The organism is Bradyrhizobium sp. S3.2.6 (assembly GCF_040546885.1).
In the GTDB taxonomy this organism is placed as follows: domain Bacteria; phylum Pseudomonadota; class Alphaproteobacteria; order Rhizobiales; family Xanthobacteraceae; genus Bradyrhizobium; species Bradyrhizobium cytisi.
Window position 1 is genome coordinate 1 of sequence record NZ_JBEPOS010000023.1, and the last position, 55,664, is coordinate 55,664.

Consider the following 55,664-nt stretch of genomic DNA (forward strand, 5'->3'; position numbering starts at 1 on the left):
TGCCCGCCGGCCTCCCGTCCCGGCGGGTAGCTTGAATCACCAAAACGCTGATTTGTGAATCCCCAACGATTCAGTCAGATGGGCTAACGCTCTAAGGCGCGAGGCCGAGGCGCTGGCGGCGAAGATCAACCCGTTCGACGCTGCCTTGCGCAGGCCGAAGCAACATGCCGGCTCGTATTGAGATGTCCCATGCGTGCCGGTACGTTGCTTGTCGCGCAGTGGTGTGGGTACTTGCCTGGGTATTTCTCTCCGATCCAGGTGCGCGGCGCATTCGATAGGCGCGGATCTACAGGCGGACGACTTCACCGCTTCGGACGCTCTCGTCAGCGGCAAAGACGATACGGAGTGAGTTGATCGCGTCCTCGTGATGCTCGGATAGGTCGATCTCGCCACGGATCGCACTCAGAAACAGCCGCTGCTCGCGCTCGCAGAGCTCCTGATGGCCGGGTTCGTCTGCGGTCGAGATCAACTCGTCCGGCTTCGCAAAGCCGCCTTCGGTGACGAGCGCCGCGTGATGGACGCGAAGGGCGTTGGTCCGCGTATGCGTGTCATGGTCCGCCGAATGCGCGCCCGCATCGGTGCTCTCTTTCGCGACGATCGACACACTGCCGTTCGGGCCGATCAAGTCCTTCACGAAATGAGCGGTCTCGCTCATCATCGGACCCCAACCGACCTCGTACCAGCCGACGGATCCATCGTCGAACATGATGTGAAGATGGCCGTAATTGTACATGGCAGGCGCGATCTCGCTCGTCAGCCGCGCCCCGACCGCATGGACCGCGACGGGACGCGCCCGCGTCACCTGACACATGATGTCGACGTAATGGACGCCGCAATCGACGATCGGCGAAGTCGACCGCATGAGGTTCTTATGAACCTCCCAGAAGGAGCCCGTAGACTGCTGGTTGAGGTTCATGCGCATCACGAGCGGCTTTCCGAGCGTCCTGCCGATCTCGACGAAGCGCGACCATGCGGGATGCACGCGCAGGATATAGCCGATCAGCAGCGCCTTTCCGGCCGTACGTGCAGCGCTGACGACCCGCCGCGCGGCCTCCAGCGTGTTGGCGAGCGGCTTTTCGCAGAAAACATGCGCATCTGCGGCGAAAGCCTGCAAGGCCATGGCGGCGTGATGCTCCGTGTAGGTGCAGATCGCGACGGCATCGGGACGCAAGCTCGTGAGCGCCTCGTCGAGGCTTTCGAAGCGCGGAAGAGAGGGAAACTCGGCCTCGAGATCGTCGCGATCGGCTGCGCGGGAGGTGCAAAGACCGACGAGCTCAAATCCCTCGACCGATCTGTAGGCGCGGGCGTGGCTCGTTCCCATGGTGCCAAGGCCAACCACGAGAACGCGAACATTCTGTGCGGTCAAAATGGAGGGCGAGGACATGGCTCGATCGGTCCTTCAGTCAGGTGTTGCCTGCCAGCTCGTCGCGCTTGGAGCCGTCGGCGGTTGGCCGGCCCTCGATCCAGGTTTCGAGTACCCGTAGCTCGTCGTCGAGATGCACGAGGCTTGCGAGATAGCCTGGTGCGATACGGCCAAGTTCCGCGTCGCGCCGGAGAAACGTCGCCGGAACGCGTGATGCCATAGCGAGGGCATCGGCGAGCGGAAGCCTCACGACGTTGACGGCATAGCGCACCGCCTCGTCCATGGTCAGAACCGAGCCGGCGAGCGTCCCATCGTCGAGCCGCAGGCAACCGTCCACACACGTCACGCGGCGGCCCTGTAGATCGAACTGATCGGGACCGCCGGCGGCCGGTGGCATCGCGTCGGTGATCAGCATGAAGCGATCATGCCGCTTGGCGGCGAAGGCGATGCGAAGGTTCGCCTCGTGCACATGATGACCATCCGCGATGATTCCGACGAAAGCCTCGTCGAGATCGAGCGCTGCGCCGACCATGCCTGGCTCGCGCCCGGCGGGCGCGCTCATCGCATTGAACAGATGGGTGAATGCGTGTGCGCCGGCTTTGACGGCTGCGCGCGCCTCCGCGTAGCTTGCATTGGAATGGCCGAGCGAAATCAGCACGCCATGCCGCGCGAGTTCCGCAATGCTCGCCGCATCGACCCGATTGGGCGCGAGCGTCAGCATGACGGCGCCGCAATTCGCCTCGACGATCGTCGCAATGTCGCCCGGCTTGAGGTCGCGGATATATCTGAGCTCATGCGCGCCCTTGCGAGCCGGATCCAGGAAGGGTCCTTCAAGATGGATGCCGAGCGTCGCCGGGGTCAGTTGCCGCGCTTCGCGTGTCCCGGCGATTGCTGCCGCCATCACTTGCGGGGCATCGGTTACTAGCGTCGGCAGCAGTCCGACGGTGCCGTGCTTGCGATGCGCTGCGGCGATGCGGGCGATGCCTTCGGGCGTCGGGTCCTCGTTGAACAAGACGCCGCCACCGCCATTGACCTGCACATCGATGTAGCCGGGCGCAAGCAGGCCGCCACCGAGATCGCGTGCCGGGCCATGCGGTCTCTCGGAGTAAGGGAGGATCGCGGCGACGCGGTCGCCTTCGACGACGACCGCGTGGTCGTCAAAGAAACGCTCGCCATCGAAAATCCGTGCGCCGGTCAAAACGATCATCAAAGGGTCTCCGTCACCTTGCGCAGGTTGCGCGGGCGGTCGGGATCTCGCCCGAGCCGGAGCGCAAGCGCTTCGGCAAGGCGGTAGAAGCGGTGGATCATGACGATGGGGTCCAGCAGCGTCGCCTCGACTTTTGCCGTCGCGAGACGATCCGTCTCGTCGGCGCCTCCGGCCTCGATTGTAATCACCCTCGCGCCGGCACTGGACAACGCCGCAAGTGCCGGCAGCATGCCTTCGCGCGCTGCGTCGGACGGCAGGAAGGCGATGACGGGAAAGCCGGAGTCGACAAGTTCGGCCGGGCCATGCAGGACCTCGGCCGCGGAATAGGCCTCGGCGTGAATCGCGCAGGTTTCCTTGAGCTTCAGCGCCGCCTCCGCGGCGATCGCAAGCGTGGCGCCGCGGCCGAGGACGAAAGCGCTGCGGGCATTTGCAAGCTGCCCGAGCAACGCCGCGGGCGGCGGCGCCGTTTGTCCGCGCAGGATCTCGGGTAGGCCGGTGAGGGCGTCCGCTAGCTGCCGATCTTCGCACCAGGCCGCGACGAGGCTCGCGCCCGCGACGAGACCTGCGACCATAGATTTGGTCGCCGCGACTGAGCGTTCGGCGCCGGCGCACAATGGCAGCAGCACTTCGGCCTCTTGCGCGAGCGGTGAGGGCACGTCGTTGATAAGTGCGACGGCCAGCGCGCCGCCGCGTCGTGCGGCGCGCTGCATTTCGACGATGTCCGGGCTGCGTCCCGATTGCGAGATCGCGACGGAAACGCCGCCTTCGAGCCGCATCGGCGTACGATAGAGCGTAGCGATGGAGGGGCCGATGGAGGCACAAGGCACCCCTGAGACAATCTCGACGAGGTATTTCAGGTAGAGCGCGCAGCAATCCGACGAGCCGCGGGCGATGGTCGCAACGAGCGGCGGATCGAGCATGCGCAGACGCGCGCCAAGTTCAGCGAGCCGCTCCGCGTTGTGGCCAAGCTGGCGCGCGACCGCTTCGCCTGTCTCGCCGATCTCCTGAAGCATGTAGGTCGTCATCGGTGCGCCTTTCGGGCCGGTGGCGACAGCGTGAGTTCGGAGACGAAGTCATAGGCGTCGGCCCGGTACCAGGATTTCGTGAATTCGACGCAGGATCCGTCGGCAAGATAGGCGATGCGCTGGATATAGAGCGCCGGGCTGTCCGGTGCGACGCCGAGCAGTTCCGCATCCGACTGATCGACGAGGGTCGCACGCAATCGCTGCAAGCCCCGGGCGGGCTTGAAGCCCCGCGCGGAGAGCGCCTCGTACAGCGAGCCGCCGACCGAATCCTGTTCGGGAAGAAAGCGTATCGGCACGGCGGCGCGCTCGATCGCCATGGGCGAACCGTCAGCCAGGCGCAGGCGGCCGAGCCGGAACACGCGTTCGTTCGGCCGTACGCCAAGCATCATGGACTCTTCCGGTGTCGGCAGGAACACGCCGCGCTCGAGCTCGCGCGAGCTCGCCTCCAATCCACGCAGCCGCATGTCCTCCGTGAAGCTCGTCAGGCGCGAGGAGGGCTGCTCGACGCGCGGCGTCGCGCGATGGATGAAGGTGCCGGCGCCGTGGCGGTGAAACAGCACGCCTTCGGCGATCAGGTCGGCAATCGCCTTGCGTAGCGTGGTGCGCGATACCTCGAGCAGCTCGCACAATTCGCGCTCGGCCGGAAGCAATTGCGTCTCTGCGAAGCGTCCGGTCTCAATCTCGCGCCGAAGCGCGTCGACCACGGCGCGATAGAGCTTCTGGCCCGGCGCGGTTTCGACCGTCATGGACATGCGGCGTCCTCCGCGAGCGTTCCGCCGATGAGCAGGATCGCGCCGTCGACTGCGTCGCGCCGGGGCGCGGAGAGGCGCTTGGCCACATCAGGCGGCAAAAACGGGCGCAAGGGCTCACCGAAGCCGCCGGCGAGGGCAACGCGCTCGGCGCCAAGTGCATTCAGGGCGTTCGCGAGCGACGCTATCGCGCTGGCTGCTTCGCCGACAATTTCGCGCGCGCGCATATCTCCGGACCTGGCGACGTCCAGGATCTGGGGCGCGAAGGCGCCGTAGTCGCGTGGCCTTGCGTCCGCTGCCCAGCGGCTCATCCGCAACGGATCGCCGTCGAAATGGCGCCCGAGTGCTTGCGCCAGGCCGCTCATCGGCTCGAGGCCATCGATCGCACGCAGCGTCGCACGCAACGCCGATTCGCCAAGCCGTGCAGCGGATCCGTCGTCGCCAAGCCAGAAACCGCGTCCGCCGATAATAGTCGTTCGAGCTCCCACGCGAGCTATGCCCGCCGAGCCCGTGCCCGCGATAATCAGGCCGCCATCGCCGAGGCCATTGGCGCCGACGCAGGCGGCGACTGCATCATTGACGGCGACGATGTGTGCAAAGCCGGGCAGGGCGGCGGAGACGCGCGCCGCTTCCTCGTCGTCCGAAAGCCCGGCAAGGCTAAGGCCGACTGCGATCTCCTGCCTTGGTGCGCCGGCCGCGATGGCGGACTCGATCGTTTCACGGACGACCCGCATGGCTTCGTCGAAATCGAGATAGATGTTCGAAGCCGGCCCGAGGCCGTGCCCGAGCTCGCGACCCGACGAATCCCGCAATCTCGCGCGGCAGCGGGTCGCGCCGCCATCCACACCGAGGAAAAACTGGGCCGTCGCCACGGAGCCTCCTAAAAAGTTCTTAACGCCCCTAGACAAGTGGTATGTCAGGTGGCAAAAGCAAATACAAGAGGTATCTACCATTGGTATCCACGATGTCGGTGCTGCCGCGGCTGGAGACGGACGGAGAGAGGTGCCGCGACACCGGTGGTGTCGTGACCATCGATGAGGCGGTGTTCGCGGAGGCGATGCTCGCATCCTACCGCCGGGCGATCGCTTCGGTCGCGGCTGCCTCCGGCGACATCCGCGCCGCCGCGCTTCGCCTCGCGGCGATCTGGCGAGCAGGGGGACGGCTGATCTATGCGGGCGCCGGCTCTTCCGGTCTTGCCGCCGCTGAAGATGCAGCCGAGCTTCCCGGCACGTTCGGCCTCGATGAGAGCCGCATCGCGATTGTCCTGCCCGGCGGGACCACCGAGCCGTTCCGCATCGATGGCGTCGCGGAGGACGATGCCGCAGCCGGTGAGCACGCGATAACCGGGCTCGGTGATCTCTCTCATGATGCCGTGATCGTCGTATCGGCGAGCGGCTCGACGCCGTTCACAGTCGCAGCGGCCGCAGCGGCGCGCCGCCGTGGCGCCTTCGTGATCGGCATCGCGCATCGTCAGGGCTCGCCCTTGCTCGTCGGTGCCGACGCGTCGATCTTGCTCGATAGCGGAGAGGAGGCGCTGCGCGGCTCGACACGGCTCGCGGCCGGAGTTGCGCAAAAGGCCGCGCTAGGCATGCTCTCGTCATTGATGGGATTCGAGCTTGGTCACATCCATCGGGGCCTCATGGTCAATCTGAAGGCCGACAATGCGAAATTGCGCGAGCGGGCGCGCGGGATCGTCGCAACAATCGCCGGCGTCAGCGATGCGGAAGCGGAAGCGGCGCTGCGCGAGGCCAGCGGCGAGGTTAAGCCGGCAATCCTGATTGCCTGCGGTGTCGTCAGCAAGAGCGAAGCCGTCACGTGGCTCGCTGCTGCGGAAGGCCGGATAGACGACGCGTTGAGCCGCGCGCGCGCAAGAGCCAACGGGATCAAGGGCGAAGGCCCAAACAAGGGAGCGTAGCATGAGACGGACATTCAAGGCTGCAATGGGAGCTGAGGCTGCCGCGTTGGCGTTGCTTGCGGGGCTTGCGTCGGCCCAGGCAGGCTCGTTGAAGATCGAGAGCTGGCGCAATGACGACGCCGACATCTGGAACTCGAAGATCATTCCCGCCTTCAACAAGCACTATCCCGACATCAAGATCGAATTCGCGCCTTCGGCGCCCAAGGAATACAACGCCGCCCTGAACGCGCGGCTTGATGGCGGCACCGCCGGCGACCTCATTACGTGCCGTCCGTTCGACGCCTCGCTCGCGCTCTATCAAAAGCATCAGCTTGATGCGGTCGACGGCCTCAAGGGTATGGACAATTTCTCTGATGTCGCGAAGGCGGCGTGGCAAACTGACGACGGCAAAACCACCTTCTGTGTTCCGATCGCCTCCGTCATCGCCGGGTTCATCTACAACAAGGAAGCATTCGCCAAAGTCGGCGCATCTGAGCCAAAGACGCTCGATGAATTCCACGCCGTGCTTGAGAAATTCAAGAAGGACGGGACCTATGTCCCGCTGGTGATGGGCACGGCTGACCAGTGGGAGGCCGCGACCATGGGATTCCAGAACGTCGGTCCCGACTATTGGAAGGGCGAGACCGGTCGCGCCAATCTCATTGCGGGCAAGGAGAAGCTCACCGATCCGCAATACGTCGCGGCCTTCAAGGAGATCGCAAGCTGGGCGCCCTACCTCGGATCTGGCTTCCAGGCGCAGACCTACGCTGACAGTCAGAACCTGTTCTCGCTCGGCAAGGGCGCGATCTATGCGGCTGGCTCGTGGGATATCTCGACCTTCCGGGGCCAGGCGAAATTCGCCATGGGTGCATTCCCGCCACCGCAGCCGGCCGGCACGACGGATTGCTATATCTCCGATCACACCGACATCGCCATGGGCGTGAACGCAGCGTCGAAGAACAAGGAAGACGCCAGGAAATTCCTGGAATGGCTGGCGACGCCGGAATTCGCAACAATCTACGCCAACGCGCTTCCCGGCTTCTTCCCGCTCGCCAAGACTGCCGTGAAGGTCGACGACGACGTCGCCGCGACCATGGTCGGATGGCGCCAGACCTGCAAGTCGACGATCCGCAACTCGTATCAGATCCTGTCGCGCGGTACGCCGAATCTGGAAAACGAGCTCTGGAACGTCTCCGCGCAGGTCGTCAACGGCAAGTTGACGCCCGATGCTGCCGGCAAGCAGCTCCAGGACGGTCTCGACAAGTGGTACAAGCCCGCCAAGTGACGCCGGTCCCTCTTCCCGCTTTCGCGGGGAGAGGCGACTGTCCTTGTTTCATTCGACAGTCGCTGCACACTCCGCTAACAAAGACGGCAAGAGCCGCAAGCGCGGAGAGGGACGACAACGCAGGTTTAATCTCTTTCCATCATGGCTGAACCGGTCTCGAACATCACGGCCCAGATGCCTCGCGCAAAACTCGCGGGGCTTCTGCTGTTCTTTCTCGGACCGGCGGTCGTGATCTACACCCTGTTCTCGATCTATCCTCTCGTCGCGACGATGGCGCTCTCCACCTACACGAGCGATCCATCCGGAGTCCGATCTTTCGTCGGCCTCGCCAATTTCGAGACGCTGCTCGGCGATGCGCTGTGGTCGAAGCCGTTCTGGAATGCCCTCGGCAACAATCTGATCTTCTTCGCCGTGCACATGTGCATGCAGAATCCGATTGGTATCGCGCTCGCGGGATTGCTGAGCCTGCCGGGCCTGAGGCTCAAGGGCTTTTATCGCACCGTCATGTTTTTGCCGACGATGCTCTCGGTTGTCATCGTTGGCTTCTCCTGGAACCTGATCCTGTCCCCGCTCTGGGGCGTCGCTGCCGGCGCTTTGAAGGCCGTGGGGTTGGGCTCCCTGTTTGCTCCCTGGCTGGGGCTCGAATCGAGCGCGCTCGTAACGCTGTCCCTCATTTCCGTCTGGCAATTCGTCGGCATCCCGATGATGCTGATCTACGCCGCGCTGCTCAACATCCCCGAAGAGTTGATCGACGCGGCACGCGTCGATGGGTTGGGACAATTCCGCATCTTCTTCCACATCAAGCTTCCGCTCGTCCTGCCGACCATCAGCCTGGTCTCGGTCTTGACCTTCGTTGCGAACTTCAACGCTTTCGATCTGATCTATTCGGTCAAGGGTGCGTTGGCGGGACCGAATTTTGCGACCGACATTCTCGGCACGTTCTTCTATCGCACCTTCTTCGGCAATCAACTCCAGCTCGGCAATCCGACGATGGGCTCCGCGGTCGCGACCGTGATGTTTTTCATCATTCTCCTCGGCCTCTGCCTCTATCTGTTCCTCGTTCAGCGGCGCATCCGCCGTTACGCATTCTGAGGGCGGCATGACGGCGGAGCAGCGCGCAAAGAGCTTCAGTGTCCATCTCGTCCTGATCGCCTATAGCCTGCTTGCGGTTGGTCCAATCCTGCTCGTCGTGATGAATTCGTTCAAGGTGCGTAGCGCCATCTTCGGCAGCCCGCTTGCGCCGCCGGACGCTGCGACCTTCAGCCTCGTCGGCTATGAGAAGGTTTTTCGCTCCTCTCATATCCTGACCTACTATTCGAATTCGCTGATCGTGACTCTCGTCAGCATGGCGCTCGTGCTGCTGTTTGGCGCGATGGCAGCCTGGGCCCTGACCGAATACCGCTTTCGCGGCTCGACGGCGCTCGCACTGTTCCTGTCGATCGGCATCATGGTGCCGATCCGGCTCGGGTCCGTCGCGATCCTCAACATGATGCGGTCTGCGGACCTGAACGACACGCTGACGGCCTTGATCCTCGTCTACGTTGCGCAAGGCCTGCCGATGTCGATCTTCATATTGAGCGAGTTCATCCAGCAGATCCCCAGGGACTTGCGGGACGCCGCGCGCTGCGACGGCGTGCCAGAAACCCGGATCTTCTTCGAAGTGGTCGCCCCGCTGCTGCGTCCGGCGATCGCGACCGTCGCCGTCTTCACCATCGTGCCGATCTGGAACGATCTCTGGTTTCCGCTGATCCTGACGTCGAGCGACTCGACGCATACGGTCACGCTTGGGGTGCAGCAGTTTCTTGGCCAGTACATCACCGACTGGAATTCCGTGCTCGCGGCGCTGTCGATGGCGATCCTGCCGGTTGTGATGATCTACGTGATCCTCTCGCGCCAACTCATTGCGGGCCTCACCTCCGGCGCAGTCAAATAGGTTGTTGAATGGCCAATCTGCGCATCGAGCATCTCAATAAGCGTTATGGCGCGGCGACAGTGCTCAACGACATCAACCTGGGCATCGAGGACGGCGAGTTCGTCGTGCTCGTCGGCCCATCGGGCTGTGGCAAGTCGACGCTTCTGCGCATGATCGCCGGGCTCGATGGCGTCTCGAGCGGTGACATCCATATCGCAGAGAAGCCCGTCAATACGCTTGCGCCTGCCGCGCGCGGCATCGCGATGGTGTTCCAGTCCTACGCACTCTATCCGCACATGAATGTGCGCAAGAACATGACGTTCGGCCTGAAATTCACCGGCGTGGCGCCGGCCGAACGGGAGCGGCGCGTCGCGGAAGCCGCCCGCATGCTGCGACTCGTAGACTTACTCGATCGCTATCCGCGCGATCTCTCTGGCGGCCAGCGTCAGCGCGTTGCGATCGGACGCGCGATCGTGCGCGAACCTGCCGTCTTCCTGTTCGACGAACCGCTCTCCAATCTCGATGCGGCGCTGCGCGTCTCGACCCGCGTCGAGATCGCCAATTTGCACAGAGTGCTGAAAGCGACGATCGTTTATGTGACGCACGATCAGGTCGAGGCGATGACGCTCGCCGACCGTATCGTCGTGATGAACAAGGGCTGCATCGAGCAGGTGGGCAAGCCGCTCGACCTCTACTATGAACCCGCTAACCTGTTCGTCGCCGGATTCATCGGCTCGCCCGCGATGAATTTCTTCGATGCAACGGTCGAAAGCATCGGGGGCGGACGCGCGCGTGTCGCCGGTGCCGGGTTTGTCGATCTCGATCTGCCGGCGGCATCGCTGAAGGTCGGCGATGTGCTGACGCTCGGTGTTCGTCCGGAGCATCTTGCCCGGGGCGCGAACGGTCCCTTCACCGCCGAAGGCATCGTCGAGCTCGTCGAACGGCTTGGCGAGGCGTCGTTCGCCTATTTGCGCCGCGCCGACGGCAGGATGTTCGTTGCAGAGGTCCGCGGCCGCCAGACGCCGTCGCGAGGCGAGACGGTGACGCTCGTTGCGGCAGCTCCCGACGTACACGTCTTCGACGCCTCCGGCATGCGTGTTGCGATGCCGATTGCAAGTTGGTCTGACGTCGCGATCGTTCAATCATGACGAATGTCGTACGCTATCTGACCCATCCTCAGGTGAGTATCGATCCGTCGATTCCCGTTCCGCGCTGGGGCCTCAGTGATGTCGGGAAAGCGCGTACGGAGGCCCTGACGATCGGGGGAGGGCTGTCCGGTACCACGCGGGTCATCTCCAGCGGAGAGCGAAAGGCGATCGAGACCGCCGAGATCATTGCCGCAAAGCTGGGCGTCGACGTGGAAGTGCGCGAGGCGATGCACGAGAACGACCGATCGGCGACGGGCTTCCTCGCCCCCGACCAGTTCGAGGCGGTGGCCAATCAGTTCTTCGGGCAACCCCACGTCAGCATTCGTGGCTGGGAACGAGCGGTCGACGCCCAGCTGCGCATTGTCGGCGAGGTCGAGCACGTGCTGGCGCGCAGCACGCCGGGCGACGTGCTCTTTGTCGGCCACGGGGGCGTTGGTACTCTCTTATACTGCCATTATTCCGGTTTGGAGATTGATCGCGCCCATGACCAACCCGCTGGCGGTGGTTGCTTCTTCGCGTTCAGCTCGCATGGCCGTCGCGTGCTGCATGGGTGGCGTCGCCTCGAAGAGCTGTGATTTTCGCGAAGATCAATCCCGCTTGGACGATCTGTTGAAGCCAATACCCACTCCTTGAGAAATCCGCCGCGTGGTCCGTGTTGCTTCGATCCCACTCTGTAGCTTGACACTCGTTACAAATATTTCTCGCGATGTTCTCGGCGGTACTACGTCCTCGAAACGCCAGGGGCACTCGATCGGGATGGCTACGACAGCACCATCTTGAATGCGGACCTGGACGCCTTCTATGCCTCGGTAGAGCAGCTGTTTGACCCTTCGTTGCGCGGCAAGCCAATCGCCGTCGGCGGTAGGGTTATGCTTGCCGCATCGTACGAAGCCAGGGCCTTCGGAGTGCGCGGGGGCATGCCGGGACGATAGGCGCGCGAGCTTTGCCCGCAGATCAACTTTGTCAGCGGGCATTTTTGGGAATACCAACGGCTGGATAACACGGCCATCAAGGTGATCGGCGATTTCACGCAGCTTCTGGAATGCATTTCCATTCACGAGGCCTTTGCCGACGTTGCGGGCTGCACCCATCGTTCGCCTGTCGAAATTGCCGGCTCAATCCGCTGGTGCGTGCGCATCGAGCTTGGCCTTCCGATCCCAGTCGGTGTGGCGCGCACCAAGTATCTGGGCAAAAATCGCCTCACAAGTCGCCAAGCCCGACGGGCTTGTGGTCGTCGATCCCGATGGAATTCCCCTACCGCCCGCCCGTCGAGCTCATGTGGGAGTGGGCCCGGTCAAAAAGACACGGCTTCGTCTTTGAGCGCGAACGAACACCGGTGGCGGCCTGAAGGCCGCTTCGGCGAAACGCACCAACGCCGTGAACGACCCGACGTCGTCGGACAACAGCACGCTCCCAAACGACGCCAGCCCGCAAAATGCGGTCGCGGCGACGTCTCTTGATGGTCGCGATTCTCAAATCGATTGCCTGCAAGCACGATGTTGAGGATGATGTTGCAAAGCGCTAGGAGGTGCGGGTAAGAGCTTCAGGCTGAGTGCGTCCTACATAGGTATGTCATTGAAATCAAAAAGATATCTGTTTTCCGTTGCACCCATGATGGATTGGATCGGGACATCTCAAAAAGGGAAATACGATCAGCATTTAAGCGGGGTCGTAGTCAGCCGTGCAGTACCAAATGCTGTACCGCGCCCGCGGCGAGCGGCGTTTGATTTAGGCTGCGTCCGAGATGCGCATTTCAACATGCAGGCCGGCAGCTCCGATCATATTGACCAAGGTATCGAGGCCAAACAATTCGATCTTGCCGCGCATGAGATCAGAGATACGCGGCTGGGTAACACCTAGCAGCTTGGCAGCTTCCGATTGGCTTAGCCCTGTCCGAGCGATATGAGCCTTCAAAGCCATGATCAACGCCGAACGGAGCTTCATGTTCTCAGCCTGCGCAGGTGTATCCTCAATTGCATCCCACACATTGTCGAAGCGTTTCTTGCTCATTGACCTAGCTCCTTTAATAAATCGCGGTAACGCTGCGCAGCCAAGTTCAGATCCGCTTTGCTCGTTTTCTGCGTCTTTTTCTGGAAGCAGTGCAGCACGTAAACGGCATCATCAAACTTCGCTACATACAGCACTCTGAATGCTCCCGCGGCATCGCGAATCCGAATTTTCCGCACCCCTCGGCCAACCGTATTCATGGGCTTCCAGTCGTCGGGCTCGCGCCCATGCTGGACTTGATCGAGTTGATGCCCCGCCTCGCGCCGAGCCGCTTGTGGAAACGCACGCAAATCGTCGAGTGCGCTGCCTCGGAATTCGACCGGCTTGAGATCAATCATTAAAACTGACTATACAAAATTTTGTATGAGTCGGCAACTCCTTTCGACTGCTGGTGCCGAGACCGGCGATTGGCGATCTTTGAGTTAAATTGCTGCTTCAGGATTGGTATTATTCGGGAGAATAAACATCGGCGCACTACAGCCTTCGCGATGAAGCAAACAAACGCCAGAATTACTGAACTCAGGGCCCGGCTTACCGCGATGGAGCGCGAGCGTGCGGATGTCGTAGCCGAGATCAACACCTTACAATCGATGCGGAGTGAGGAGACCGAGCCAATCAAGGTGGTCCCTTCGGGACACGCTGGCGATCCCACGGACCGGAATTCGCCAATCGAGAAGAAGCTTGCGCTGTTTCGCCGGCTCTTCCGCGGCCGCTCAGATGTCTACCCTATCCGTTGGGAGAACCGTACGACGGAGCGGAGCGGCTACGCACCCGCCTGCGCGAATGAATGGCGCCGTGGGATCTGCGAAAAACCGAGAGTCAAATGTTCAGCATGTCCAAATCAGGCATTCCTGCCCGTAGACGACGTGGCAATCGAACGCCATCTCCGCGGAACCGACCCGAACGGCGCCCCGTTTGTGATGGGCGTCTATCCGATGCTTGCGGACAACGCCTGTTCGTTCCTGGCCGCGGATTTCGACGAAGGGGATTGGCGAAGGGATGCCTTTGCGTTTAGGGACGCCTGCGAGCGTCATGGAATACCTGTTGCCATTGAGCGGTCCCGATCCGGAAACGGTGCTCACGCCTGGATCTTTTTCGACGAGCCGATCTCAGCGGCATGGGCGCGCCGTCTTGGGGCCTTCCTGATTACCGACGCGATGGAACGAGTCCCCGATATCGGATTCGGATCCTACGATCGGTTTTTTCCGAGTCAGGATATCATGCCAGCGGGTGGCTTCGGCAACCTGATTGCTTTGCCTCTTCAGGGGCTCGCGCGAAGTTCTGGCAACAGCGAGTTCATCGACGATTCTTGTTCGCCGTATCCGGATCAGTGGGCCTTCCTGTCCGCGATTGCAGCTATGCCGCGAGCAAAGGTGGAACATCTGGTCGAGGAAGCAAGTGCATCTGGAAAAATTCTGGGTGTGCGTATTCCTCTCGCAGACGAAGACGAAGAACCGTGGCTAGCCCCGCCGTCGCGGCGACAGGCGCCGCCAGCAATCCGCGAGCCATTGCCGGGTGCGATCACTGTCGTACAGGCGGACCAGATCTACCTCCCGCGTCACGCGCTGCCACCGTCGCTGATCGCGCGCCTGATTCGCCTGGCGGCATTCCAGAATCCCGAATTTTATGCCGCACAAGCAATGCGCCGATCGACCCATGACAAGCCCCGGATCATCTCTTGCGCAGAGTTGACCAGCCATCACGTTGCGCTGCCTCGCGGCTGCTTCGACGCCGTACTAGATCTGCTTGCGTCATTTGGAATTACAGTAACAATCGAAGATTGCCGTTTTTCCGGTGCGGCGATCCCATTTGCCTTCACTGGTGAATTGCGCTCCGATCAGGGAACCGCGATAGCGGCCCTGTTGCCGCATGATACCGGTGTGCTCGCGGCAACGACGGCGTTCGGAAAGACGATCTTAGCCATCCGGATGATGGCCGAACGCGGGCGGAATACATTGGTCCTCGTTCATCGCCGTCAGCTCATGGATCAATGGATCGAGAGGCTCACCGCGTTCTCAAATATGCCGCGTGACGCGATCGGCATGATCGGCGGCGGCCGCCGCAAACCGAAAGGTCAGGTCGACGTCGCCTTGATTCAGAGCCTGGTTCGCAAGCTTGAAGTCGATGATATCGTCGGCAATTATGGGCATCTCGTCGTCGACGAATGCCACCATCTGTCGGCTGTAAGCTTCGAATTGGTCGCGCGCCGCAGCAAGGCCCGCTATGTCCTCGGCCTGTCAGCGACGGTTACGCGAAAAGACGGACATCACCCGATCATCGTTATGCAATGTGGTCCCGTCCGCCATCGCGTAGATGCGCGATCCGAGGCAGCCAAGCGCCCATTCGATCACGTGGTGCGGATCAGGGATACCGGCTTCCAACTTCAAACGGCATTGGACACTTCGGTCCCTTCTATCCAGGAAGTTTTCAAGGAAATGATTGCCGATGAAGCACGCAATGATCTCATATTTGATGACGTCTTGACTGCGCTGGAAGCGGGCCGTTCACCCGTCGTGATAACCGAGCGTACCGCCCATTTGGAGATCATCGCAAAGCGTCTTGAGCGTTTCGCAAAACATGTCGTCGTATTGCGCGGTGGGCAAAGCGAAAAGCAGCGCCGCGACATAGCCGCGCGGCTCGCTGCAATTCCCCAAGCCGAGGAACGTGTCATTGTCGCGACCGGACGTTATCTCGGCGAAGGTTTCGATGATTCCCGCCTCGACACCCTCTTTCTTACCATGCCAATTGCTTGGAAAGGTACCCTCGCTCAGTACGCCGGACGGTTGCATCGTCTCAACGACGTCAAGCGCGAGGTGATCATTTATGATTATGCCGACATGAGAGTGCCGGTCCTGGCCCGCATGGCTGCGAAACGCCGTGTTGGCTATCAGGCGATAGGTTACAAGGTGTTGGGTACGCGTGATCTGTTTTCTGATCGGGCGGTTACGCCGAACGAACCCACATAGGTCTCGCGCGCACCGCTGACCGGTCAGGCGTCTAAGTCACGGCAGTGCCATTCCCATTTCAAATTCGACGAGCTGGCGTAGCCAAAACACTTTGTCGAGGAGCGGTACTGCACGGGCATTTTTGTACTGCCGTGCAGTACCGGGCATGGTCGAAATAAGCGGAAATAATCGAGCGATCAGAGTAAACCGTTGAAAAGAAAGGAGAATGCTTTAGCTCTAACGCTTCAGATTGTCCGTCGGACCAAAGTCGATTGGACCGACAGAGGTCGTAAAACTTAATGAAAACAACATGTTAGCTCACGTATTTTCCGTTGCCCCCATGATGGATTGGAGCGAGAGTTCAAGTTTTTCAATCGCTTAGAAGGCTGCGTGTGCACGACGTGTGCACCGGGAGATCAAGAAAAAATCTATTGAAGGCTAGCGTCGGCGGTCGTCATTGGTTGATGTCCGAGAAGCGCGAACGGTCCTGAGAGTGAAGCGGCGGAGCAGGGCAGGATCGCCACTTATTGGGTGGGTTGGTGGGCCCGCCAGGGTTCGAACCTGCAAGCAGGTCGCTGTGAGTAGTCGGATGACCGGAGCTTGGGCCGGTCTCTTATAGCGGCGCAGCGCGCTCCGAGCCTGGTTGGAATTCAGCACCATACCGTGAATCGTGGGTTTGACTCCACTCTCTCCGCCATCCAAATGCTTAAGCCACTGTGGCGTATCCGTCCGCTGAAGGCCGCCTTGCCGAGCAAAGCGCGGTACTGAGAACGCTCCTTCGAACGGAGAGCGCAGTGCAGATTAGTGACGAGATCCCACCAAGATCCCCATCGAAGTCTGCCAAACGCGCGTCAGAGGGTGCGACAAAAGCTCTGGGATCAGTTACTTTCGGCGTGACGGATCACGGATGAAGCGAGGAGACCGCAAGGCTTATTAGCCGCCGCGGCGGCACATGGCTGCCCGACGGTTAGTGGTTGTCAGTGCGATTGCGAAGAGTGTCTGATAAACTACCGGATATCGCGCCAAGGCCGGAATAGATTATGGATCTAGAAAAACTCGATTTCGAATGCTTACGAGAAGCGATGAGGGAAGGACATAGCGCGTGGCGCCCATGGAAAGGCGTCTATGGTCGCGCCAGACGTCTGTGTGAGTTAGGCTATCTCCACGAAGCCGGAATTTCGGCTATGCCTCCACATGTCGTCTATCTTATATCTGATAAAGGGAAGACAGCTCTCAACATTAGAGAGGCATCACAACTCAGTCGTCCGCGCCAGAATACAGAGCGGATCGATAGCTGACAGACAACGTCTCGCAGCCAATCTTCGTCTTCGCCGCGGTTCCTCGCGACCTTGGTGGTGACGTGATGGACCTTGTTGACGTGGGGTGGTCATGCCGCTCGAGCGGAGATCGCTGATACCGGCGTCCAATTCCAAGGCAGAAGCTCGTCGAGTCGATGAGCTGGGTGGGCGGCTATACGGGCAAGGATAACCGAAGCGGCTGATGACGCACCGCCGGCGGCTGAGGCGGTAGACCACGCAAAAAGGCCGCAGTGGATTCCATTGCGGCCCGCGCTTGAGGTCAAAACGAACCGGGTGAAAACAATCTGAGTGAAATATGCAGCCAGCCCCGGCGAAGTAATCCTATCGGGACATCGCTCGATTTCAACAAACGTGCGAGTGTCGGGCGGGCTATCATCTCGGCCAGTGTGGCCGAGATCTCCATCGACAAAAAGAGGAGATTGCAATGAAGCTCATTCTTTCAATCTGCATGATCCTTCCAGCCAGCGCTTTCGCCAACGATTGCCCAGGATTTTTAAACTACGTGAAGGCCAACTCGCAGCTAGGACCGTTCAACGATAGCCAGATTCAATGTTTTAAGACCAGCCATGCAAAGCAGCACGCTCCCACGTTCACTTTCTCATCCGGCAACGTGACCGTCGCTTGTACAAGATCAGGATCGTATCCCTACCGACAAATATCCTGCAACGATGGCGGCCATAGCTTCGGAAAGGCGCTCAAGAACTAAGAGCCTGCGCTGGCCGCATGCAGAGGAGACGAAGCGCAACGCGATATCTGACAGCCGCATATCGTCGCGCCAATGACCGGCATCGAGCGCAACGTGATGGCCGCAATGGCAATAGACCAGACGCCGCGCGAGCCCATCTCGCGCATCTCGTCGAACGTGATCTGAGCGGTCGGCCGGCGGCGTGCGTAGGCGTTTTGCGCAGGACAGCCGCCATTCAAACGCAGCGCAGGCGAGAGTCAAATTGTCGATTCCTAGCAGGGTCGAGATGCTCGCAAGCTACTGCGCGTCGATATCATGTGAACAGAGCAAAAGCCCGATGCAGTCTCACAGAAGCGAATCATCGATCCGGTTAGGGTAGGATCTTCAGCAGGTAGCTGGCGCTGCCGGGGTGCCCGGCTGTATCCTTGATATCCACGCGAACCATATGCTCGCCAGGTGGGACCTCGGCATCCGGCATGTCTATACCTTCGGCCGTGGCAAATCGTTTGATGCGGTCAGTTAGATCTACATTCGGCGTCCGCAAATATGTGGCCGTGATCGAATCTGGGTCGATCTTCGTGCCGCCAAAGGGAACGAACTTGATCTGAAGATGAATTGGCGAATGCATTGCTGAGTCTGGCAAAATCAAATCCAGTTTCGGACCGCGCAAGACGCCGCGCCGGTCCGCAACGATGGCGCCTTTCGGCAGCGGCCGACTGGCCTCTTCTTCGGTAATCAGCTTCGTTCCCGCCCAGACCACACTTGAGTGCGTGAGAACCAAGACCAGGCCGACGATAGCAAATTCGCACAACCTCATCCTTGTTCCTCCGTTAATCCGGCGCCCTATAGACGCAGCTCACCGTCGCCCATGATACTGGACGGCGCCAAGAATCCGCGTAGACAAGCATGGTCTTGCCGTCGGCGCTAAAGTAGCCTGATCCATCCATCGACGCCAACGTCGCCTGCCGAAATGTCTCGCCGCGTGCTTGGATCTTCGCCTGTCGGTTGAACAGGTCGCTCGTATAATTTCGTATCATAGTTCTGGATAACGCGCCCCATTTGCGTATAAACTGCGAACGTCGGGAGCTATTTTGCTCGCCGGGCAGGGTCCTCGCCGAACCGTTGATCTGCTAGGTCGGGACCGTGGCGTGAGCGCCGGTGCCGAATGCTGCCGCGATACTTTGGTTGGTCGTTGCAGAATGAACGTTGGCCGGGTCACGCTTCCGCCAGCGGCAACCGTTTCCGCACGAAGCCGGCGCAAGTGCGCGATGACAGTGTGTCCGGACCGCGTGCATGGCGTTGGCAACTCTGGCCCTTGTTTTTTTGCGCGGCCATGACCTCAGGTTCGGTCGGGCTCGAATGCGACCCGGCAACTTCAGCTGGTTGTCGTGTTAATATTGCGGGGTAATGGTCATGAGACGCATTGCGAGTTTCGCTAACATCGTCGCCGCCGCTCTCCTTCTCACAATGTGTCCGCTGTCAGCGCTTGAGCTGGAGCAGGTGGTCGAGAACTGCCGAAATTCGAGCGGCAGGCCCGCCTTCATGGCTTGCAAGCAAGGGGGAGGGACTCAGGAAACCTGCTTTGCGAAATCTAAATCGATCGTGCATACCTGCGTGAAAAGCGCCATGGACGCGGCCCGGCCGAAGGCCGCCTTGTTCTCGGCAGACAAACTGTCTGCACAGCCGAAACCGAGTGCCGCGGACGTCGCGAAAGACGGGGCGGCCCCTCTCGTGGCGCCCCCGCGAACGGTTTCCGACATCAGCGCCATTCTAGATCAGCAGAGGCCCGACCCGGACGAGATCGCCAGACAGTCAGCCGCCGCCGATGCCGCCATGCCGCCCGGACTGAAAGGCGCTGATCTGGCCGATTTCTACTACAAGCGGGCGCAGGCAAGAGCATTCCTCGGCCGACGAGACGCGCTCAACGATGCTGAACTTGCCGTCAACAATGCGTCCACCGAAGATTACAACAACCGCGGTAGCCGCTACGAGCAGCTCTTCATGCGCCTGCTGTGGGCGGCTGGTGAAAGCAAGCGAGCCAACGCGCTGCTGACCAAGCAAGTCACAACGTTTTCCAAGGTGAGCAAGGGCAAGCTGTTCGGCGCGTATTTTGCGCTCGCAAACAGCTATGTCCGCAACGGCGACATCAACACAGCCGAATCCTACGTTGCACGCAATCGGGCGTTGCTAGCGGAAGCGCAGCGCTGGCCGGTGTTCCAGATCTACGGAATGGCCTGGCAGGCCCTGGTTGAAGACAGCGGCGCGCGGGTAGAGGAGGCGCGGGGACGATTTGCCGAAGCCGAGGCCGGCTACCACAAGGCTTCCATCCTCCATGCGAACTCGGTGAAGACCTACGCACAATGGGAAAGCAAGCCACCGGCGGGTTCGGCGGAAACGTCTGCGGACTGGGCGCTCGCACTGGAAGGGCGGGTCAAGGTCAAGCAGGGTCGTGTCGGTGAGGGCGAAGCTGATGTGAGGCGCGCACTGCTGAGCCGCTTGAGCAAGTCGGGCAAGTACCACGCGGACACTGCCGGCATTCTTGGGGTCCTTGTTTATGTGGTGCAGGAGCAGGGACGGTACGCGGAGGCCGAACAACTGCAGCGCCAGGTCATCGCCATTTATCAGGGGCTTGGTCACAGCGTCGAATCTGCGCCGATGGTAAGCGCGCATCTGTTTCTCGCCCAAATCATCAATCTCGAAGGTCGCTACGACGCTGCGTCCAAGCTTTACGATCAGGTCGATGTTTGGACCGCGAATTGGGAACCGTCGCGACGCCAGGGCGTCAGCGGCGGGTTGGCCCGCGTCGCCGTCATGCTTTCTGAGGGCAGCAACGACAACGCACTCGAAATTGTTCAACGCGAATTGGAGCGCGAACGCCAGCGCTCAGGAGATAAAAGCTTCAACACATCGCTGACGCGCGGCTTTTACGCGATCGCGTTGGCGCGCAAGAACAAGACGCAAGAAGCGCTGCAAGCCTTCAAGGAATGCTTGCCTGTGCTGGTGTCGGTCTCTGGCGGTAGTGACGATGACGGGGGTGCCACTGCCGCCGCCCGCGAGGGGAGAGTACGCTTCGTGATCGAAGGCTATCTGCGGTTGCTCACCCGCTACCCGGAACTGGCTTCGGCGAGCGCTCTCGACGAGACATTCGGCTATGCCGATGTGCTGCGTGGGCAATCCGTGCAACGGGCGTTGCAGGCTTCATCGGCGCGCTACGCCGCGAAGGACTCGATGCTTGCCCAGCTTGTGCGCACCTCGCAGGATCTTGAAAAGCAGGTCGGCGCTGCCTTCGGCACGCTGAATAATCTCTTGGCTGCGCCGGCTTCTGAGCGAGACGACAAGGCGGTCAAGAGCACCGAGGCCGAGATCGCCCGCCTGCAGGCGACACGCTCGCAAACCCTTAAAGACATCGCCAAGAAGTTTCCCGACTACGGAAGCCTGGTTCATCCTGCGCTGCCTGCCCCGGCGGATCTGCAGGCGCAACTATCTCCCGACGAGGTCATGCTGTCGTTCTATTTCGGTCGGTTCGACAGCTTCTTATGGGTGCTGAAGAAGAATGGGCCGGTCCAACTCATCCGTCTCAATACCAGGCTTGGCGACACCAACGCCAAAGTGAACAAGCTTCGCGAGGCCCTCGAGCCGAACGCTGCGATGATTTCTGATATTCCCCCTTTCGATTTGAACCTGGCTTACGATCTGTATGCGCTATTGTTGAAGCAGTCCGAGGCGCATTGGAAGTCTGCAAAGAACCTGATCGTGGTGACTAACGGTGCACTTGGCCTGTTACCGTTGTCGTTGTTGCCGACGGAACCCGCGCGGATCGATTCCGACGACGATCCGCTGTTTTCAAGCTATCGGAAGGTCCCCTGGCTCGCGCGTAGTCATTCGGTGACGGTGGTTCCGTCGCTGTCCGCGCTGCTTACGTTGCGGAAACTGCCAGTCGCGGCCGCCTCGCGCCAGCAGTTGATCGGTTTTGGCGATCCGCTGTTCAGCAAGGAACAGGCTGTTGAAGCGGCTAAGGAGGACGCGCAAATCAAGGTGGCAGACGCATCCAACGTCACCCGCGGTGGGCCCCTGAAACGGCGCAACGGGCCAAAGATCGACGGTGTCGATTCACTTCAGCTGTCGCAATTGCCCCGGCTTCCGGATACCGCAGACGAGCTGAAGGCGATCGCGCTGACCCTACAGGCCGATCCGGCCAAAGTGCTCAATCTCGGCAAGGATGCCAACGAGAAGAACGTCAAGTCGATCGATCTGTCCAAGTTCAAGATCATCGCCTTTGCGACCCATGGGCTGGTGCCCGGCGAACTTGATGGCCTCTCACAACCGGCCCTGGCCCTGACGGCTCCCGCTGTAGCCGACAGCGACGGTGACGGCCTTTTGACTATGGAAGAGATCCTTGCATTGAAGCTCGACGCCGACTGGGTCGTTCTGTCGGCATGCAATACTGGCGCCGGAGTTGCCGCTGGCGCGGAGGCGGCATCTGGTCTGGGCCGCGCTTTCTTCTACGCCGGTACCCGAGCCCTGCTCATCACCAACTGGTCTGTGCATTCGCAATCTGCGAAGGAGCTAATCACCGATCTATTTAGGCGTCAGGCCGAAGATCCTGGGCTGACACGCGCCGAGTCGCTACGACAGGCTATGATGGCCTTGGCGGATGGGCCCGGCTATGTTGGCGGCGATGGCAGGACGGAATTTGCCTATGCTCATCCTTTGTTCTGGGCACCGTATTCCATTATTGGAGATGGCGGTGCACGATAGATGTCACTCGGCATGCTAGCTGACCCAACGCAGTTATGGTGCAGTTATGGTGCAGTTCCAATTATTCTGCGCCGATTGGTCAACTGAAACAGATCGAGTTTTCCGCCGCCGTACATCGTAACCGTCCGGTGAGGATCGGTGGAGGCCGCCTTCCCGGATTGTGCTTGAGCATGAGATGATTTGCTCACTAATTTGCAAGCAAATGAGCAAACGTGACAACGGTTACGATGCTGTCTGGTCCAGAGCGGCGACGGCGTTGGAGCGCTGCCGAGAAGCTTCGGATCGTGGAGGAGAGTCTGGCGCCTGGGGCCAGTGTTGTCGAGGTTGCTCGACGACATGACGTTCACCGCAACCTGGTTACACTTTGGCGGCGGCAGGCGCGCACAGGTGTCCTCGCCTACGGGTCTGATCCGATGCAGCGGCAGGATGACGCGGTTCGTTTTGCAGCAGTCTCCATCGCGCCCGACCGGCAATCGTTGACGGCGCCCTCCGGAAGCTGCGGTTCGATCGAGATTGAGTTTGCGGCCGGGGCCCGGATGCGAATCACGGGCGCGGTTGACGCGGCGACGCTGACCGCAGTCGTGGCGGCGCTGACCGATGGACGGCCACGATGATCCCGTTGCCGACCGGCGTGCGGGTATGGCTGGCGACCGGCTATACCGACATGCGGAAGGGCTTTCCGTCGCTGGCCCTGCAAGTCCAGGAGATCTTGCACCGCGACCCGCTGTGCGGCCATCTGTTTTGCTTCCGCGGTCGTTGCGGCAACCTGCTGAAGGTGATCTGGCATGACGGCCAGGGCGCGTGCCTATTCACAAAACGCCTGGAGCGGGGTCGCTTCATCTGGCCGAGCCCGGCCGAGGGTGTGGCGACGATCTCGTCGGCGCAACTCGGTTATCTCTTGTCCGGGATCGACTGGCGGCACCCACAAGAGACGTGGCGGCCGACCTCGGTCGGATGAGGCTTTGAGCTTGCAGATCGTGATGGATGTGATTCCATCATCGTCGTGACCACATCTGAATCGCTTCCCAATGACCTGGCCGCCGCGCATGCGATGATCCTCGCAGAGCGCGCCGCGCGCCTGGAAGCGGAGGCAGTCGCGGCGAGCGCCAAAGCGGAGGCCGCCAATGCCAAGGCGGCTGAGGCACTGATCAGTTATCTCAAGCTCGAGATTGAGAAGCTGCGTCGCCAGATTTACGGCAGCCGCTCGGAGCGCAAGGCGCGGCTCCTGGAGCAGATGGAGCTTCAGCTCGAAGAGTTGGAAGCAACCGCAACCGAAGACGAACTGGCGGCTGAGAGGGCGGCGGCTCAGACACAGACCGTCAGGTCCTTCCAGCGCAAGCGGCCGTCGCGCAAACCGTTCCCCGAGCATCTGCCGCGCGAACGCGTAGTTCAGCGTTTTCTTGGTTCGAATCATATCAGACGGCGTCGGCGAGTTTGTAGGACCAGGTGTGGATGACAGGATGGCGATTGACGTCGTCGATGCCAGCCATGATGCGCTCCTTGAGTTCGTGTTTTGAAGCCACCCGGATAGGGCGCAGGACTGAACGGGCGAACTTGGAGAAGAATCCCTCGATGAGATTGAGCCACGAGCCGTGCTTGGGGGTGAAGGTGAGTTCGAAGCGTCCAATCGGTCGAGTGGCGAGCCAGGTTCTGGTTTCTCTCGATATGTGCGCGGAATGATTGTCGAGAATCAACTTGATCGCGGTCCTCGCCGGATAGGCGGCATCGAGGAGTTTGAGGAATTCTATGAACTCTCGGCTGCGGTGGCGGTCTTTGACGACCGCGTGGACCTTCCCGGTGAGCAGGTCAATCCCCGCCAACAGGCTGAGCGTGCCGTGACGTTTGTACTCATGATCGCGCGCAAAGGTGGCGTGGACGCCAGGCTTGGCGGCAAATCCGGCGCTGTCGTTGCGATGGCCTGGATTCCCGGCTTCTCGTCGCAGGAGACGATAGTCACCGGCTTTGCCCGTCGCTTTCCCTTGGCAGAGGCTTTCTTCCTCTTGGGCGAGGATCTTGCACACCGTTTCCTGGACCAAATTAGCCAAACACACATGCCCTGCCGCCGGCCCCTGTTCGCGCGCATGGCGCGCCAAGAGCCGCGTCGTCCACAACTCATGCGGATAGCCATGATCTTTGGCCTTGTCACACGCCAGCGACACCAGCCAGGCTTTGGCCTCAGGCGTGATCGTTGGCTCCTTGCCTGGTCGCGGACGATCATCGAGGGCCACCAGCGGGCCATCGGCCAGTGCTCGCTCGACACAGCGCTGCACCGTCTGATGATGGACCCCAAGTCTTTGGCCCACCGCGCAGAACGAAGGATTTTCCCGATACGCCAGCAGCATCTGGGCCCGCGATACCCGGCTCGCCAAGTTCTCGACCGCGAAAGAGCCGCCAAGGTCGACAGCTCTTCATCACTCATTGCCAATTCGACCGCTCGCCGCCATCCTGCCATGATACAGCTCCTCGTTTCGCCGACCGCAAACGAGGAATCCGCCAACAACCCGTCCGTTCCACCAATTCAACCCGCTCCACCGCGCAGGTTTCATGGAATCGGTCGTCTAGTGATCCTGGCGCCGGAGAGCTGTCCCTGCTGCGGGTCATCGAAGCTCTCGAAGCTGGGCGAAGATATTACCGAGACGCTGGAGGTCATTCCGCGGCAGTGGAAGGTGATCCAGACCGTGCGTGAGAGGTTCTCCTGCCGGAACTGTGAGACGATCACCCAGCCGCCGGCGCCCTTCCATGTGACGCCGCGCGGCCTTGCCGGCCCCAACCTCTTGGCCATGATCCTGTTCGAGAAGTTCGGCTAACATCAACCCTTGAACCGGCAGAGCGAGCGCTATGCGCGGGAAGGCATCGATCTGAGCCTGTCGACACTGGCCGACCAGGTCGGTGCCTGTGCGGCGGCCCTGCAGCCGCTTTATCGGCTGATCGAGCGTCACGTCCTCTGCGCCCAGCGGCTGCACGGCGATGACACCACGGTGCCGATCCTGGCCAAGGGCCAGACGGTCAAAGGACACATCTGGACCTATGTCCGTGACGACCGACCATTCGGCGGCCGGGCGCCGCCGGGTGCGCTCTATTACGCCTCGCGCGACCGACGGCGGGAGCATCCCACTCAGCATCTCCAAAGTTTCTCCGGCATCCTGCAGGCCGACGCCTATAGCGGCTACAACGAACTGTATGACGCCTCGCGCGCGCAGGGACCGGTCACGCCCGCACTCTGTTGGGCTCACGTCAGGCGGCAGTTTTTTGAGCTGGCGGACATCGCCGCCAATGCGAGACGAGACAAGAACGCTGCGGCGATCTCGCCGATCGCCCTGGAGGCGGTCAAGCGCATCGATGCACTGTTCGATATTGAGCGCGGCATCAACGGCCAGCGGATCGGAGTTCGGCGCAGGCATCAAGCATGCGGTCGATCAAGGCTGGCTCGAACTGCATGAGAGCGGCACCTACGTGCGGCTACTCACGCTCGGCGAGGATCTGCTCCGTCAATAGATCAGCGTGAAGGATAACCACGCCGCGACGGATGCGCAGAGACAAATTCCAAGATAAGGCAATGCAAGGCGCATCGGGATTCCCTCCGAAACGCAAATATGGGTAAGGTTCTCATGTTTGGACGATGGCGACTAGGAATCTATGGTTGCAATCCGCGCGCCTTAGGACCTCGCGCACAGGGCGCTGCTTGATATTTGCCAGCTCGCTCAAGCTGGCGGAGCGGCCCCGGCCTACCCCAAAAGCCCCTTGAAGCCGGGCCTGGCCTGGTCGAGTGCGTGTTACTCCAGACCTCGTAGTGCCAACCCGTCACGCGTCCATCGGCATCCAATCCTGCTTGCACCTTTCCGATCATCGCCGGGCCATAAGGCTCGAACATATGCTCCTGCTCGCGCGTCCATTGCAGGCGAACCGGCTGACCAGGGACAGCACGCGCCAGCAGAGCGGCATCGGCCGCGGCAACGTCCGCACCATTGTGGCTATAGCAACCTGATCCCTGCGGATGTACGAGGTGGACCTGCTCCGGCGGGAGGCCAAGCAATTCGCTCAATGCTTTCCGGTCGGGATAGACGCCCTGCGTGTAGGACCAGACCCGCATCGTGCCCGCATCGAAATGCGCGACGGCGCAGGACGGTCCAATTGAGCCGTGCATCTGGTAGGGCCGGGGTCTCGGTGCCAAGCCAGTTACGCGGCGTGTGGCAGGCGCCGCAACGCGCCAACCCCTCTGCGAGATAAACGCCGCGGTTCCATGCAGCGCTTTGGTTGGGATCGGGCCTATAGGGCCGGGGGCGGAAGAACAGGGAGCTTCCAGCCGGCGACCATCAGCCGGATATTCAGGGGAAACGCCAGCCCCGGCGGTGAGGTTGCTGCGCTGATCGGCTCCCGCGTCATGAGGAAGGCGTAAAGCGCCCGGTCGTCGTCGCTCACGAGCGTAAAATGATCATAGGGGAAGGCGGGGTAGAGGCGACGCCCTCCACGATCGATCCCCTCTCGCATAACGCGAATGAAGGCTCGCTCTGACCAGCGACCGATACCGGTATCGCGATCTGGCGTTATGTTCGTCGAATAGATCGTGCCGAAGGGCGTAGGGACGGGCTGTCCGCCCGCAAAGGTCCGGCCTTCCGGCGCGGTGTGGCACACATTGCAGTTACCGATTGCGGCGAGGTCAGCTCCTCGCTTGATCTGCCGTCGATCGAACGCCTGCGCCGTCGGCGGTTGGATGGGATTTATCGGGGAATGCCAGGCGTACGCGACGAAACCTGTGGCGCTCACCGCGAGCACGCATAGAGCAGCCAACCTTGTTTGGCCGGAAGAAAGAATCGCCACGCCGTACGGACGCCCCACGACCTAACGCAACAATGGGGCCTTCGTTCGTTCCGGGAAAACCGTGTGGCGGAAGGCGATAATGGTGAACGGGGAGCGACGCCCCGGGCGGTCACATCGGGCGTGGCTTTTTCCCGATCTCACTTCTTCACGTCGGGCTTGGCTGGTGCGCCGTCGCGCTCTCGCTTCACATTCCCCTTGGCGGCGCTCATGCCCGTCGTGTCCATCTTGCCATCTTCCTTTGCGCCGTTGGTCATGGCTGGCTTTTCCATGCCGGTTTGAGGAGCGGGACCGGTATCTTGGGCGCAGGCGACCCCGCCCAAGACCAAGACAAAGGCGGCGCAAGCAATAATCGACTTCATTCGTCTCTCCCCTTATTCGCGTCGAGGTTTTCGTATCTCGTGCGGCGGCATATGACCCGGCTCGGTCTTCGGAGAGGTTTGAGCGCGGTTTTTCTCCTTGGGCTGTTCCTGGCCCTTCTCGTCCAGAACAACTCCTTGGCCTTCGCTATTTTTTTGTCATGGCGTACCTCTCATGAGTTACGAGGAACGATCATGGCGCCCCAGCGTTCCCAAAAAATGAATTGCCCCTCCTGCGATACGCCCGGTGTTTGCCGAGAGAGGATTTGATCTCTAGGAACATGCAGCCCGCGCCGATATTTATCTGGCTTGATGAGAACACAGCCCAATGCCTGGGAGATAGCGTGGAATTATCTGCGGCTCTCCGGGCGGATCGACAACAACCTTCAGTCGGCAGTGAGGCCCAAAAGATGGCGGCTGACCAGATCGTTCGCGGCCGATACGAACATGGTCGAACTTGAGGAGTGGGTGCGTGGCTAAAGATCCAATCAATGGCCGCGAGCCAGAACTCTCCGAAGAGGACATCCAGCGCGAGCAACTCGGACCCCGCGGCGTGCCGGGCAGGGAAAGTCCGACCAAAATGACGCCGCAACGAGAGAAGAAAATGCCGAAGAACGTTGACCCTGGCCACACAGGATAACGCAATCCTGCATCCAGGAACCGGCAGGCTGCTTCGGCGTTTCGGTGTCATGATCAAACGCATCCTCAGCATTTTTCGCCCTCAGCCGACGCCGGAGCAGATCGCACAAGAGATCCTGCAGGACCTTCTCCGTGATCTCGATCGGGTGAGGTGAGGCGCTTCACAGCCGGCAATTCCGGATGCCTCGCCCAAGGTCCGCCGACCAGGTTTTCCTCTTTGGCACGAGACGCACGAGTCCCGTTCACGCTGCAAAGCCGCACATGCTCAGGATCGCGGCTGCGAAAGCATCTGGTGCTTCACGCGGTACGAAGTGGCCGACGCCCGTGAGCACGCGACGCTCGTAGCGGTTCTTGAAATATCGCTCCTTGTAATCGGAGGTGACTGGCAGATTATCGCGGTCATCGGCGCCCTGAAGCATGATGGTCGGCACACCTATTGCGGGCGGCTCGGCCAGACGGCGCTCGACGTCTTCGTGCGCGCCTGCGCCCGGCGCGTCGTGCCAGCGTTGGCGATAGGCATGGATGCTGATCGCAGCCCAGTCGGGATTGTCGAGCGAGCCTGCCATGGCTTCAAACTCGGAGTCTCGGCCTGGCCACCCGGGTGACCAGGTTTCCCAAAGATAGCGGCAAAGCCTTCTGCGGTCGTCGTGGTAGGCCTTCTCGCCTTGCGACGTCGCAACATACCATTCGTACCAATAAGACTTCGCAAGCTCGTACGGCATGTCGCGCGGCGGAATGGCGGTTGCGTAACCTGCCGCCGCGGTCACAAGAGCGGCCAGTCTTTGCGGAAACAGCGCGGCCACTCCGTATGCGGCACGTGCTCCCCAGTCATAGCCGGCGAGCACGACGTCGTTCAGATTCAACGCGTCCAGGAATTGCGACAGGTCGAGCGTGAGGGCCGCAATTGCGCCGCTGCGCATGATGGAGTCGTGCAGGAATCGGGTCGGCCCCGATCCACGAAGGTAGGGTGCGTAGATACAGAACTTGTGCCCGCCGAGCCTCGCGATCGTCTTGTCCCAGCATCGAACGTCGTCCGGCCAGCCATGCACAAGAACCAGCGGTCGGCCGTCGACCGGCCCCGCCCTCTCATAGGCAATGTCCAGCTCGTTGGTTCGGCAAACGAGCTGCTCGGGCTCCGGCACGCGCCCGGATGTGGGAGGACCAGGCTGTCGCCGGCCGTGCAGCTTCGCAATGTTGTCGAGACCCGCCTTCAAAAAATTTCTGACATTCTCGACCGTCCTTGCCTCGTCCGACGTTGGCTCGAATTCCGCCGACCATACGACGGTGCTGGAGCCGTCGTGGTTATCGTTCACCCGCAATTCGGCGGTGTAGTCGCGAACCGGCATGGCCGTCTTTTCCATTCGGTAGCGGTAAGAATGCCGTGCCGGCGCAGCCTCGAGCAAACGCTCGATCTGTCGACCTCCGTCCGTGCCTTCGGCCGTGCGGAGAGCACCTGCACGTTCGCCCTCACTCTCGACCTTGGACAATAATGGGTGCCATTGCCCGACGGCGCCGAACCTGCCGATATCCGTCCAAAGCGCATCCGGCCTTTCGGTAATCCGCGTGGTCTCAACGACCCTGGTCATCGCGCGCTCCTCCCTATTTCAATATGACGGTTCGAGATCAATCATGCTGGTCCGTCTGTGCTCCCAGGCGCTCGCCGCTGCCCTGATCGCGCAAAAAGGCGAGAAGTTGCCGTGAAAGATAGTCGGGATTTTCATCGGGCAACCAGTGTCCTGTCTTCGGCGCAACACCGCCATGCACGTCCTGCGCGACCTCCTTCGCCATCGCGGTTTCCGTCCAACAATTGCTCTTCTCGCCCGCCAGCGCCAGAACCGGCATCGACAGCTTTCTGCTCATGAATGTCTTGAAGCGCTGCTCGTCCTCAGGAAAGGCACGGTAGAGTTCGAACCCGGCCCTGAGACCGCCGGGAGCAGTGTAGGCGCGCGCGTATACGGCAACATCTTCATCGGCGACCGGCGCTGCGAGCCGCTTCTTGTAGAAGTCTGAAACATAGGCGTGCTCGCGACCGACAACGAGCATCTCCGCGACGTCGCGCTGCTGATTCAGACCGAAATGCCAGATCTGCGGGTCCTGCTTGGCGAGCGCCTCGTCCCAAACATGGGTGCCGGGCAAGGGCACGTCGAGCAGCGCGAGCTTGCTGATCTCGACGGGCCATTGAGCCGCATAGGCGTAGGCGACCATCGCGCCGATGTCGCGGCCAACCAGATCAATCCGATCGCGGCCGAATTGATGAACCATGCTGCGGATATCGGCGGCCATGGTCGCCTTGTCATAACCACCTTGCGGCTTGTCCGAATCGCCCGCGCCGCGATAGTCCACCGCGACCACGCGAAATCCGGCCGCCGCCAACGCCGGCATGACATGCCGCCAAGTATACCAGGTTTGCGGCCAGCCATGCAGGAGGACGATCATTTCGCCGCTGGCGGGACCGCCGACGACATAGTGCAAGCGCACGCCATTGGCCTCGATATAAGCATGCGTGAATTGCCGATCGAAATCGGCGGGCAGGCCGCTGCGCAAGGCGAGAGATGATGGTTCGTCGCCGGAGATCGGCTCCGGTCCCTCGGCGTACGCCGCTTCGCACGCCGCCATAGTCATGCTGAACGTTACGGCAAATGCGATTGTCCGGAGTGACAACGTGGCTTGTGCCTTTGAAAACCAACGCATGGGAGAACTTCCGTTGCTGGGCGAGGTGGGGCAAGTCGCCGCCCAACGACGGAGGCCGAAGCAAGTTCCTGTTGTTCCGGCGGGCCAGGTGACGCCAGCGGAATCCTGGCGCCGCTCAAATGCCGCAGGCATTGGAACGGGTGTCGATCGCTCTCATTTGACGAGAGGGAAAATGCCCGATCGGGCTGTGAGGATCTGATCCGGTCGCATCGAGGTGCGAACTCGGCAGGTCGTGTTCTCTGTTGTGGGAGATGCCATCATGACAATCGATTTCAATCACACGATTCTGGCGGCTCGCGACAGCAAGGCCTCGGCTGACTACCTCGCCGAGATGCTGGGATTGCCGGCGCCGCGGCGTTGGGGGCCGTTCTACATGGTGACGACCGACAACGGCGCCAATCTCGATTACATGGACTCGAAAGGCGAGATTGCGCATCAGCACTACGCATTTCTGGTTGGCGACGCCGAGTTCGACGCGATACTCGAGCGAATTTGCCAGCGGAACCTGGCCTATTGGGCCGATCCCGGTCGGCAAACAGCAGGCAAAATCAACAATCACGACGGCGGGCGCGGTCTCTATTTCGAGGAGCTGAACGGGCACCTGCTCGAAATTATCACGCGTCCCTATGGGAGCGGCGGCTGGAATCCGTAACAAAGCCGGATTGTGCCGAGCCGGCGAAGCGCTTCCGTGGGTAATTGCAATGCGCTCGAAAAGCGGCACTCAAACCCGGTGGGCATCATCCCAGCTTCCTGAAGAGTGCGCGCTACGACCCGATGCGCAAAGAGGACGAACGAGACATCGACGAGCCCGGCCTCGCTGAGAGACCGGGCTCAAACCGTCAGCGGCGTTTCCTTGCGCCTGTCTTCGTCGCGCGCCGGTTATAAGGAGAGCGATTGATCGGCTTCAACGAAATACCTTCGCGCTGAGCCTTGCTGCGAATCGCCGTGATCGGGCGTTGAAGCTTGATGCTCATCACTCCCGTGGGCGTATTGCCCTTCGCGAGCTGTCTCAACATTCTGACATCAGCCGTCGACCACGGCTGACGCGAGCGCCGCTTATATGAGGGGCTTGCCTTGCGCGGCCCCTTCTTGCCGATGGGCGAGGCGGGTCGTTTCCATGCTGCACGTGCCATTTCGGTCCTCCAAAAAAAACTAAGGCACGAATCAGCAGGTTTGTTCCATGCTCGCTCTACAGCGGTCCGTCGAGGCGCTATTCCTGCGGCGGCTGCCCGTTGGAGGCGGACACGCCACCATCAACCGCCGCATTGGCCCCGGTCATGAAGCTCGCGTCTTCACTGGCGAGGAAGGCGATGACTGCGGCGACTTCCTTCGGCTCGCAGACGCGCCCCAACGGGATCCGCTCGGCGAACTTCGCGAGTAGTTCTTTGTCATCCATCATGTCTTCGGTCATTCCAGTGCGCGTGAGGCTCGGACAAACCGCGTTCACGCGGACGCCGTTCTTGCCGAAGTCGAGCGCAAGAGCTCGCGTAAGATTCACGACCGCCCCCTTGGCCGCGTTGTAGGGGCTCATGCCCCAGTCGCCGCCGGTCCCTGAAACCGAGAGCCATTTGTCTTCTCAAGATGGGGTAGCGCTGCGCGGCAGCCGTAAAATACGCCATCGACGTCGATCGCCATGACGTTTCGCCACTTGTCGTCGGTGATCGCCGCCACATCGCCGCCTTCATGGACGCCGGCGTTGTTCACGATAACGTCCAAACGTCCGAAGCGCTCGAGGACTGCGGCGACCATACGGTCAACCGCCTTCGAATTCGATACGTCGGCGCCATGAGCCATGGTCTGGTCGACGGGCAGGCTCTTGGCGACTTTCTCAAGGAGATCTTTGTTGCGGTCAACCATGGCCACTTTGGCGCCCTCAGCCACGAAGCGACGTGCCGTGGCTTCTCCGATGCCGGAAGCCGCCCCTGTGACGATGATGACCTTGCCATGGAACCTTTCGGACATCTGAGACACTCTTTCGGACATCTGAGACGCTCCTGCATCTGCCCGTCGGACAACCCTCTTCGCGTCCATTGGGTCCTAACTCGTCAGGGCGAGGCTTCTCAGGAACGAAGTCCGAGGCGATCGATTGTTGGACGAAGCTCAAACGAAGGAGTGGACCGATGGATCTGACTGGAAAAAAGATCGCCATTCTCGCAACGAACGGCTTCGAACAGGCCGAGCTTGAGGTGCCTCAGGAACGGCTGAAGAAGGCCGGTGCGACGGTCCATGTCGTCTCGATCACCGCTGGCGAGATCAAGGGCTGGGACAAGAAGGATTGGGGCCAACCGGTGAAGGTCGACAAGACGCTCGACGAGGCTTCGGCCAACGATTACGACGCGATCGTGTTGCCCGGCGGCCAGATCAATCCGGATCTCCTGCGGGTCGAACCGAAGGCGCTGAAGTTCATCAAGGACATCTTCGATGCCAAGAAAGTCGTCGCGGCGGTCTGCCACGCCCCTTGGCTTCTGATCGAGACAGGAATCGCGAAGGGCCGCAAGATGACCTCGTTCAAATCGATCAAGACCGACGTCGCGAATGCCGGCGCGAAGTGGGAGGATGCCGAGGTAGTCGTCGACCAAGGCGTCATCACCTCTCGCAATCCCGGTGATCTCGAGGCGTTTTGCGTCAAGATAGTCGAGGAGGTCAAGGAAGGCCGGCACACGCAGCGCAGCGCGGCTTGATGGCGGTGAGAACCGCAAAGATAGCGGCCAAGGCCGGCCTCGATTGCCGAGCAGTCTGAGTGCATCTGGCCGGCCCGTTTTTACGCCGTTCGTGTTGGCTTCGGCGGATGCGAACATCGCCGGATGGCCATCAATGCACCGTCGTGTGATTTCCACCCCGAGCGAACAGCAAGCGACAACGAGATTGGGCGCGGAGGAACGAAGGTGGTCTGGCGAGTTATATGGTTCGTGAAGGTTCCGCTCAGACACCTTCGCCCCCGCGGAAAGGGCGAGGGGTGGAGAGACCATCCTCAAGACACTGGCAAGGAAAGCGATCTTCGTGGCTGGATTGGCAGGCGCGGCCGTTCTCGCGCTGATGATCCTGATCCTTACGCGGCAGCTCAGCCCTAGCGGATCGCCATCCACATGCCCATGACGACCATCATCAAATTTTCCGTCAGCGAAATGAATCCGAGTGGAACCTTGCTGTCGCCTCCGACGCATGCGCATTTGAGCTCGCGGTGATCGAGATAAACGGCCTTGAAGACGGAGGTGGCTCCTATTCCGCCGATGACGATCGCGATCGGTATAGCGACCCACCTCAACGGGCCGCCGGCAATCATGAGTACGCCGGCAATGGCTTCGCCGAATGGATAGACATAAGCATAACGCACGTTTCTTTGGGCCAGAAGATCGTAGCCAAGGAACATGTTCGAAAAGGTTTCCAGATCCCGAAGCTTCAGGATCGCCAGGATGCACATGCTGAATGCCACGAACCATTCCGGGGCGCGTAGCGTCATCAACGTTCCACTGGCTGCCCACGTTGCCGCCAGCGCCATGGCCAGCGCCGTTGCGAAGACCGCTATGACGGGTTGATAGCTGGCCGCGTTTGGAGGGGCGATCGGTTTGTGGAAATACCGCCGAAGGTCGTCGTAGTCTCCACTGCGAGTCCCGGTGATGAACGTTTGCGGCGTCGTTTCGACGCGATGGTTTGCCATGAAGGCGTTCGTCTCGGCCCGGCTCTTGAGCTGATGGTCTTCGACATCAAACCCCTGGCGCTGCAAGAGGTCCAGCGATTTGAGGCCGAAAGGGCAGATGTGCTCGGGCGTCACCATTCGATAGAGAGCCGCCGATTTCCTGCGCGTCTGATCCAACATTCCCGACCCATCAGTTCTGGGCTTCTGAAAAAACGCGGTCGAAGCCCGTCAGGTGAACAGGACGCCGTAATGGTCGCTGACGCTTCGCGGTGCGGAAGCCGAGCGCAGCGTACGATACCTTGCTGCTGATCTTGTCGATCATGATGCGCCCGATCGTGCGGATCCTCTGTCTATCTGAGCCATAAAACGGTCGTACCTTCGCCTTGTCACTCCCGATCAAGTTGCCTCTCTCTCGCGTTTCGCTCGTCATGGTTCGCCCCAGCGGGCTTTTGTCCTCAATACGGCGTGCCGCAGGAGGTTCCTATCGTTGCCGCACCAGCGCAGGGCGGCAATCCACCGCGCTCAAGGACCGACGGTCCCGGAAAACTGACGATGGAAACTTCCACGGTCCGGTTCGTTGGTTTCGCGGATCATGGAGGACCCTATGACGCGATTGCAAGAGAAGGCCAAGGCGCGGACCAAGCGGATCATCGGGCAAATGGTCGGCGACAACGAGCTGGTGGAAGAGGGCAAGGAGGAGCATCGGCGGGCCGAAGGATGTGAGGCCGCTGACGTTGGCGACCGGACAGAAGGCGAGACTCGTGATAACCCGGCGACCAAACCAAGGCGCGGGATTGTCCGATGAAATCGAAGTCGATCAATGACGGCGCAGAGCGGACTTTCGTCCTGATTCTCGATCAAGGCGAAGAGGCTTTTGAATCCATCACGGAATTCGCAGATCGCGAGCGGATCGCGGGCGCTTCCGTATCAGCAATTGGTGCCTTCTCGGGAGCCAAGGTCGGCTGGTTTGATTTCGCTGCAAAAGCATACAAGCCGATCGAAGTGAAAGAGCAATGCGAGGTTCTGAGCCTGCTCGGTGATGTGGCGCAAGGTGATGACGGCAAGGCCAGTTTGCATCTGCACGCAGTCCTCGGCCTGAAGGATGGTACGCTCCGTGGCGGTCATTTCCTGTCGGGAGCAGTACAGCCGACGCTGGAGGTGACGATCATCGAGACTGCGCTGCACCTTCGTCGCAAGAAACGCAGCGATCTCGGTATCGCGCTCATCAGCATCTAGAGGAAGACGCGCGGACGGTTGCGAACATGAGAAAGCGGCATTTCTGACTGGTTCTGAGATGGACTGGATTGGGGACGTGCGATGGACATGCCGATGTATCGAACGCCGGCGGACATTGCCATACGGCTAGCGTTGACCATGTTCGCCGGTGGCATCATAGGCCTCAACCGAGGCGCGCGGGCATGCGGCGGGGTTCAGGACGACCCATCCTGGTGTGTCTCGCTGCGTCCGTTGCCATGATCCAGGCCAATATCCTGCTGCCGTTGGCCGGTAAGACTTCCGAGCCGTCTTCCGTCATGGATCTCATGCGGCTGCCGCTAGGAATTTTGACCGGCGTAGGCTTTATCGGGGGGCGGCACGATCCTGAAGGGCGGCGTCGCGTGGAAGCAGCCCGAACAGGAGGAAGTGCCACTGGATCTGTTGCGAATCGTCGAAAACAAATTCGAGCTCAAGGCATTCGAACTCACGACCGACGGCGGACGCTGATTTGCGGCGTCGAACCCCGCCTTTCCGGTGTAGGAGCCGAATCCGACTGTCCGCGTTATCTTCGTGGACGGTTGGGAATCGATGATGGAAACGCTTGAGCGATATCTCGACAGGAAGCGCGAAGAATTCGAGCTGTTGAACGGCTCCCTTAAAAACCCAATGACCATTCGTCGGCCTGAATCCGTCGCCGAAGTGATTGAACGCAAATTCCACCTCGCTGCGGCGCTAAAGGCAGAGCACGACCTTCACGATTGGGCGCTGACTGAAACGGCCTGGGCCCAGCCAGCCCGGCGGCGGTCCGGACCGTTTGAATTCAGCTACGACTATCAGCGTGCTGATCTCGAGGTCACTGGTCCGTCGTTCTACCAACTCGAAGATTTCGAAGTTGACGCGTGCATTTATACCTCATCCGGCATGGCGGCGATATCGGCCCTGCTGCTGGCCTCCGCCCGCGTCGTGGGTGAAGCTGAATTGCTGCTCTTGCCCGGATCTTATAGCGAAACGGTCGAGCTCATTGACCTTCATGTCCGGCACTTGACGCCCCGGGTATTGGATAAGCCGCTCGGTGCAACGGTGTTGCGGGCTCGGCGACCCCAAATGCTGCTCCTCGATTCCTGCGCGGCGGCCGACGACTTTGCAGCGACGCTACGGTGCGCGAAGCCCGATCTGGATTTGGTGATCTTTGACACGACCTGCTTCTCGAGCGGTTCGGGGCGCATCCGTCGGGTGATTGACTGGACGCGACGTCATCAGATTCCTGTCGTCCTTGTTCGCAGTCACACCAAGCTGGACTCTCTCGGACTGGAATATGGCCGGCTTGGATCTGTCGCGTTTCTTGGCGGCGGTCCGGCGGGCGTCGCGCGGCACTTCTCGCTGCGGAGCCTGATTGGGGAGACGCGCATTGCCGTTAGACTATTCGGAGGCGCGGCGCTGCCTGCACACTTTCCGCCTTATGCGGGCAGTCGGGCTTATCGACGTCTGACTAATAAGCGTATTGCGGCTATCTTGCGCAACAGCAGGCGTACAGTGCGTTGCTTTGCCTCGGAGCTTGCTTGCGCCGCTGCAGAACTTCATTTCGCTCACGGATTATATGTCACGCTTGCTCCCTTGAGAGCGCTGGATGAACGGCACGCAAAGGAGGTAGCTGCGGAGTTAAGCCAGGACTTGGCCAAGGCCGGTCTGCCGCTGCGACACGCAGGGAGTTTTGGCTTCGACTTCGGCGCCGCCGAATGGAGCTACGATGGGAGACGCGAACGCCACGTCGTGAGGCTTGCGGTGCCAGATCTGCCAACGGCACTCTGGGACGAAGTCGCCTTGGCTGCGGCGAACTGGTGGAATGCGTGGCAGGCGCCATCGCGTAAGGCCTAGGTACTTGGCCGGCCGTTCGCGGGCTTGTCCCTGGTTAGGTGGTGAGAAAACAGAAGGAGCTTCCAAGCGTAGCCCTACACGACGGGCTGCTTGTCCTTACGTAACTGGTCCAAAACGGCGCGGTCGATCTTCAGATGTGCATGAACCAGCTCCGGCGGCGTGAGCGCCATCCATTGTGCCAGCGACACGTCCATGAAACGTGGCGCCTTGAACAATTCGAGAAAGCGTAGCGGCTCGCTGCCGGCATTCTCGACGAAATGGCTCATCGACATCGGCACGTATCCGACGTCGCCTGCCCGGTAGTCGAACGTGCGAGCGCGAGCCTCGGCAGCAAACACAGTCATTCTCGCCTTGCCTGATATGTAATATTGCCACTCGTCGGCATTCGGGTGCCAATGCAGCTCCCGCATGTGACCCGGATTGACCTCGACTAGGGCCGCGGCGACGTCGGTGGAAATAGGGAAATTGCGGGTGTCGGCTATTCTAACGTTACCGCCCGGGGATTGCGTTGCAGGCTGTTGCATGAGCCTGAAGACCATGTCTGACGGCACCTCGCGCAGGCGATTGCGAACCGCGTCGGCCGACAGGTTTTGCGGTGGTGGCTCGGCTTGAAAGATGAACAGCTCCTCCTTCGGGATACGATCGAGCGCATTGATGCCAATGCCGAGATTTTTCGCCAGCGTGCTGCGGTCGTTGTGGGTGAACAGGTCCGTGATCGCAAACGTACTGTCCTCCGAGAACTCGCCGTCAGGAAACGCCAGCAGGAATTCGCAACCGTCGTCCGGCAGCCCTTGAATCGAATGCGGGATGCCAGCCGGAAAATACCAGAGGTCACCAGGGCCGACATCGGCAACGAAGTTGTGGCCGTCATTGTCGACCGCCGTAATACGCGCCCTTCCGGCCAGCATGAACGACCATTCGGCTTGTTTGTGCCAATGAAGCTCTCGGACGCCACCCGACGTCAAGCGCATGTTGACGCCCGCCATCGTGGTCGAAATCGGCAGTTCGCGCTGTGTGACCTCGCGGGACCAGCCACCTTCGCGCATCTTCATATGAGCGTCCGCAAACGAGAACCGCAGATTGGGCATTGAGCCGTGATCTGTCGAGGGCGGACGCAGGATGTCAGGATTTTCCTGCTCTCGCTCCGGGTTGCGCGGGCCTGCAATCGGGGCCCCGTTGCTGTTCATCACGGGCTCGCTCCTTTCCTGAGCGCTGGCTGCGGTAAGGCCCAGAGCGGCCACAGACGCCAGGAGAGTTCGCCGGGTCGGAGAGTTACCTGGAGGGTTCATAGCCTGCTCCTCTCGGGCGAACGCCCGCAACCGTCCGCAGTTCCAAACTCACGAAGGCGTGGCATCGGCCCTGCTGCGAAATTGCAACCCGAAGCTTTCAAGGCGGTTTGCTGGGCCAGCGAAGCTTCCATTTCAACTCCAGGAGTGACGGCATGCCGGGCATTTTCGATCTGGATCGACGAGACTTCATTTCCGGCGCCGCGACGGGGCTCGCGCTCGCAGGCACTGCGGCGAGTCCTGCCATGGACGCTCCCCCAACAGACACGAAGCCTTCGGTATCGTCGCAGCCCGCGCCGGAATTTGGTGACGAGGAGACGACAGCCGACATTCTGGTCGAGACCCTGATCGCCTGGGGCGCAACGCACGCCTTCGGCATTGTTGGAGACGGCATCAACTCCATCGTCGAGGCGTTGCGCAAGCGCTCCGACCGCATTCGCTATGTCGGCGTGCGGCATGAAGAAGCTGCGGCCTTCATGGCGTCGGGCTTTGCCAAGCACACCGGCCGGCTTGGCGTCTGTGTCGGCACGACCGGACCCGGTGCGATCCATTTGCTCAATGGTCTCTACGACGCCGCCTTCGATGGCGCACCAGTCGTGGCGTTCACCGGCCTGACTTTCCACGATCTCACGGGTGTCCGTTATCAGCAGAGCGTGGATACCGTCAGGCTGATGCAGGGCGTGGCGCTGTACAATGAGGCGGTCAGCGGGCCGGAGCATGCGGTCATCGTCGGCAACCGGGCCTGCCGGGCGGCGTTCGGCGATCGCGGCGTCGCGCATCTGGCCGTCTCGAAGGACGTGCAGATGGTGAAACGCTCCGCGGACCGGAGATCAATGCGAAATCCAGGCGCCCGCACCTCGTCATCCTGGACGGTTCCGCTCGCGCCGGCCCCGGAAGATCAAATCCGCGCGGCGGCGGAAGTCCTGAATTCCGGGCGTCGCATTGCCATTCTGGCGGGGCAGGGCGCGCTGCATGCGCGTGAGGAAGTCACGCAGCTCGCCGATGTCCTGGGCGCTCCCGTCGCCAAGTCGCTGCTTGGCAAGGCCGTGCTCGCCGACGATTCACCGCTGACGACCGGCGGCATCGGTGACCTCGGCACAGCACCATCATCCTGGGCAATGAAGAATTGCGAGACCGTGCTGATCCTTGGGTCGACCATGCCGTGGGAGGAATACTACCCGCGTCCGGGACAGGCGCGCGGGATCCAGATCGATCTCAAGGCCGACCGCGTCGGCCTGCGCTATCCGGTCGAGGTCGGGCTCGTGGCGGACGTCAAGGCCACCCTCGGAGCAATGTTGCCGTCGCTGCGCCGCAACAGCGACCGGTCGTTCCTGATCGAGGCGCAGCAGCGCATGTCCGACTGGAACGGCATGCTCGAGAAGATTGAGATGGACCGGCGCGCGCCTCTGCGTCCGCAGATGGTGGTGCGCGCGTTGAGTGACCTCTTGGCGGACGACGCCATCATCTCACTCGACTGCGGCGCCAACACCCATTTTGCGGCGCGTTGTCTTCGCCTTCGTGAAAACCAGCGCCTGACGGGCACCGGCATGCTGGCCAGCATGGCGCCAGGCCTGCCATTCGCAATCGCGGCACAACTGGCATGGCCGAAGCGGCAGTCGGTGGCCGTCGTCGGCGATGGCGGCTTTGCCATGCTGATGGCCGAACTTTCAACCGCAGTCGCGCAAGGTCTCCCGGTCAAGTTCATCCTGCTCAAGAATAACAGTCTCGCGGAGGTCATGTTCGAGCAGCGCGAGATCGGTAATCCGGAGTTCGGCTGCGGGCTGGCGCCGATTGATTTCGTGAGCTTTGCGAAAGCCTGTGGCGCCGATGCGTTCCGCTGCGTGACGCCAGACGAGATCAAGCCGGCTATTCGAGCCGCGCTGGACTCGAGCAAACCCGCCTTGGTCGAAGCGGTCGTGGATGCCGAGGAAAAGCCGACAAAACCGGAGCAGCTGAAAGCCTAATCCGGGTGTCAGGCGTCTCGTCGCAGGATGCCCGGCGGCCGAGCGACCGTGGCACGATTGGTCCATTTCCAGGAACTAACCCGCTTCCGTTTGCGTTCACAGGCGTCATCGGGCGCTGTCATGGTCAATCGTCGTTCATTTCTGATCTCGGCCGCTTTCTGGTTTGCGGGCTCGACGTCGCTGACTCGTGCTTCGGTCGTTCGTGATCATATGCCGTGGTCGCCTTTTCCCTCCTCTGCCCCGAACGACGCGCGGCCGGGCCCTTGGCAGTTCTTCACGGCAAACGAGGCGCGGGTCGTCGAAGCCTTGGCCGATCGCATTATTCCGCCGGATTCCGATACGCCAGGCGGCAAAGACGCCGGCTGTGCTGTCTTCATCGATCGGCAATTGAAGGGACCCTACGGCTCGGCCGCGGGACTGTATCAGTTTGGACCGTACCTCAAGGGTACGAAGGAGCAGGGACCGCAATCGGAACTCACGCCGGCAGAGCTCTATCGGAAGGGCCTTGCTGCACTCGACCGGTACTGCAAGGTGTCTTTGGGGCAAGCCTTCGACCAGCTCTCGGCTGACCAGCAGGACAACACGCTGAAGAAACTCGAAGCAGGAGAGATCAAGTTCGACGGCGTCGACGCGCAAGGCTTCTTCGATGCCGTGTTGAAGGATGTACCCGAGGGGTTCTTCTCCGATCCCATTCACGGCGGCAATCGCGACATGGTCGGTTGGAGGATGATCGGGTTTCCCGGCATCCGCTATGACTACCGCGATTGGGTTGGCCGTCACAACGAACGCTATCCTCATCCTCCAGTCAGCATAGCCGGGCGTGCAGACTGGACGCCGCACAAATCCTGAGTGTCGCCATGCCGCGAAAACTGCCGGCCACGGACGTCGTGATAATCGGGCTGGGATGGACCGGATCCATCATGGCGTACGAACTCGCCGAGGCTGGTCTCGCTGTGTCGGCGATCGAGCGCGGGCCTTGGCGCAACACGGCAACGGATCATCCACCGGGCTATGCAGCTGACGAGTTACGGTATCGGATTCGCCACGAGCTGTTCCTCCGCCCGGAGCAGACGACATTTACGTTTCGCAACAAGATGAACCAGACGGCGCTGCCGATCCGCTCCTGGGGCGCATTCATGCCTCCAAATGGCGTAGGGGGCGGTGGGGTGCACTGGAATGCCGAGACCTGGCGCTTCCTCCCCTCGGATTTCGTCGCGCGCACGCACCTGACTGAGCGCTACGGCGCCGGCTTCCTCCCGGGCGATATGACGATCCAGGATTGGGGTGTCACCTACGACGATCTCGAGCCGCATTACGATCGGTTCGAATATCTCTGCGGTACGTCGGGACAAGCAGGCAACATCAAGGGGCAGATTCTTGACGGCGGCAATCCGTTCGAGGGACCGCGTTCTCGCGCCTATCCAAATCCCCCGCAGGAGCAGCCGTTCGGGGCCACCCTGTTTGCAAAAGCCGCGCGCGGCCTCGGGTACAAGCCGTTTCCCCAACCATCCGGAAACATGTCGCGTGCCTACCAGAATCCGCTTGGCATTCGCCTGGGACCCTGCACCTATTGTGGCTTCTGCGAATGGTTTGGGTGCGGCAACTACTCCAAGGCGACGCCGCAAACCACGATCCTGCCTGCGCTGCTGCGCAAGCCGAACTTCTCGGCCCGCGACAACAGCGAGGTGACGCGCATCAATCTCGACGCATCAGGCAAGCGTGCGACTGGCGTCACCTTCGTCGATACGGACGGCAATGAGTGGGAGCAACCTGCCGAACTCGTCATCCTGTCGGCCTATACGATCTTCAATGTTCAACTTCTCCTGTTGTCGGGGATCGGCAAGCCCTATGATCCCAATGCCAATTCCGGCGTCGTCGGTCGCAATTTCACGCACCAGACGACCTCCGATGTCGTGAGCTTTTTCGACCCCGCCAAATTCGTTTTCAATCCGTTCATCGCGTCCGGCGCGATCGGAACGTGCATCGACGAGTTCAACGGCGACAATTTCGATCATGGTCCACATGGATTTGTCGGTGGCGGTTACATCGGACAGGTGCAGACCAACGGCCGGCCGATCGAGACCGCCCCCGTTCCGCCCGGAACTCCGCGCTGGGGCGCGCAATGGAAAAAGGCGGTCAAGGACAACTACCAGAGTGCGTTGAAGCCCGGCACCGGCGTCCACGGCAGCATGTACAGCTATCGCGACGTCTACCTGGATCTCGATACGTCCTACAAGGACCGCTTCGGTCGCCCCCTCGTGCGCATCACGATGGATTTCCACGACAACGAGATCAAGCAGAACAAATTCCTGACCGACAGGTTCGCCGAAATCTTCCAAGCCATGGGCGCGAGACAGGTCGTCAAGGAATACCGCAAGGGCCCCTATGACATTACCAAATATCAGACCACTCACCTGTGTGGCGGCGCCATCATGGGCACCGATCCGTCGACCAGTGCGCTCAATCGCTATCTCCAGAATTGGGATGTCCCGAACCTGTTCGTGACCGGCGCCAGTGCTTTTCCGCAAAACCCCGGCTACAATCCGACTGGCACGGTCGCGGCGTTGGCCTACTGGGCCGCTGCTGCTATCCGAAAAAGATACCTCAAGAATCCGGGCCAGTTGATCGATGGCTAGGATACAGACCATCGCGGTGGTGCTTGGCGTCCTCGGCGTCGGAATGAACGTCTGTTGTGCCGCAGGCCCGCAGGATTTTGCGGCCGTCGAGCGGGGCCGCTACCTCGTCGTCGCCGCCGATTGCGGCAGTTGCCACACCTTGCCTGGCAGCGACCATTCGTTCGCCGGCGGCCGGGCCATCGAAACGCCGTTCGGATATCTTGCCGCGCCCAACATCACACCGGATCAACAAACTGGAATCGGCAGCTGGACCGATGAGCAGTTCGATGCGGCGGTACGACAGGGCCGCAGCCGCAATGGTGCACGGCTTTATCCGGCGATGCCGTTTCCTTATTACAGCCGGATGTCACGCCAAGACGTCAGCGACATTCGTGCCTATCTCAACACAATCGAGCCAGCGAATAATGCAGTCGTGGTGAACCGCCTGCCGTTCCCGCTCAATCTGCGATCAGCGATGATCGTTTGGGATGCGCTCTATTTTACGCCCGGCGAATTCCGCCCCGATGCGTCCAAGCTGGCAGAATGGAATCGCGGAGCCTATCTCGTGCAGGGACCAGCACATTGTGGTGCGTGCCACACGCCGAAGACCTTTCTTGGTGGCGACAAAACGTCTGAATTTCTTCGGGGCTACACGCTGCAAGGCTGGACCGCACCCGATATTACGAGCGGACAGGGTGCCCTACGAGACTGGTCGGCAGATGAAATTGCGACCTACCTCGAATCCGGCCACAACACTTACGCCGCGGCTGCCGGACTGATGGGCGAGGTGATCGAGCTCTCGACTTCAAAATTGACCGACAGCGATATCAAGGCAATGGCGGCGTACCTCAAGGACGTCTCGGGAGCGCCAGCAGAAGGCTCACCCGCCGCCGATCAAGACGTGCTCGCTGCCGGCGGTGCCATTTATCAGGATCTCTGCGCGGCCTGCCATCGGCGGGATGGTCATGGTGTCCCCAATATGTTCCCGAATCTTGCGGAGGCCGCTACCGTCAAAACGGCCGATCCGACAAGTGTCGTTCGAGTCCTCCTCCAGGGCGCGCAGACGGCCGCGACAGATCGCGAACCCACGGCGCCGGCAATGCCAGCCTTTGGGTGGCAGCTAAACGATGCCCAGATCGCCGCGGTCGCGACCTATGTTCGCGATCATTTCGGCAAGGCGCCGGCCGTCAGCGAAGCTCAGGTTAAAAACGAACGCGTGGCCCAGACGGCGCGAACCAATTGACCTTTAGGTGCGCGTCAGGAAATCCATCATCCCCAGCCAGAGCAGGATACCAAGCCAAAACAAGCCGGCGCCGGCAAAGATGAGGGTTGTGGCGTCGCGGTGACGAAGCTCCATGAAGATCGCTGCGACAATCGCAGCCTTGACAGCACCGATCGACATGGCAATTGCGGCGTTGAAAGCGCCGAGCGGCAGATGGGCCAGGCTCACGGTCAGTACAAGCAACGCAAGGAGGGCGAGCCATGCTCCGACGAGATGACGAGGAGGGGGCCAGTTCGTCATGCTGCTCGCCCTGGCAAGTAAACCAAGGCAAACAGGAAGATCCAGACGACATCGACGAAGTGCCAGTAGAGTGCGGCGCTGTGCAACGCGGTCCGGTGTCGGGCCGACGGCGTTCGATTGATGAGTAGCGCCATGACGCCGAGCACGGCGATGCCAATCATCATGTGAAGCGCATGGAGTCCGGTCGCGACAAAATAGAACAGGAAGAACAACTGAGCGCCGTCGACATGGACAGGATCAAACTTGAAGTCGATGCCTGGAACGAGATGCTCGCTATACTCGCTCCTGTACTCGAAGCTCTTGAGGACGAGAAACGCAATTCCGAGCCCGATGGCGCAGGTGAGCAATGTCGCGCAGAATTTTCGCGTCTCTGCCGAGAAGCCTTCGACGGCCCAGGCGACGGCAAAGCTGGACGTAAGCAGGATTGCGGTATTCGTGGTCCCGATGACGAGATCGGTCCGGCTGCTCGCGGCGGCGAAGCCAGCGGGGTGGAGATGGCGATAGACGAAATAACCCAAGATCAGCGCGCCGAACAGCAGCACCTCGGTGGCGATGAACACCCACATGCCGAGTGCGGCCGCTTCGTCGCGATGCCGACCGGAGACGAATTGCGGCGCGAAGGCCCTGGTCTCAGGCATTTTGCGGCTCGGCTTTGAAATCGGGCGAGTATTGATAGGGCGGCCGCGTGACGATCGGCTGCTGGTCGAAATTATGCTCCGGCGGCGGCGACGGCGTTTGCCATTCCAAGCCGGGCGCGTTCCACGGATTGGCCGGCGCGCGGGCGCCGAAAAACAGCGAATAGCCGAGATAGAACAGCGGCAACAGGTAGGCGACCGCAAGAATGGTGGCCCCGCCGGACGAGAGCACATTCCAGACCTGGAATTCGGGCGGATAGACGTGATAGCGGCGCGGCATGCCCTCGGCTCCGAGCACGAACTGCGGAAAGAACGTCAGGTTGAAGCCGAAGAAGATCAGAACGGCCGCGGTGCGTGCCCAGTATTCGGAATAGAGCCTGCCCGTGATCTTCGGCCACCAGTAATGCAGTCCGCCGAAATAAGCAGTCACCATGCCGCCGACCATGATGTAGTGAAAATGGGCGACGACAAAATAGGTGTCGGTGGCGTGCACGTCGTAGGCGAGGCAGGCCAGAAACAGGCCGGTGAGGCCGCCGATCGTGAATAGCCCGATGAAGGCCAGCGCATACAGCATCGGCGCGTCGAAATGGATCGAACCCTTGTGCAGCGTCGCGGTCCAATTGAACACCTTGATCGCGGACGGCACGGCGACGACGAAGCTCATGAACGAGAAAACAAGGCTTGCCAGCAATGATTGCCCGCTGACAAACATGTGGTGACCCCAGACCAGAAAGCCGACCGCGGCGATGGCGAGGCTCGCCCAAGCCACGAATTTGTAGCCGAACACCGCCTTGCGTGAGAAGCAGGAGATCAATTCGTTGATCACACCCATGCCAGGCAAGATCATGATGTAGACGGCAGGATGGGAGTAGAACCAGAACAGATGTTGGAACAGCAGTGGATCGCCACCAATGGCGGGGTCAAAGATGCCGACGCCGAGCAGTCGCTCGACGGCGATCAAGACCAGCGTCATCGCCAGAACGGGTGTGGCAAGGACGAGAATGATCGACGTGGCGTAAAGCGACCAGATGAAGAGTGGCAGCCGATACCAGGTGAGGCCGGGAGCGCGCAGGCGATGGATGGTCACGATGAAGTTCAGTCCGGTCAGGATCGAAGAGAAGCCGGAGATGAAGACACCGGTGACCGCAACAGCGACATAGCTGTTCGAATAGAGCGTCGAGAAGGGCGTGTAGAACGTCCAGCCAGTATCGATCCCGCCTGCTAGAACCGCGAACAGCGTCACGGTACCTCCCAGCATGAACAGATACCAGCTCAGCAGATTGAGCCGCGGAAAGGCCAGGTCGCGCGCGCCGATCATCAAGGGCACGATGAAGTTGCCGAGTGTGTTGGGGATCGAAGGGATCAGGAAGAACCACACCATGATGATGCCGTGCATGGTGAACAGGCGGTTGTACATGTCTGAGCTGACGAGATCGGCTTGCGGCGTCGCCAGCTCGATCCGGATCGCGGTTGCCGCCGCGCCGCCGATGAAGAAGAACAGGATCAGGCTTGCGAAATACAGGATCGCGATGCGCTTGTGGTCGGTGGTGAAAAACCACGATCGCAGGCTGTATTCCGCGTTCAGATAGTTGGCGTCGGTCATGATCCGTGTCCCCCCAACGACTTGATGTAGGCGATCAGTCTCAGCAACTGCTCCTCATCGATCTTGCCTTGGAACGATGGCATCAACGGTTCGTAGCCTGCGGCGATCTGGCTGCGGGGCAGCAGGATGGAGTCGCGGATATATTTGTCATCCGCGGTGACGACGCTGCCGTCGGCAAGCGGCACCGGCTTTCCGTAGACCCCCTCGAGTAGTGGGGCCCGGACCTTGCTGCCGATGCCGTGACAGCCGCTGCAGCCAAGTTCGCGAAACAGGATGCCGCCCTCTTGTGCGAGAGGGCTCGATGGTGTCTGGCTCGCCAGCCAGGCGGCATAGTCAGCAGCCTCCATCGCCACGATCTCGCCGCTCATGCCGGAGTGCTCGGTGCCGCAGTATTCAGCGCAGAACAGGTGATAATGCCCGGGCACTTGCGCCATGATTTCCAGATCCTGGTAGCGACCCGGCACCACGTCGTGCTTCACGCGCAGCGCCGGAATGAAGAAGCTGTGAATGACATCCTGCGAGGCCATCACCAAGCGGATCGGCCGGTTGACGGGAATATGCAACGCATTGATCTCGGATTGGCCGCCGGTGTGCTGAACCTTCCACATCCACTGCTTGGCGACGACGAATACCGACAGTTCCTCCGGCGGGGTTCGGAAGATCTGGAAGTAGATGCTCGCGCCCCAGACGAACAAGGCGAGGAAGCAGATCAGCGAAGCCGCCGTCCAGCTCACCTCCCAGTGCCAGCTCTTGCTGGTCTGATGGCCGCGGTCGATCGGGTTGGACGCGCGGTAACGGACGCAGAACAGAGCCAGCAGGAAAAACAACAGGCCAAGCACGAGCGAACTGACGACCAGAAGACCGCTGAAGAGAAGGTCAACGTCGCCGCCATGGGGCGATATGCCGGGATGCCAAAAGGGAATCCATTGACGCCACATTGAACTGTCCGGCTAGATGACGAACGTTGGCATCAGGGCGATGGCCATGCCGGTAGACCCTTCCTTGCCAGCAGCTCCATCGCTCGCGCGACCGGAATGCGAACGACGCCGCGGCCGCGGTCGGTCCAGCCGTAGCTTTGCGCCAGTTCATCATCGCCTCGGCGCAGGTGTTGCAGATCCCTTCGTGGCGTTATTTCCAGCTGCGGGGCATCGGCACTCAGCGCAGGCGGGGCGGACGGCGTGCGGTGGCTCATGGCTTGCGGAAAGACGAGCGGCATCAACAGCGGCGTGGCGATCACGAATAATCCAAGCCCCAACGCAATCCGGCCGATGCCGGTCGCGTTGATATCAGTTCGCTCATAGTCGAACCCTGTCGTGTCTTTCATGGCGCGGACCTCCAAGCGCCTCCGGACAATTCCAGAGCTGCAAGGGGGTTCCAAAACAGGAACGAATCCCAATCGGCTGGATTGTTCGTCGCAAAGCACTCACGAGCGGTCAGCCGGGATGGCACAGATATTCTCTCCTGCCGCCGACACCTGGCTGCGAATGTCCTTGCTTGCGGCGCTTTCCATCCTGGCGGGCGGAACGGTTGGAATCGTCGGCTTTGCGCGATCGAGCTACATGACTTCGACCGAGTTTCGGCCGCCGCAGCCGGTTCCCTTCAGCCACCGGCATCATGCCGGCGAACTCGGGATCGACTGCCGCTATTGCCATAGCGGCGTCGAGACATCGCGGCGCGCCGGATTGCCCCCGACGGAAACCTGCATGACCTGCCATTCCCAGATCTGGACTAACGCGTCGATGCTGGAGCCGGTGCGACAAAGCCTCGCCGACCATCAGCCGATCCCATGGACGCGGGTCGCCAAGCTTCCCGATTACGTATTCTTTCGTCACGACGTCCATATCGCCAAGGGCGTCGGCTGCGAAAGCTGCCACGGACGCATCGACCAGATGGCGCTGACCTATCGCGCCGAGGCGTTCACCATGGAGTTCTGTCTCGAATGTCACCGCGATCCCACGCCCAATCTGCGTCCGCAGGATCACATCACTGACATGGCCTGGAAACCGGCGGCAGACGCCCGGTCCGAAGGCGAGGCGGCGGCGGCGCATGAAGGCATCCGCTTTGGCGAACTCACCCATTGCTATGTGTGTCACCGATGACCAGCCGCTCGTCGCAACGCATGAACCCGCCCGCGCCGCGGCAGTGGTCCAGCGTGGAAGAGCTCTTCGATGATCCGGCTTTCCAGGCGTGGATCGATGCCGAGTATCCGGCCGCTGCCGAATTCGCGCCGACCGCGCGGCGTCAGTTTCTCAAGCTCATGGGCGCCTCGTTCGCGCTCGCGGGACTGACCGGATGCGAAAAGAGCCCGTTCGTTGCGGCGCTGCCCTATGTAAACCAGCCCGAACGGGACGCGATCGGCGAGCCGCGTTCTTATGCGACTGCGGTGCTTTTGGACGGCTACGCGCAGCCGGTCATTGCCACCACATATTCCGGCCGTCCGACAAAACTCGACGGCAATCCGGAGCATCCTGTTACGAGGGGGCGCAGCGATGCGTTCATGCAGGCTGCCGTGCTTGGCCTCTATGATCCCGATCGTGCGCAGGGACCGGCCCGGCATGGCGAGCCGGTCACCTGGAAAGACGTGGGCGCAGCTATTTCCCTCCTTCGTACGACATGGGGAAGCGACCAAGGCGACGGGCTGCGGATGCTGCTTGGTCCGACCAGTTCACCGACCCTGTTGCGGCAGCTTGATGCGCTCCGTAGCCAATTTCCCAAGATGAGGATCCATCTTGACGCGCCCGCGGGCACGACTGCGCGTGCAGCCCTCACGACCGCTGCTTATGGTCAGGCGCTCGATCTGCACTATGTGCTGGACGCCTGCGACGTTGTCGTCAGCTTCGATGATGATGTGTTGGGGCCGGGACCGGATCAGGTGCGCAACGCGCGGGGCTGGGCGGCGTCGCGACGGAGGACTGCGGATCGGCCCGGCATCGCTCTGTATGCCGTCGAAAGCGTGCCGTCGGCGACGGGAGCGGTTGCTGGCGAACGCCTGATCGCAGACGCCTCGCGTATGGCGCGGCTTGCCGAAGCGTTTGCCAGTGCATTGGACATCGCCGGTGCGGAAGCCTGGGACCTCACGTCGACCGAGCAAGGCTGGATCGAGAGCGCCGCCAAGGCTTGCCGTGCCGCTCTGGAACGGACCCTTGTGACGTCGAGCGCGTGCGGGGACCCGGCGACAGCGGTTTGGGTTGCGCGCATCAACGATGCCCTGAAAGGCGCCGGTCACACGCTCAAGGCCACACGACCGGTCATGGGTCCGGCCGACGCAGGGACGCTTGCTGAGCTCGCGCACGACATGCGCGCTGGCAAGGTTCGCTCGCTGATCATTCTCGATTGCAATCCGGCCTATGCGGCGCCTGGTGTGCTCGGATTCGCGGACGCGCTCAAGCAGGTCTCCTCGAGGCTGCATATCGGCTTGCAACGTGACGAAACCGGCGAGCTCTGTGAATGGCAACTTGCGCTGGCGCATTCCCTGGAGAGCTGGAGCGATGCCCGGGCGGTCGACAGTACCGCGTCAATCCTGCAACCGACGATTACGCCGTTCTATGACGTCCGCAACGTGCATCAAGTCATGGCGATGCTGCTCGGGGAGATCGATCCGGCACCTGATGCGGCGGTTCGCGCGACATGGCAGTCGGCGTTCGGGAACGATTTCGGCTCGCGTTGGCGGGCGGCGCTTCATGACGGTTTCATCGAAGGTGCCGCGCCCTTCGTCGACGCGACGCCCTCGACGACCACCAATATGCCAGCCAGCAACACAAGCGAAGGTCTTGATGTCGTATTTCGGCTGGATCCAACCGTCTGGGACGGCCGCTTCGCCAATATCGGCTGGTTGCAGGAATTGCCAAAGCCACTGACGACCTTGACCTGGGGCAATGTGGTAAGCGTCAGCCCCGCTTTTGCGAAGCGCATGGGAATCTCAAACGGCGATCACGTCGAGGTCGAGATCGACGAGCGCAAAGTCGTGGGACCTGCCTGGATCATGCCTGGCCAGGCCGACAACACGATCGCACTGTATCTCGGATACGGCCGCAGGCGGGTAGGGCGCGTCGGTGACGGCCTTGGCTACAACGCCTACAGCGTTCAACCCGCCGATCACCCCTGGATCGCAAAAGGGCGTCTCCGCAAGGTAGGTGGCAACGAAACTCTGGCGGTGACCCAGTTGCACCACCGCATGGAAGGATTCGATCTCGTGCGCGAGGTCAGCGCGGACCAGCCGGCACTGCCGCAGCCGAAACCGCAAGAGAGCTTCTATCCGTCCTGGCCGTCCTCGAAAAACGCGTGGGGCATGGTGATTGACCTCGATTCCTGCATTGGTTGTAATGCCTGCGTCGCTGCGTGCACGGCGGAGAACAACGTTCCAGTCGTCGGCAAGGACCAGGTGACGGTCGGCCGCGAGATGCACTGGCTCCGCGTCGCGCGCTATTATTCCGGCGAGGCGGAGACGCCGCGCAGTTTCTTCCAACCCGTCCCCTGCATGCATTGCGAGCAGGCACCTTGCGAGATGGGTTGTCCCGTCCATGCAACGACGCACAGTCCCGAGGGCGTCAATCAGATGGTCTATAACCGCTGCATCGGCACGCGGACCTGCTCCAGCTATTGCCCTTACAAGGTGCGCCGTTTCAATTTCTACGACTATCGCGCCGCGCCGGAAGCGCCTGAGCAGGCTGCGCAGAATCCGGATGTCACCGTCCGCTCGCGCGGTGTGATGGAGAAGTGCACCTATTGCACACACCGGATCGAGGCCGCGCACGCCGCCGCCGACAAGGAAAACCGCGCACTGCGCGACGGCGAGGTGGTCACCGCATGCCAGGCCGCCTGCCCAACCAAGGCCATCGTCTTCGGCGACATCAATGATCCCGATTCCGAAGTGTCGCGTCTGCGGCGCGATGGCCGCCATTATGCGCTGCTGGAGGATCTCGGAACGCGGCCGCGCACGACCTATCTCGCCCGCTGGCGCGACAATGGCGGAGGGCAGGGATGACCGACCGCTCGGGCGATGTCCTTCCTGCCGATCAGAGCATTGGCGGTGTTTCCGACCAGCTCACCGGCATTCCCCTGCATTTTCCGGCCGAGCGGCGCTGGCTGATTGCCATGCTGTTCGCTTCGCTTCTGCTGCTGATGTTTGTGATCTCGGTGATCGCACTATTTACGCGGGGGGTCGGCATTTGGGGCATCAACATCCCCGTCAATTGGGCCTTTGCGATCCACAATTACGTCTGGTGGCTCGGCATTGGGCATGCCGGCACGCTGATATCGGCGCTGCTGCTCCTGACCCAAAGCGAATGGCGCAATTCGCTCAACCGGTTCGCCGAAACCATGACACTGTTGGCGGTGGTGTGCGCGGGGATCTATCCCGTGCTGCATCTCGGACGGCCCTGGTATCTGTACTGGATGTTTCCGTATCCCGCCACGATGGGCGTTTGGCCGCAGTTTCGCAGTCCGCTGGAATGGGACATCTGGGCGGTCCTCACTTATCTCACGGTTTCCTTAGCCTTCTGGTACACCGGCCTCATTCCTGATCTCGCCGCCGCGCGCGACCGCGCAACGACACGCAGCTGGCAGATCTTCTTCGGGATTACCTCGCTCGGCTGGCGCGGCTCGGCGGCGCACTGGCTGCGCTGGTCGCAGGTCTATCGGCTGACGGCGGGACTGGCCGTTCCGCTCGTCGTCTCCGTGCACAGCGAGGTTTCATTGCTGTTCGCGGCTGGACAGATTCCCGGCTGGCATTCCACGATCTTCCCGCCTTATTTCGTGTTGGGCGCCGCGTTCTCCGGCTTCGCGGTGGTCTCGATCATCGCGATCTCGCTGCGCTCCTGGTTCGGACTGAACAATCTCGTCACCGACGAGCATCTCGACCTCCTGGGCGTAGTGCTGCTCGCGACCGGCCTGATGACCGCGTACGGCTACGTCTTCGAAATTTTCGATACTTTGTATTCCAGCGAGCCCCACGAGCTGCAGACCCTGTCCGATCGGCTGACCGGCGCCTATGCCTGGACTTATTGGGGCGCAATCTTTTTCAACTTCATTCCGCTGCAAGCCTTGTGGTGGCGTAGCGCGCGGCGAACCGGTTGGTCGCTGATGCTGATCTCGATCTTTGTTGCGCTAGGTATGTGGCTGGAGCGCTATATGATCCTGGTCACGAGCCTCTATCGCGACTTCCTGGTGTCGTCATGGAGCAGCTTCACGCCAACATTCTGGGACTGGTCGACCTATTTCGGGACCATCGGCCTATTCCTCGTCCCGTTTCTCATTGCCATTCGCGTTATTCCACTTATCTCGATTTTCGAGACCAAGGAACTTCTGCACGAGGAGCAGGAGACGAAGCATGGCTGAGAAGAGCTGCGGCCTGCTGGCGGAGTTCGACAGCCCCGAGGCGCTCAAGGCGGCCGCAAAGCAAGCACGTGCGGCAGGGTATCGACGGCTCGACGCTTTCACGCCTTTTCCGGTCGAGGGGCTGGCCCAGATCCTGAGGCTGCCGAAGCCCAACATCTCCTGGGTCGGCTTGGCCGGCGGTGTCACCGGTGCCAGCGTCGCGCTGCTCATGCAGTGCTATGTCAACTACGACTTCCCGATCAACGTCGGTGGGCGGCCGCTGTACGCCTTGTCGGCGTTTGCCGTCGTGATGTTCGAATTGACGATCCTGTTCTCAGCGTTGTCGATGATCGCGGCGATGCTGTGGCAGAACGGGCTGCCGCGGCTGAATCATCCGCTGTTTGATGCCAAGCGGTTTCATCTTGCCAGCAAGGACCGCTTTTTTCTCTGCATCGCTGATGACGACGGAAGGTTTGACGAGACGGAAATCGGTAGCTTCCTTAGGCAGATCGGAGCCAAATCGGTGGAGTTCACGGCGCTATGAGGCAGGTGGCTGTCATCCTTGCAGTCTCCGCGATCGTACTTGCTGGCTGTGAGCAGAACATGGACGCGCAGCCGAAATACAGCGCATACACTTATGCACCGGCCTTTCGAGGCGGGGCATTGCGCGAGCCGCCGCCGGGAGCCGTTGCGAGAGACGATCCTGCACAGGATCTAGCTGCCGTGAACAAGCCGGTGACGACGGCGCTGCTCGATCGCGGGCGGGACCGGTTCGGCATTTTCTGTTCGCCCTGTCATGGCGCCGGCGGCGACGGCAACGGCATCATCGTCCAGCGCGGCATGCCGCGGCCGACCAGTTATCATGACGAGCGTCTGCGAACGGCGGACGACCAGCATTTCTTCGACGTCATCAGCAATGGCTACGGTGCGATGTATTCCCACGCCGCGCGGGTACCTCCGCGCGATCGCTGGGCCATCGTGGCCTATATCCGCGCGCTCCAGTTGAGCCGGCACGCTTCGATCGATGACGTGCCTCCAGAGCAGCGCGCGAAACTGTCGGAAGCTCGATGAGGCGCCCGGCTAAGATCATTGTGCTTGCCATCTCCGCGCTCGTTCTTCTTGCAGGAGCGGTGATCGACCGCCGCGCGACGCTTGCGACCTATCTCGTGGCCTGGATCGGCCTCGGCGCGGTCCCGATCGGCGCCCTGGGCGTGCTGATGACGACCTATCTGGTGCAACGGGCCTGGACGCGCGCCCTGCATACGATCCTTGCTGCGGGAACGGCAGTGCTACCCGTGGCGGCGTTGCTGTTCGCACCGGTCCTGATCGGAATGAAGGAGCTCTATCCCGCCGCCTCGGACGCGAGCTCATTGCCGGCATTCAAGGCTGTCTATCTCGCACCCTGGTTCTTTGCGTTGCGGTCCATGGCCTACTTCGTCATCTTCGCACTCCTCGCGCTCTGGCAGCGGAGCACGTGGGGCGAACGTCAGCGCATGATCCGTTCTGCATCCGTAGGGCTGATCGTCTATGCCTTGCTGGTCTCATTGGCCGGCGTCGACTGGATAGAGTCGCTCGAACCGGAGTTTCACTCGTCGATCTATGGGCTCCTCTTTCTGTGCTTCACCCTATTGACTGGAATTAGCTTCGCCATCGGCGCCGCACTGTTGTCGGCACGCCGTATCGGAGCCACCCGGGGCTATGGTGCATTGTTGCTGTCGACGATCCTAGTATGGGCCTATCTGCATGCCATGCAGTACATCGTCATCTGGGCGGCAAATCTTCCTGACGAGGTAACGTGGTATCTGAAGCGATCGTCCAGTGGCTGGCAGGTCGCCCTCGGAATCCTTGCACTCGGTCAATTCGTCTTTCCGTTCCTTGCCTTGCTCAGCGCGCGAGTGAGAGGCGATCGAACCTGGCTGCTGGGTCTGTGCGGATTGACGCTGGTCATGCGGTGGCTGGAAGCCGCTATTCTCATTCTGCCAGCGATACCGCACATTGAACCTTTGACCGTGGGGCTTCTGTTGATCCCCGCCGTTGCTTTCATCGGGATCAGTTTGTGGTGGACGTTCGAGATGGCGGAGCAAAGGAATTCGGTGCGCGCATGCCTCGCGCCAGACGCTCATGCCGAAACAGGATCCCGATGAGCAGCACAAGGACGGCAACCGTCACCGCCGCGGCGGCTGCCAGCAGGCGGCC

General features: G+C 61.1%; 55 protein-coding genes and 3 pseudogenes (1 of these 58 running past the window's edge). 31 read left to right on the plus strand and 27 right to left on the minus strand.

Annotation, left to right across the window (positions count from 1 at the left end):
- Positions 1-286: 286 nt before the first annotated feature.
- From ABID58_RS29950 to ABID58_RS29970, 5 genes are read right to left on the minus strand one after another with little or no spacing between them, the layout of a single operon-like run.
- Positions 287-1,366: a Gfo/Idh/MocA family protein gene (locus ABID58_RS29950; protein WP_354036567.1), complete on the minus strand. Its 1,080-nt coding sequence runs from the start codon at positions 1,364-1,366 to the stop codon at positions 287-289.
- Between the two features lie 37 nt (positions 1,367-1,403).
- On the minus strand, positions 1,404-2,570 hold the full coding sequence (gene nagA, locus ABID58_RS29955; RefSeq protein WP_354036437.1) for an N-acetylglucosamine-6-phosphate deacetylase: 1,167 nt from the start codon (positions 2,568-2,570) through the stop codon (positions 1,404-1,406).
- A complete protein-coding gene (locus tag ABID58_RS29960; protein WP_354036438.1) occupies positions 2,570-3,595 on the minus strand; it encodes an SIS domain-containing protein in 1,026 nt (341 codons plus the stop codon). The genes nagA and ABID58_RS29960 overlap by 1 nt, the downstream gene beginning before the upstream one ends.
- The gene (locus ABID58_RS29965; RefSeq protein ID WP_246229590.1) at positions 3,592-4,347 is read right to left on the minus strand and encodes a GntR family transcriptional regulator; all 756 of its coding nucleotides are present in this window, start codon (positions 4,345-4,347) and stop codon (positions 3,592-3,594) included. Before ABID58_RS29965 ends, ABID58_RS29960 begins: the two co-directional genes overlap by 4 nt.
- A complete protein-coding gene (locus ABID58_RS29970) occupies positions 4,338-5,297 on the minus strand; it encodes a glucosamine kinase nucleotide-binding domain-containing protein (RefSeq protein ID WP_354036440.1) in 960 nt (319 codons plus the stop codon). Before ABID58_RS29970 ends, ABID58_RS29965 begins: the two co-directional genes overlap by 10 nt.
- 11 nt (positions 5,298-5,308) lie before the next feature.
- On the opposite strand from ABID58_RS29970, the gene ABID58_RS29975 reads away from it, so the two are divergent.
- The 6 genes from ABID58_RS29975 (at position 5,309) to ABID58_RS30000 (ending at position 11,158) form a co-directional block, all read left to right on the plus strand.
- Positions 5,309-6,259 carry an N-acetylmuramic acid 6-phosphate etherase gene (locus ABID58_RS29975; protein ID WP_354036441.1) on the plus strand — a complete coding sequence of 317 codons (951 nt, stop codon included), beginning with the start codon at positions 5,309-5,311 and terminating at the stop codon, positions 6,257-6,259.
- Position 6,260: 1 nt separating this feature from the next.
- Entirely contained in the window at positions 6,261-7,523 is a 1,263-nt protein-coding gene (locus tag ABID58_RS29980; protein WP_354036443.1) for an ABC transporter substrate-binding protein, read from the plus strand.
- A 174-nt stretch (positions 7,524-7,697) separates the two neighbouring features.
- Positions 7,698-8,615, plus strand: coding sequence for a carbohydrate ABC transporter permease (locus ABID58_RS29985; protein WP_354036568.1), 918 nt, complete (start codon positions 7,698-7,700; stop codon positions 8,613-8,615).
- A 7-nt stretch (positions 8,616-8,622) separates the two neighbouring features.
- Positions 8,623-9,456, plus strand: a complete 834-nt coding sequence (locus ABID58_RS29990; protein WP_354036444.1) for a carbohydrate ABC transporter permease — start codon at positions 8,623-8,625, stop codon at positions 9,454-9,456.
- Between the two features lie 8 nt (positions 9,457-9,464).
- Positions 9,465-10,583 carry an ABC transporter ATP-binding protein gene (locus ABID58_RS29995; RefSeq protein WP_354036446.1) on the plus strand — a complete coding sequence of 373 codons (1,119 nt, stop codon included), beginning with the start codon at positions 9,465-9,467 and terminating at the stop codon, positions 10,581-10,583.
- A complete protein-coding gene (locus ABID58_RS30000) occupies positions 10,580-11,158 on the plus strand; it encodes a histidine phosphatase family protein (protein WP_354036448.1) in 579 nt (192 codons plus the stop codon). Before ABID58_RS29995 ends, ABID58_RS30000 begins: the two co-directional genes overlap by 4 nt.
- A gap of 12 nt (positions 11,159-11,170) precedes the next feature.
- Here ABID58_RS30000 and ABID58_RS37415 read toward each other — a convergent pair whose 3' ends face one another.
- Positions 11,171-11,674: a hypothetical protein gene (locus tag ABID58_RS37415; protein WP_502916438.1), complete on the minus strand. Its 504-nt coding sequence runs from the start codon at positions 11,672-11,674 to the stop codon at positions 11,171-11,173.
- Here ABID58_RS37415 and ABID58_RS37420 point away from each other — a divergent pair.
- A complete protein-coding gene (locus ABID58_RS37420) occupies positions 11,576-12,043 on the plus strand; it encodes a Y-family DNA polymerase (protein WP_502916441.1) in 468 nt (155 codons plus the stop codon). The genes ABID58_RS37415 and ABID58_RS37420 overlap by 99 nt on opposite strands.
- A gap of 268 nt (positions 12,044-12,311) precedes the next feature.
- On the opposite strand, the gene ABID58_RS30010 is transcribed toward ABID58_RS37420, so the two are convergent.
- On the minus strand, positions 12,312-12,593 hold the full coding sequence (locus ABID58_RS30010) for a helix-turn-helix domain-containing protein (protein ID WP_148753956.1): 282 nt from the start codon (positions 12,591-12,593) through the stop codon (positions 12,312-12,314).
- Positions 12,590-12,928, minus strand: coding sequence for a type II toxin-antitoxin system RelE/ParE family toxin (locus ABID58_RS30015; RefSeq protein ID WP_354036450.1), 339 nt, complete (start codon positions 12,926-12,928; stop codon positions 12,590-12,592). The genes ABID58_RS30010 and ABID58_RS30015 overlap by 4 nt, the downstream gene beginning before the upstream one ends.
- Before the next feature lie 69 nt (positions 12,929-12,997).
- On the opposite strand from ABID58_RS30015, the gene ABID58_RS30020 reads away from it, so the two are divergent.
- Positions 12,998-15,556, plus strand: coding sequence for a TOTE conflict system archaeo-eukaryotic primase domain-containing protein (locus ABID58_RS30020; protein ID WP_354036452.1), 2,559 nt, complete (start codon positions 12,998-13,000; stop codon positions 15,554-15,556).
- Between the two features lie 1,722 nt (positions 15,557-17,278).
- On the plus strand, positions 17,279-17,560 hold the full coding sequence (locus tag ABID58_RS30025; protein WP_354036454.1) for a hypothetical protein: 282 nt from the start codon (positions 17,279-17,281) through the stop codon (positions 17,558-17,560).
- A 349-nt stretch (positions 17,561-17,909) separates the two neighbouring features.
- Here ABID58_RS30025 and ABID58_RS30030 read toward each other — a convergent pair whose 3' ends face one another.
- Positions 17,910-18,356 carry a hypothetical protein gene (locus ABID58_RS30030; RefSeq protein ID WP_354036456.1) on the minus strand — a complete coding sequence of 149 codons (447 nt, stop codon included), beginning with the start codon at positions 18,354-18,356 and terminating at the stop codon, positions 17,910-17,912.
- A gap of 596 nt (positions 18,357-18,952) precedes the next feature.
- Between ABID58_RS30030 and ABID58_RS30035 the strand changes: the two genes are divergently transcribed.
- The 4 genes and pseudogenes from ABID58_RS30035 to ABID58_RS30055 all read left to right on the plus strand — a co-directional run.
- A complete protein-coding gene (locus ABID58_RS30035) occupies positions 18,953-22,297 on the plus strand; it encodes a CHAT domain-containing tetratricopeptide repeat protein (protein WP_354036457.1) in 3,345 nt (1,114 codons plus the stop codon).
- Between the two features lie 227 nt (positions 22,298-22,524).
- On the plus strand, positions 22,525-22,911 hold the full coding sequence (gene tnpA / locus ABID58_RS37425) for an IS66-like element accessory protein TnpA (RefSeq protein WP_502916442.1): 387 nt from the start codon (positions 22,525-22,527) through the stop codon (positions 22,909-22,911).
- Positions 22,908-23,255: an IS66 family insertion sequence element accessory protein TnpB gene (gene tnpB, locus ABID58_RS30050; protein ID WP_354036459.1), complete on the plus strand. Its 348-nt coding sequence runs from the start codon at positions 22,908-22,910 to the stop codon at positions 23,253-23,255. Before tnpA ends, tnpB begins: the two co-directional genes overlap by 4 nt.
- Before the next feature lie 93 nt (positions 23,256-23,348).
- Positions 23,349-23,687 (plus strand): annotated as a pseudogene (locus tag ABID58_RS30055) (transposase domain-containing protein); the annotation flags it as partial.
- 25 nt (positions 23,688-23,712) lie between these two features.
- Here ABID58_RS30055 and ABID58_RS30060 read toward each other — a convergent pair.
- A complete protein-coding gene (locus ABID58_RS30060; protein ID WP_354036460.1) occupies positions 23,713-24,639 on the minus strand; it encodes an IS630 family transposase in 927 nt (308 codons plus the stop codon).
- Between the two features lie 213 nt (positions 24,640-24,852).
- On the opposite strand from ABID58_RS30060, the pseudogene tnpC reads away from it, so the two are divergent.
- Positions 24,853-25,692, plus strand: a pseudogene (gene tnpC / locus ABID58_RS30065) (IS66 family transposase); the annotation flags it as partial.
- Between the two features lie 239 nt (positions 25,693-25,931).
- Here tnpC and ABID58_RS30070 read toward each other — a convergent pair.
- From ABID58_RS30070 to ABID58_RS30080, 3 genes are all read right to left on the minus strand, one after another.
- Positions 25,932-26,441, minus strand: a complete 510-nt coding sequence (locus ABID58_RS30070; RefSeq protein ID WP_502916439.1) for a molybdopterin cofactor-binding domain-containing protein — start codon at positions 26,439-26,441, stop codon at positions 25,932-25,934.
- A 122-nt stretch (positions 26,442-26,563) separates the two neighbouring features.
- Positions 26,564-27,115, minus strand: a complete 552-nt coding sequence (locus tag ABID58_RS30075) for a hypothetical protein (protein ID WP_502916440.1) — start codon at positions 27,113-27,115, stop codon at positions 26,564-26,566.
- 137 nt (positions 27,116-27,252) lie between these two features.
- Positions 27,253-27,474: a hypothetical protein gene (locus ABID58_RS30080; protein WP_354036462.1), complete on the minus strand. Its 222-nt coding sequence runs from the start codon at positions 27,472-27,474 to the stop codon at positions 27,253-27,255.
- A gap of 469 nt (positions 27,475-27,943) precedes the next feature.
- Between ABID58_RS30080 and ABID58_RS30085 the strand changes: the two genes are divergently transcribed.
- Positions 27,944-28,111 carry a hypothetical protein gene (locus ABID58_RS30085; protein WP_354036463.1) on the plus strand — a complete coding sequence of 56 codons (168 nt, stop codon included), beginning with the start codon at positions 27,944-27,946 and terminating at the stop codon, positions 28,109-28,111.
- A gap of 241 nt (positions 28,112-28,352) precedes the next feature.
- Here the strand turns inward: ABID58_RS30085 and ABID58_RS30090 are convergent, their stop codons facing one another.
- Together ABID58_RS30090 and ABID58_RS30095 are read right to left on the minus strand one after the other, a co-directional pair.
- Positions 28,353-29,696 carry an alpha/beta fold hydrolase gene (locus ABID58_RS30090; RefSeq protein WP_354036465.1) on the minus strand — a complete coding sequence of 448 codons (1,344 nt, stop codon included), beginning with the start codon at positions 29,694-29,696 and terminating at the stop codon, positions 28,353-28,355.
- Positions 29,697-29,733: 37 nt separating this feature from the next.
- On the minus strand, positions 29,734-30,732 hold the full coding sequence (locus ABID58_RS30095) for an alpha/beta fold hydrolase (protein ID WP_354036466.1): 999 nt from the start codon (positions 30,730-30,732) through the stop codon (positions 29,734-29,736).
- A 328-nt stretch (positions 30,733-31,060) separates the two neighbouring features.
- Here ABID58_RS30095 and ABID58_RS30100 point away from each other — a divergent pair, with 328 nt between their 5' ends.
- Complete coding sequence (locus ABID58_RS30100) at positions 31,061-31,453, plus strand: VOC family protein (RefSeq protein ID WP_354036467.1); 393 nt, start codon at positions 31,061-31,063, stop codon at positions 31,451-31,453.
- A 187-nt stretch (positions 31,454-31,640) separates the two neighbouring features.
- Here ABID58_RS30100 and ABID58_RS30105 read toward each other — a convergent pair whose 3' ends face one another.
- The 3 genes from ABID58_RS30105 to ABID58_RS30115 all read right to left on the minus strand — a co-directional run bounded on the left by ABID58_RS30105 (position 31,641) and on the right by ABID58_RS30115 (position 32,763).
- Positions 31,641-31,934 carry a hypothetical protein gene (locus ABID58_RS30105; RefSeq protein WP_148752518.1) on the minus strand — a complete coding sequence of 98 codons (294 nt, stop codon included), beginning with the start codon at positions 31,932-31,934 and terminating at the stop codon, positions 31,641-31,643.
- Between the two features lie 77 nt (positions 31,935-32,011).
- Complete coding sequence (locus ABID58_RS30110; RefSeq protein WP_354036468.1) at positions 32,012-32,332, minus strand: SDR family NAD(P)-dependent oxidoreductase; 321 nt, start codon at positions 32,330-32,332, stop codon at positions 32,012-32,014.
- A complete protein-coding gene (locus ABID58_RS30115; protein ID WP_354036469.1) occupies positions 32,329-32,763 on the minus strand; it encodes an SDR family NAD(P)-dependent oxidoreductase in 435 nt (144 codons plus the stop codon). The genes ABID58_RS30110 and ABID58_RS30115 overlap by 4 nt, the downstream gene beginning before the upstream one ends.
- 158 nt (positions 32,764-32,921) lie before the next feature.
- On the opposite strand from ABID58_RS30115, the gene ABID58_RS30120 reads away from it, so the two are divergent.
- Positions 32,922-33,482, plus strand: coding sequence for a type 1 glutamine amidotransferase domain-containing protein (locus tag ABID58_RS30120; RefSeq protein WP_354036470.1), 561 nt, complete (start codon positions 32,922-32,924; stop codon positions 33,480-33,482).
- A gap of 386 nt (positions 33,483-33,868) precedes the next feature.
- Here the strand turns inward: ABID58_RS30120 and ABID58_RS30125 are convergent, their stop codons facing one another.
- Complete coding sequence (locus ABID58_RS30125) at positions 33,869-34,618, minus strand: MauE/DoxX family redox-associated membrane protein (protein WP_354036471.1); 750 nt, start codon at positions 34,616-34,618, stop codon at positions 33,869-33,871.
- A gap of 10 nt (positions 34,619-34,628) precedes the next feature.
- Entirely contained in the window at positions 34,629-34,760 is a 132-nt protein-coding gene (locus ABID58_RS30130; protein ID WP_354036472.1) for a hypothetical protein, read from the minus strand.
- A gap of 282 nt (positions 34,761-35,042) precedes the next feature.
- On the opposite strand from ABID58_RS30130, the gene ABID58_RS30135 reads away from it, so the two are divergent.
- The 4 genes and pseudogenes from ABID58_RS30135 to ABID58_RS30150 all read left to right on the plus strand — a co-directional run bounded on the left by ABID58_RS30135 (position 35,043) and on the right by ABID58_RS30150 (position 37,528).
- The gene (locus ABID58_RS30135) at positions 35,043-35,243 is read left to right on the plus strand and encodes a hypothetical protein (protein ID WP_354036473.1); all 201 of its coding nucleotides are present in this window, start codon (positions 35,043-35,045) and stop codon (positions 35,241-35,243) included.
- On the plus strand, positions 35,240-35,674 hold the full coding sequence (locus ABID58_RS30140; RefSeq protein ID WP_148752512.1) for a PPC domain-containing DNA-binding protein: 435 nt from the start codon (positions 35,240-35,242) through the stop codon (positions 35,672-35,674). The genes ABID58_RS30135 and ABID58_RS30140 overlap by 4 nt, the downstream gene beginning before the upstream one ends.
- 81 nt (positions 35,675-35,755) lie before the next feature.
- Positions 35,756-36,027, plus strand: a pseudogene (locus ABID58_RS30145) (MgtC/SapB family protein); the annotation flags it as partial.
- A gap of 214 nt (positions 36,028-36,241) precedes the next feature.
- Complete coding sequence (locus tag ABID58_RS30150) at positions 36,242-37,528, plus strand: hypothetical protein (RefSeq protein WP_354036474.1); 1,287 nt, start codon at positions 36,242-36,244, stop codon at positions 37,526-37,528.
- A 74-nt stretch (positions 37,529-37,602) separates the two neighbouring features.
- On the opposite strand, the gene ABID58_RS30155 is transcribed toward ABID58_RS30150, so the two are convergent.
- Complete coding sequence (locus tag ABID58_RS30155; RefSeq protein ID WP_354036475.1) at positions 37,603-38,817, minus strand: oxalate decarboxylase family bicupin; 1,215 nt, start codon at positions 38,815-38,817, stop codon at positions 37,603-37,605.
- A 152-nt stretch (positions 38,818-38,969) separates the two neighbouring features.
- Between ABID58_RS30155 and ABID58_RS30160 the strand changes: the two genes are divergently transcribed.
- The 4 genes from ABID58_RS30160 to ABID58_RS30175 all read left to right on the plus strand — a co-directional run bounded on the left by ABID58_RS30160 (position 38,970) and on the right by ABID58_RS30175 (position 44,636).
- Positions 38,970-40,778 (plus strand): thiamine pyrophosphate-dependent enzyme, encoded by a 1,809-nt coding sequence (locus ABID58_RS30160; RefSeq protein ID WP_354036476.1) that lies wholly within the window; start codon positions 38,970-38,972, stop codon positions 40,776-40,778.
- A gap of 120 nt (positions 40,779-40,898) precedes the next feature.
- Positions 40,899-41,627, plus strand: coding sequence for a gluconate 2-dehydrogenase subunit 3 family protein (locus ABID58_RS30165; RefSeq protein ID WP_354036477.1), 729 nt, complete (start codon positions 40,899-40,901; stop codon positions 41,625-41,627).
- An 8-nt stretch (positions 41,628-41,635) separates the two neighbouring features.
- A complete protein-coding gene (locus ABID58_RS30170; RefSeq protein WP_354036478.1) occupies positions 41,636-43,414 on the plus strand; it encodes a GMC family oxidoreductase in 1,779 nt (592 codons plus the stop codon).
- Positions 43,407-44,636, plus strand: a complete 1,230-nt coding sequence (locus ABID58_RS30175; RefSeq protein WP_354036479.1) for a c-type cytochrome — start codon at positions 43,407-43,409, stop codon at positions 44,634-44,636. Before ABID58_RS30170 ends, ABID58_RS30175 begins: the two co-directional genes overlap by 8 nt.
- A 3-nt stretch (positions 44,637-44,639) precedes the next feature.
- Here ABID58_RS30175 and ABID58_RS30180 read toward each other — a convergent pair whose 3' ends face one another.
- The 5 genes from ABID58_RS30180 to ABID58_RS30200 are packed head-to-tail and all read right to left on the minus strand — an operon-like array spanning position 44,640 to position 48,492.
- Positions 44,640-44,915, minus strand: a complete 276-nt coding sequence (locus tag ABID58_RS30180; protein ID WP_354036480.1) for a cytochrome C oxidase subunit IV family protein — start codon at positions 44,913-44,915, stop codon at positions 44,640-44,642.
- Entirely contained in the window at positions 44,912-45,553 is a 642-nt protein-coding gene (locus ABID58_RS30185) for a cytochrome c oxidase subunit 3 (RefSeq protein ID WP_354036482.1), read from the minus strand. The genes ABID58_RS30180 and ABID58_RS30185 overlap by 4 nt, the downstream gene beginning before the upstream one ends.
- Positions 45,546-47,153, minus strand: a complete 1,608-nt coding sequence (gene ctaD, locus ABID58_RS30190; protein ID WP_354036484.1) for a cytochrome c oxidase subunit I — start codon at positions 47,151-47,153, stop codon at positions 45,546-45,548. The genes ABID58_RS30185 and ctaD overlap by 8 nt, the downstream gene beginning before the upstream one ends.
- Positions 47,150-48,091, minus strand: a complete 942-nt coding sequence (gene coxB, locus ABID58_RS30195) for a cytochrome c oxidase subunit II (protein ID WP_354036485.1) — start codon at positions 48,089-48,091, stop codon at positions 47,150-47,152. Before coxB ends, ctaD begins: the two co-directional genes overlap by 4 nt.
- A gap of 32 nt (positions 48,092-48,123) precedes the next feature.
- A complete protein-coding gene (locus tag ABID58_RS30200) occupies positions 48,124-48,492 on the minus strand; it encodes a hypothetical protein (RefSeq protein WP_354036486.1) in 369 nt (122 codons plus the stop codon).
- Positions 48,493-48,595: 103 nt separating this feature from the next.
- Between ABID58_RS30200 and ABID58_RS30205 the strand changes: the two genes are divergently transcribed.
- The 6 genes from ABID58_RS30205 to ABID58_RS30230 all read left to right on the plus strand — a co-directional run bounded on the left by ABID58_RS30205 (position 48,596) and on the right by ABID58_RS30230 (position 55,612).
- Positions 48,596-49,252: a cytochrome c3 family protein gene (locus ABID58_RS30205; protein ID WP_354036487.1), complete on the plus strand. Its 657-nt coding sequence runs from the start codon at positions 48,596-48,598 to the stop codon at positions 49,250-49,252.
- On the plus strand, positions 49,249-52,137 hold the full coding sequence (locus tag ABID58_RS30210; protein WP_354036488.1) for a TAT-variant-translocated molybdopterin oxidoreductase: 2,889 nt from the start codon (positions 49,249-49,251) through the stop codon (positions 52,135-52,137). The genes ABID58_RS30205 and ABID58_RS30210 overlap by 4 nt, the downstream gene beginning before the upstream one ends.
- A complete protein-coding gene (gene nrfD, locus ABID58_RS30215; RefSeq protein WP_354036489.1) occupies positions 52,134-53,489 on the plus strand; it encodes an NrfD/PsrC family molybdoenzyme membrane anchor subunit in 1,356 nt (451 codons plus the stop codon). Before ABID58_RS30210 ends, nrfD begins: the two co-directional genes overlap by 4 nt.
- The gene (locus ABID58_RS30220; protein WP_354036490.1) at positions 53,482-54,012 is read left to right on the plus strand and encodes a DUF3341 domain-containing protein; all 531 of its coding nucleotides are present in this window, start codon (positions 53,482-53,484) and stop codon (positions 54,010-54,012) included. The genes nrfD and ABID58_RS30220 overlap by 8 nt, the downstream gene beginning before the upstream one ends.
- Positions 54,013-54,191: 179 nt before the next feature.
- Complete coding sequence (locus ABID58_RS30225; RefSeq protein ID WP_354036492.1) at positions 54,192-54,539, plus strand: c-type cytochrome; 348 nt, start codon at positions 54,192-54,194, stop codon at positions 54,537-54,539.
- A complete protein-coding gene (locus ABID58_RS30230; protein WP_354036494.1) occupies positions 54,536-55,612 on the plus strand; it encodes a hypothetical protein in 1,077 nt (358 codons plus the stop codon). Before ABID58_RS30225 ends, ABID58_RS30230 begins: the two co-directional genes overlap by 4 nt.
- Here the strand turns inward: ABID58_RS30230 and ABID58_RS30235 are convergent.
- Positions 55,518-55,664, minus strand: the end of a protein-coding gene (locus ABID58_RS30235) for a thioredoxin domain-containing protein (protein ID WP_354036495.1). The gene runs 675 nt beyond the window's last position; only the last 147 of its 822 coding nucleotides appear in the window; the start codon falls outside the window, past its right edge — the gene reads right to left on this strand; its stop codon occupies positions 55,518-55,520. The two genes, ABID58_RS30230 and ABID58_RS30235, sit on opposite strands and share 95 nt — an antisense overlap.

Coding starts and splice junctions, on each gene's coding strand:
- ABID58_RS29995 (WP_354036446.1), top strand. CDS start 9,465: ATGGCCAATCTGCGCATCGAGCATCTCAATAAGCGTTATGGCGCGGCG.
- ABID58_RS30150 (WP_354036474.1), top strand. CDS start 36,242: ATGATGGAAACGCTTGAGCGATATCTCGACAGGAAGCGCGAAGAATTC.
- ABID58_RS30090 (WP_354036465.1), bottom strand. CDS start 29,696: ATGACCAGGGTCGTTGAGACCACGCGGATTACCGAAAGGCCGGATGCG.
- ABID58_RS30205 (WP_354036487.1), top strand. CDS start 48,596: ATGGCACAGATATTCTCTCCTGCCGCCGACACCTGGCTGCGAATGTCC.
- ABID58_RS30010 (WP_148753956.1), bottom strand. CDS start 12,593: ATGAGCAAGAAACGCTTCGACAATGTGTGGGATGCAATTGAGGATACA.
- ABID58_RS30030 (WP_354036456.1), bottom strand. CDS start 18,356: ATGAGGTTGTGCGAATTTGCTATCGTCGGCCTGGTCTTGGTTCTCACG.
- ABID58_RS29965 (WP_246229590.1), bottom strand. CDS start 4,347: ATGTCCATGACGGTCGAAACCGCGCCGGGCCAGAAGCTCTATCGCGCC.
- ABID58_RS30120 (WP_354036470.1), top strand. CDS start 32,922: ATGGATCTGACTGGAAAAAAGATCGCCATTCTCGCAACGAACGGCTTC.
- nrfD (WP_354036489.1), top strand. CDS start 52,134: ATGACCGACCGCTCGGGCGATGTCCTTCCTGCCGATCAGAGCATTGGC.
- ABID58_RS30130 (WP_354036472.1), bottom strand. CDS start 34,760: ATGATCGACAAGATCAGCAGCAAGGTATCGTACGCTGCGCTCGGCTTC.
- tnpB (WP_354036459.1), top strand. CDS start 22,908: ATGATCCCGTTGCCGACCGGCGTGCGGGTATGGCTGGCGACCGGCTAT.
- ABID58_RS30140 (WP_148752512.1), top strand. CDS start 35,240: ATGAAATCGAAGTCGATCAATGACGGCGCAGAGCGGACTTTCGTCCTG.
- ABID58_RS30095 (WP_354036466.1), bottom strand. CDS start 30,732: ATGACTATGGCGGCGTGCGAAGCGGCGTACGCCGAGGGACCGGAGCCG.
- ABID58_RS30105 (WP_148752518.1), bottom strand. CDS start 31,934: ATGGCACGTGCAGCATGGAAACGACCCGCCTCGCCCATCGGCAAGAAG.
- ABID58_RS30165 (WP_354036477.1), top strand. CDS start 40,899: ATGGTCAATCGTCGTTCATTTCTGATCTCGGCCGCTTTCTGGTTTGCG.
- ABID58_RS30230 (WP_354036494.1), top strand. CDS start 54,536: ATGAGGCGCCCGGCTAAGATCATTGTGCTTGCCATCTCCGCGCTCGTT.
- ABID58_RS30070 (WP_502916439.1), bottom strand. CDS start 26,441: ATGCACGGCTCAATTGGACCGTCCTGCGCCGTCGCGCATTTCGATGCG.
- ABID58_RS30080 (WP_354036462.1), bottom strand. CDS start 27,474: ATGAAGTCGATTATTGCTTGCGCCGCCTTTGTCTTGGTCTTGGGCGGG.
- ABID58_RS30060 (WP_354036460.1), bottom strand. CDS start 24,639: ATGCTGCTGGCGTATCGGGAAAATCCTTCGTTCTGCGCGGTGGGCCAA.
- ABID58_RS30180 (WP_354036480.1), bottom strand. CDS start 44,915: ATGACGAACTGGCCCCCTCCTCGTCATCTCGTCGGAGCATGGCTCGCC.
- ABID58_RS30170 (WP_354036478.1), top strand. CDS start 41,636: ATGCCGCGAAAACTGCCGGCCACGGACGTCGTGATAATCGGGCTGGGA.
- ABID58_RS37415 (WP_502916438.1), bottom strand. CDS start 11,674: ATGGGTGCAGCCCGCAACGTCGGCAAAGGCCTCGTGAATGGAAATGCA.
- ABID58_RS30155 (WP_354036475.1), bottom strand. CDS start 38,817: ATGAACCCTCCAGGTAACTCTCCGACCCGGCGAACTCTCCTGGCGTCT.
- ABID58_RS30015 (WP_354036450.1), bottom strand. CDS start 12,928: ATGATTGATCTCAAGCCGGTCGAATTCCGAGGCAGCGCACTCGACGAT.
- ABID58_RS30100 (WP_354036467.1), top strand. CDS start 31,061: ATGACAATCGATTTCAATCACACGATTCTGGCGGCTCGCGACAGCAAG.
- ABID58_RS30175 (WP_354036479.1), top strand. CDS start 43,407: ATGGCTAGGATACAGACCATCGCGGTGGTGCTTGGCGTCCTCGGCGTC.
- ctaD (WP_354036484.1), bottom strand. CDS start 47,153: ATGACCGACGCCAACTATCTGAACGCGGAATACAGCCTGCGATCGTGG.
- ABID58_RS29960 (WP_354036438.1), bottom strand. CDS start 3,595: ATGACGACCTACATGCTTCAGGAGATCGGCGAGACAGGCGAAGCGGTC.
- ABID58_RS30160 (WP_354036476.1), top strand. CDS start 38,970: ATGCCGGGCATTTTCGATCTGGATCGACGAGACTTCATTTCCGGCGCC.
- ABID58_RS30110 (WP_354036468.1), bottom strand. CDS start 32,332: ATGAGCCCCTACAACGCGGCCAAGGGGGCGGTCGTGAATCTTACGCGA.
- ABID58_RS30000 (WP_354036448.1), top strand. CDS start 10,580: ATGACGAATGTCGTACGCTATCTGACCCATCCTCAGGTGAGTATCGAT.
- ABID58_RS30025 (WP_354036454.1), top strand. CDS start 17,279: ATGAAGCTCATTCTTTCAATCTGCATGATCCTTCCAGCCAGCGCTTTC.
- ABID58_RS29975 (WP_354036441.1), top strand. CDS start 5,309: ATGTCGGTGCTGCCGCGGCTGGAGACGGACGGAGAGAGGTGCCGCGAC.
- ABID58_RS30220 (WP_354036490.1), top strand. CDS start 53,482: ATGGCTGAGAAGAGCTGCGGCCTGCTGGCGGAGTTCGACAGCCCCGAG.
- ABID58_RS30035 (WP_354036457.1), top strand. CDS start 18,953: ATGAGACGCATTGCGAGTTTCGCTAACATCGTCGCCGCCGCTCTCCTT.
- ABID58_RS29985 (WP_354036568.1), top strand. CDS start 7,698: ATGCCTCGCGCAAAACTCGCGGGGCTTCTGCTGTTCTTTCTCGGACCG.
- ABID58_RS29990 (WP_354036444.1), top strand. CDS start 8,623: ATGACGGCGGAGCAGCGCGCAAAGAGCTTCAGTGTCCATCTCGTCCTG.
- ABID58_RS29980 (WP_354036443.1), top strand. CDS start 6,261: ATGAGACGGACATTCAAGGCTGCAATGGGAGCTGAGGCTGCCGCGTTG.
- ABID58_RS30135 (WP_354036473.1), top strand. CDS start 35,043: ATGACGCGATTGCAAGAGAAGGCCAAGGCGCGGACCAAGCGGATCATC.
- ABID58_RS29970 (WP_354036440.1), bottom strand. CDS start 5,297: ATGGTAGATACCTCTTGTATTTGCTTTTGCCACCTGACATACCACTTG.
- ABID58_RS30185 (WP_354036482.1), bottom strand. CDS start 45,553: ATGCCTGAGACCAGGGCCTTCGCGCCGCAATTCGTCTCCGGTCGGCAT.
- tnpA (WP_502916442.1), top strand. CDS start 22,525: ATGCTGTCTGGTCCAGAGCGGCGACGGCGTTGGAGCGCTGCCGAGAAG.
- ABID58_RS30210 (WP_354036488.1), top strand. CDS start 49,249: ATGACCAGCCGCTCGTCGCAACGCATGAACCCGCCCGCGCCGCGGCAG.
- ABID58_RS30115 (WP_354036469.1), bottom strand. CDS start 32,763: ATGTCCGAAAGGTTCCATGGCAAGGTCATCATCGTCACAGGGGCGGCT.
- nagA (WP_354036437.1), bottom strand. CDS start 2,570: ATGATCGTTTTGACCGGCGCACGGATTTTCGATGGCGAGCGTTTCTTT.
- coxB (WP_354036485.1), bottom strand. CDS start 48,091: ATGTGGCGTCAATGGATTCCCTTTTGGCATCCCGGCATATCGCCCCAT.
- ABID58_RS30125 (WP_354036471.1), bottom strand. CDS start 34,618: ATGTTGGATCAGACGCGCAGGAAATCGGCGGCTCTCTATCGAATGGTG.